This is a genomic window from Streptomyces sp. NPDC030296 (assembly GCF_055572815.1).
In genome coordinates, this window is record NZ_JBVICQ010000002.1 from 733,489 (window position 1) to 787,663 (window position 54,175).

Here is a 54,175-nt window from a genome sequence, read left to right on the forward strand (position 1 = left end):
CGTGACGAACACCCCGCGCTCGACCGACCCCCGCCCCAATCCCAACCCGCACCCACCGCGCCACCCCCGCCCCGTCCCCCTCTCCCCCCGCTCCCTCCTCGCCCTCGCGCTCGTCAGCCTCATCGGTCTGGCCGCCTTCGCCTGGCCTTTCTTCGCGTCCCCCGAATCGCAGGTCGGCGCGCACGCGCAGGACGCCCCCTGGCTGTTCGCCGGTCTGCTCGTGCTGCTCGTCGGTGTCGTGGCCGCGACGATCTCCGAGGCGGGGATGGGCGCGAAGGCGGTGGCGATGCTCGGGGTGCTCGCGGCGACCGGCGCCGCGCTGCGCCCGATCGGGGCGGGGACGGCGGGCCTGGAGCCCATGTTCTTCCTGATGGTGCTCAGCGGCCGCGTCCTCGGTCCGGGCTTCGGCTTCACGCTCGGCGCGGTGACGATGTTCTCGTCGGCGCTGCTGACCGGCGGTGTCGGGCCGTGGCTGCCGTTCCAGATGCTGTCGATGGGCTGGTTCGCGATGGGCGCCGGGCTGCTGCCGGGCGCCCGGCGGCTGCGGGGCCGCGCCGAACTCGCGCTGCTCGCGGCGTACGGCTTCGTCGCGGCCTTCGCCTATGGCACGGTCATGAACCTCTACGGCTGGCCCTTCATCGACGCGCTCGCCTCGAACATCGCCTTCCACGCGGACGCCTCCCCCGCCGCCAACCTCGCCCGGTTCCTCGCGTACTGCCTGGCCACCTCCCTCGGCTGGGACCTGGGCCGGGCCGTGGTCACCGTCGCCCTGACCCTGACGCTCGGTACCCCGGTGCTGCGGGCGCTGCGGCGGGCCACGCGCCGGGCCGCCTTCGAGAGCGCGGTCACATTCGACCCGCCCACTCCCTGAACGCGGAGTCGGGCCTCGTGCACGGAGCGTCGGGTGCGCGGTGAACCACCCCACAGGGCGCAGGTCACATACGAAGCGGGACCGTAGATCGAACAGCGTGGCATGCCCACGTCGCAACGGCCGCTGACCTGCGGATTGAGAGCCAGGTCACAGAGCACCCATTCCATCCGTATACGGCCACAACTAGCAAAAGGGGTGTTTGCGGACAGGTACTCCGGGCTGTTTCTGTGGACGAGTCGCACGGCGCCGACCACCCGCACGGGCTCGGCGCCGACGTACGCCCCCACCGCATCGCATGTGGTGAAGGCATGCCCGCGACGTCAACGTCCCCGAAGAAAAGGTTCCCCGTGACTCGCACCCTTCTCCGCCGCATCGCCTCCCCGAAGAAGGCCCTCGCCGGTACCGCCGTCGTCGCCGCCACCGCCGGTGCGCTGCTCACCGCCGTGCCCGCGCAGGCCGCGACCTCGGAGGCCGCGCAGGCCCAGGCGACCGCGAAGAAGATGATCGCGAACTCCGCTCAGTACACCTGTTTCTCCAACATCGTCGACCACGAGAGCGACTGGAACCCCAACGCGACGAACGCGTCCTCCGGTGCCTACGGCCTGGTCCAGGCTCTCCCCGGTTCGAAGATGGCCTCCGCCGGTTCCGACTGGAAGACCAACGCCGCCACGCAGATCAAGTGGGGCCTGGACTACATGAAGGACCGCTACGGCAGCCCGTGTGGCGCGTGGAACTTCTGGCAGGCCAACCACTGGTACTGATGCGGCACGCGCGACCCACGCGCGACCGGCTGGACCCCAGCTGAAGGCGGCGGCCCCCGATCCCCGGGCCGCCGCCTTCGCCCGTCCTCGGGAGCCGCCTCCGCCCGTCCTCGTCCGGGTCAGCGCGCATGCCCGCCGGCGACGGGTTTCCCTTTGGGGACAGCCGATCAGTCGGCGCTCTGCCCTCCTGGACGCTGCCCCAAGAGACAATTCCGCCCACCCCCCGCCCACTCGTAGGTTCGTCGCGATCCCGGGGGCGGCTCAGGGCGATGCCCGGCCGCCGACCGGACCCCTCTCCGTACGACCAGTGCGGCGACCCGTGTGACGAGGAGAAACCACCATGCGCAACCGCATCACCGCGACCGTCGTGGCGGCAGCGGCCTCCGTGGCCCTGCTCGGCGGCTCCGGCCAGGCGACCGCCGCCGACACCGCGCCCGCCGCGCCGTCGCAGCTGACCGTGGACGCCTACAAGACATGGCTGAAGAGGGCGCCCGGCGGCGGCCCCACGCTCAAGGCGTTCAGCAGGCTGCCCGCGCCCAAGCAGCGGGCGTTCGTCGGCTATCTGCAGAACGCCCGCGTGTTCAGGGCGTTCGGTGTCACGCAGTCCGGCGACATCCCGAGCAAGGCGAAGACGAAGACCGTCCGCTACAACAAGGACGTCACCTTCACGAGCACCACGGTCGCCGCGTCCCGTACGGCGGAGTCCGTGAAGACGATCAGCCTGTCCGTCACGGCGACCGAGCGGATCTTCGACATCCCGGTCACCAGTGCCACGACCACGTTGTCCTACGAGACGGGCAAGGACGGCCTGATCACCGGCAAGGGCCGGAAGGCGGGCCACAAGGGCACCAACTTCAACGCCGCCTTCACGGTGAAGGCCGGGGCGACGACGATCGGCCCCGAGGCGAACATGCTGGACGCCATCACCAACTGGACCGCCACGCCCCGCTTCAAGAGCGCGGGCACCAAGCCGATCAAGAAGCTCCAGGTCCTGACCGGCCTGGGCGACCACGGCACGGCGACGACGTTCAGGACCGTCGGGAGCTGACACCGCCGTGCGGGCCAGAGGGAGCGGGCCCCGGGCACGGGTCCGCCCCTGGTGCGGAAATCGGGTTGAGGCGAAGCCCATCCCGGCAGAACATGTGCGCGATGGCTTACAACCCTCTACTCAGCCCCGGAACCTTGACCTGGGACGAGGTCGATCCCCGTCGGCATCCGTTCGACGCCGCCGAGGCCGCCGAAGCAATCCGCGCCCTCGCCCCCGCGCGCCGCGCCCCCCTTCGTCCGGCCGGCCACGCCGCCTACAGCGACATCATTCAGTGGTCCCACGGGGCGGGTCGGGAGTGGGCCGACGAAATGAGCCTCGCCATGGTCGAGCGGTGGGGCCGCTGGACCGTCGGCTGGCGCTGGGCGCACGACGAGGGCGACTACGACGGCGGCCCGGTCGGCGCCTGGTGCTGTCCGCGCGACTCGATCAGCGCCACCGACCCGGAGGAGACCCTCGACCGGATCGCGGAGGCGCTGTGCGAGTGGCGGGAATGGCTGGAGGACACTGCCGACCGCTTCGACCACTACCCGCTGGACAGCATGCCCGCCGAGGACCGCCAGGACGCCTGGGAGCGCGCCACCGTCCGCCTGGTCACCCAGGTCGTGGACCGCACGGGCGGCGGCAGCGGCTGGCAGGGCCACTGCCGACAGGTCCTCATCTGGTTCCTGACCCGCTGGGGCGTGGCCGACGAGACCGCCCGGGCACGGGTCGACAAGGCGATCGGCGGCCGCTTCCTCAGCTGGACCACGCCCGAGCGCACCCTCATGGACGACGTGGCGGAACGCCTCGCGATCTCCCTCGAGGCCGGCCCCTGAGCACGCCCCGCCCGGCCGCCGCCCCGGACCACCTACGGATATGGCAGGCCCTCCGCGAGACGGTCCCCTGGCATCGCGCACGCGCAGTCACCCCGCACGGGTTCCTTCCCGCCGGCCCGCACGAACGCCTCCCAGTCGTACCGGTCGCCCCGATAGAAGACGGGGCGGTGCAGGACATCCACGCCCACGACCACCAGCGGTCCCCGGTACGTGCCGTCCGCCTGCGCGCCGCCCTCGACCGGGCCCGCGCCGACGCCGCCGCCGGACTGCCCCTCACCTTCGACCGCCTCGCCACCTGGCAGCGTCACGTGCTGGGCCTGCCGACGCGTCCGGCGTTCCGCACCGCCCCGGCGTACGCCAAGGAGGGCCGCGAACGCTACGGCACCGGCGCCGACCTTCCGGACCGCCTCACCGACTGCCTCGCACAGAGCGCGGAGCCGACCCTCGCGCTCCCGGCCCGCGCCGCCCGCGCCTACCTCGACGTGTGCTTCTTCCACCCGTTCGACGACGGCAACGCCCGCGCCGCGTTCCTGACGCTGACGTACGTGCTGGCCCGGGACGGGGTCGCGCTGGACGAAGTGGGGCCCGTACGCCGGGTGCCCCGCCGCGCCGACGACCCCGGCGGCGCGCTCTCCCTGGCCGACCTCGTCGCCGTGCTCATCTCGGGCACCGCCCGTCGCGCCGTTCACGCGGACCGCTCCTCTCCGCCGCACCGGCACTCGAACCAGACGGTCTTGCCGCCGCGCCACCTGCCCACACCCCATGTGTCCGCCACGGCGTCGACCAGCACGAGCCCCCGGCCGCCCTCCGCGTAGGGCGACATGTCGGTGCGCAGGACGGGGAGTTGATCCGACCCGTCCGTCACCTCCACCCGGACCCCGGCCGGCGACCGCAGCAACAGCAGGGTGCAGCGGCGGTCCGGGACGTGCCGTACGACGTTGGCGAGCAGTTCCGTGACCCCGAGTTCCACCGCGTCGGTCAGTTCCGGCATCTCCCACTGGTCGAGGTACGAGCGGACGATGCGGCGGATGTGATGCGCGGAGTGCTCACCGACGGTGAAGCACATCCGGTGCTGGGCGGGACGAGCACCCAGAACGATGGGGGGAATGTATCCGTTCACACCACAAGGGTGACCTGGCGCAACTACTGTCGGCGACAGAACGGACACAACCTGTTCAACAGTGAGTTCAAGCTTCAACGAGGGGACAGCACCATGACCCAGATCAACACCCTCGACCCCGGTGCCTCACCGCTCGACTACTACGGCTACGAGCTGCGGCGCTGCCGGGAGGCCGCGGGCCTGACACAGAAGCAGTTGGGGAGCATCCTGGGCTATACGGCATCGCTGATCGGCCAGATCGAGACGGCGAGGAAGGTTCCGACGCTGGAGTTCAGCGAACGGGCAGACGTGGCGCTGGGAACTGATGGGCTGCTGTCGCGCCTCCTGACGCTGGTGATGCGCAGCCAACTCCCGAGCTGGTTTCAACAGGTGGCGGAGCTGGAAGCACGAGCCACAGCGATCCACGTCTTCCAACCGCTACTGGTGCACGGCCTGCTTCAGACAGAAGCCTACGCGGGTGCCGTGTTCAGCGCCGTGAACGACCGTGACCTGGACAATCGCATCGCGGCGCGTATGGCACGGCAGCGCATCTTCGAGAAGGACAAGCCGCCGGTGTTCTGGGCGGTACTCGGCGAGGCCGTGCTCTACCAGAGGCTTGGCGGCACTGACGTGATGCGAGGCCAACTGCTGAAACTGTTGGCCTGTGAGAAGAACCCGTACGTCAACATCCAGGTACTACCGTTCGCTGCCGGAAGCCACGCCGGCTTCCCAGGAGCGTTCGACGTCTTCCGTTTCTCGAACGACCCCACCATCGTGTACAGCGAGGACTACGAAACGGGCCACGCGACCGCCAATCCAGACGCGGTCGAAAACCGCATGCTCCGTTACGATCATCTGCAAGCTGCCGCTTTGTCTGTCAAGGACTCGGTGGAGCTGATCCGGCATGTGATGGAGGAACGCTATGGGGAGCATCCCTCGCCTGACCAGCGCCCGATGGCGTAAGTCGAGCTACAGCACAGACACCGGCGGCTCCTGCGTCGAATGCGCCCCACTCGGCCCCCTCGCCTGGCGTAAGTCCAGCTACAGCGGCGACGAGGGCGGGCAGTGTCTAGAGATCGCCGGACTCCCCGCCCCCTCCCCCACCCCCACCCTCCTCATCCGTGACTCCAAGAACCCGGCGGGACCCCATCTCACCCTGGGCCCCGCCGCGTTCACCACCTTCCTCGGCTGGGCCTCTACAGCCGCTGGATGATCGTCCCGGTGGCGAGACCGCCCCCGGCGCACATCGTCACCAGGGCGAACTCCTTGTCCGTGCGCTCCAGTTCATGCAGTGCCGTCGTGATGAGCCGCGCCCCCGTCGCACCCACCGGGTGACCGAGCGCGATCGCACCGCCGTTCACGTTGACCTTCTCCAGGTCCTGCTCGAAGACGCGCGCCCAGCTCAAGACCACTGACGCGAACGCCTCGTTGATCTCGACGAGGTCGATGTCGCGGAGCGACATCCCCGCCTTGCCCAGCACCGCCTTCGTCGCGTCGATCGGGCCGTCGAGGTGGAAGTGGGGGTCGGAGCCCACGAGGGCCTGGGCGACGATCCGGGCCCTCGGCCGTAGCTTCAGCGCCCGCGCCATCCGCTTCGACGCCCACATGATCGCCGACGCGCCGTCGCTGATCTGGGAGGAGTTGCCGGCGGTGTGCACGGCGGTCGGCATGATCGGTTTCAGGCGCGCGAGCGCCTCCGCGGACGTGTCCCTGAGTCCCTCGTCCCGGTCCACGAGGCGCCACATGCCCTGCCCGGCGGCCTGCTCCTCCTCGGTCGTGGGGACCTGGACGGCGAACGTCTCCTTCTTGAAGCGTTCCTCGGCCCAGGCGACGGCGGCCCGTTCCTGCGAGAGCAGGCCGAGCGCGTCGACGTCCTCCCGTGTCAGGTCCCGGTGGCGGGCGATGCGTTCGGCCGCCTCGAACTGGTTGGGGAGGTCGACGTTCCACTCGTCGGGGAACGGTTTGCCGGGGCCGTGCTTGGAGCCAGACCCGAGCGGCACACGGGACATCGCCTCGACGCCGCAGCTGATGCCGACGTCGATGACCCCGGCCGCGACCATGTTGGCCACCATGTGCGACGCCTGCTGCGAGGAGCCGCACTGGCAGTCGACGGTCGTCGCGGCCGTCTCGTACGGCAGGCCCATGGTCAGCCAGGCCGTACGCGCGGGGTTCATGGACTGCTCGCCGGCGTGGGTGACCGTGCCGCCGACGATCTGCTCGACGCAGTCGGCGGGGATGCCGGTGCGGCCGAGGAGCTCACGGTAGGTCTCGCCCAGCAGATAGGCGGGGTGCAGATTGGCGAGCGCGCCACCGCGCCTGCCGATGGGGGTGCGTACTGCTTCGACGATCACGGGTTCCGCGGCCATGGGGATCCTCTCAACGGTTACCCGCGCGGCGCGGGGCGTCCCGGCCCGGCCCGCCACGCAGAACTAGTACGCGTTCTAGTTCTCCTGACAGCGTGCCGATGTGACACACATCGCCGCAAGGGTCGTGCACGGCGCACACGCGATCCGCAGGCGGATTCCCATGTGCGCGGGCGCACCACGCGCGCGGGAAACCGGAGGTCACCCCGGCTCTCACGGCGCGCCACTGGGCCGCGGGGGTGACACCGTGAAGGTAATCGCCTCTCGCTCCCGCTCCCTTCGTACGGATGAAGCGCCCGGTGTCGCGTGGCAGGCCCTCGGTGGCGCTGCTGCGATGTGAGGGTCCGTGCCACCCCGCAGAAGGAGACGACCACGTTGTCCGAGCAACAGCACGAGCAGGCGGAGCGGAGCGTCGGGGAGTTCACCCTCGCCACCCCCGTGAGCGCCGAACCGACGGCACCCCGGACGTACACGGCACCCGAACCGGACGCGCGGTGGGAGCTGCCGCACGGCTTCGCGCACGTCTTCCACGGCGAGGGCAACCAGGCCATCACGAGGCCGGTGCTCATGGCCGACGGCTTCGACCTCGGCAGGAGCGAACTGGAGCGGCTGTACGCCGGCCTCGACGGCGGCGCCTACCCGCTGTTGAGCGAGCTGCGCCGCCGGGGCCGTGACGTCATCCTGATCGGCTTCGACGAGCGCGGCGCCTCCCTCCTGGACAACGCCGACGCCGCGATCTCAGCGATCCTGCGGAGCCGCGCCGAGCAGTTGGGTGACACGCGGCTGACCGTGGGCGGCTTCGGCATGGGCGGCCTGGTCACCCGTTATGCCCTCGCCAAGCTGGAGACGCAGCGGATGGACCACCGCACCGCCGTGTACTTCTCCTACGACACCCCGCACCGCGGGGCCGTCGTCCCCGTCGGCCTCCAGGCGTTCTCGCACTTCATCCCGGTGCCGAACCCGTTCGCCCGGCAGATGAACAGCCCGGCCGCCCGGCAGATGCTGTGGCGGCACTTCAACCCGGTGACCGGCGACACCGCCATCGCCATCGAGCGCACGCAGTTCCTGACCGCGCTGTCCAAGGTCGGCGGCTGGCCCACCGTGCCGAGGAGACTGGCGCTCGCCAACGGCCGCGGGGACGGCACGGGCCTCGCGATCCCGCCCGGTGAGACCGCGCTGAAGGTGGAGCGGATCTTCCCGGGGACGACCTTCCACACCCAGGCGCAGGGCAAGGACATCATCGTCGCCGAGCTGAAACGGCGGTTCCCGCCGGCCGAGCGGACGGTGCTGACCAGCGACTTCGCCGAGTTCGACGGCGCGCCCGGCGGCACTCTCCGCTCGTACGGCATCCTCGCCGACATACTGAGGAAGTCCGGTGCGGGCATCGACCTGCGGCACGAGCACATCTGCTTCGTCCCCACGGTCAGCGCGGTCGCGATCCGCGACCTCGACCAGCAGAAGGACCTGTACGCCGCCGTGGACGGCCTGGACCCGGACGAGTCCGAGGCCGACGACTTCATCTGCTCCTCGGAGACCACGGCACACACCGCCATCACCCCGGAACTCGGCGAGTGGCTCCTGGACCGGCTGCCCGACTGACCGGGGCCCGACGGATTCGGGTCGCCGTAGCCCTTGCTACTTGTAGAACGCGTTACTACGGTCACGGCGACCCGGATAACTGATGGACCGTCAGAGGCGGTCCGTCGGAGACCGTCTGAGCGACGGGAGTCGACCATGCCCTGTCCAGCGCTGCCCGACGGGTTCGACCTCACCGACCCGGATCTGCTCCACCACCGTGTGCCCCTCCCCGAGTTCGCCGAGCTGCGCCGCACGGAACCGGTCCACTGGGTCCCGCAGGCACCGGGCCTCGCGGGCTTCGGCGACGAGGGCTACTGGGCCGTGACCCGGCACGCGGACGTCAAGTACGTCTCCACGCACCCCGAGCTGTACTCGTCGTTCCTCAACACGGCGATCATCCGGTTCAACGAGCACATCGAGCGGGACGCCATCGACGCGCAGCGGTTGATCCTGCTGAACATGGACCCGCCGGAGCACACCCGGGTACGGCAGATCGTCCAGCGGGTCTTCACCCCTCGGGCGATCCGCGCCCTGGAGGACAACCTGCGCGAGAGGGCCCACGCCATCGCGCGCGAGGCGCTCGCCCAGCCCGGTCCCTTCGACTTCGTCACCCAGGTCGCCTGCGAACTGCCCCTGCAGGCCATAGCGGAGCTGATCGGCATCCCGCAGGACGACCGGGCGAAGATCTTCGAGTGGTCGAACCGGATGATCTCGTACGACGACCCGGAGTACGCCATCACCGAGGAGGTCGGCCAGGAGTCGGCCACCGAACTCATCGCGTACGCCATGAACATGGCCGCGGACCGCAAGCAGTGCCCGGCGAAGGACATCGTGAGCACGCTGGTCGCCGCCGAGGACGAGGGGAGCCTCGCCTCGGACGAGTTCGGGTTCTTCGTGCTGATGCTGGCGGTCGCGGGCAACGAGACCACCCGCAACGCGATCACCCACGGGATGCACGCCTTCCTCACCCACCCCGACCAGTGGGACCTGTTCAAGCGGGAGCGCCCGGCGACGGCCGCCGAGGAGATCGTCCGCTGGGCCACCCCCGTCAACTCCTTCCAGCGGACCGCCACGCAGGACACCGAACTCGGCGGCATGCGGATCAGGAAGGGCGACCGCGTCGGCCTCTTCTACGCCTCCGCCAACCACGACCCCGAGGTGTTCGAGAACCCCGACACCTTCGACATCACCCGCGACCCGAACCCCCATCTGGGCTTCGGTGGCGGCGGCCCGCACTTCTGCCTCGGCAAGTCCCTGGCGGTGCTGGAGATCGACCTCATCTTCCACGCGGTCGCCGACGCCCTGCCGAACCTGCGGCTCGTCGGCGACCCGGACCGGCTGCGCTCGGCCTGGATCAACGGGGTCAAACACCTTCAGGTCAGCGCGGGCTGACGCCCCCGCTCCCGACTCGGGCCGACGGCCTCCCGGCGCCGTCGGCCCGTCCCCGTGCCCGCGCGTCCCAACGGCATCCCAGAGGCTCCCCGTTCACGCAGGTCAGCGGGGGTGGGACGGTCCCACCGTCCCGGCGCGGCGACCGCTGTTGCCGGGGGCTCCCGGCTGCCTGAACCTGTGGACGTCGCCGCCGACGTCGGAGCAACACGGACGACGGCGCGCCTCATTCACCGGGATCCCGGCCCGTCCAGCACGGCCCCGGCTCCCACCCGTTCATGTGTCACACACCGAAGGAACCCTCGTGAACAAGTCCCGCATGGGCCGCGCGATCGCGGCCTCGGCCGTGCTGATCGGCAGCGGCGCCATCGTCTTCGTCCCCGCGTCGGCGGCCTCGGCCACCGAGGACGACTGCGACGGCATCGCCGTCATCGGCCGCTTCCGGGCCGTCGAGTCCGGTGCCTCGTTCGACTTCCGGGGCCGCCGCGTCGAGCTGCAGAACGAGTCGGCGCTCGACCGCTACAGCCGCGCGGAGATCAAGTCCGGCCGCAGGGCCGGCGACCGGCTGTGGGTCGACCGCAGCTTCCGCTCGTTCCCCGACTTCAAGGGCATCGTCAGCGACCAGGACGCCAAGCGCGACGGCTGGAAGATGTGCGGCCCCTACACCGGCAGCCGCACCCAGTCCGTCTACAACTCCAACTACGCCGCCCGCGCCTGCGGGGAGTTCGACGGCATCACCAAGTGCGGCAAGTGGTGGGTGGACTGACCCACCCCCACGACGGGGCACCCCACCGGCACCCCACCCCGTGACCGCACCCCACAAGGCCGCCCCCCCGTCCCCCGAGGACGGGCGGCGGCCTTGTCGCGTACCGGGGCTCGCTGCCGACCACGATTCCTTCCCCGAACTGTGAACCGCCTCCGATACCTTTCTGACCGGACTCTGAGGGAAGACTGGAAGCATGCTGCGCAGTCGGCGGACATCCCCCAAAACTCCGCCCCCTCCTCATGGAGCAATCAATGGCATTCGCGCACCGCGGAAACGGTTCGACTCGGCGTTTCCGCACCGCCGGGACCCTCGCAGCTCTGACCATGGGTGCCTCCCTGCTCGCGGCCCCCCAGGCATTCGCCGCCGGCCCCACCCAGGCCGAACTCCTCAAGGCGTGCGACTGGGCCAGCCTCTGCAACTTCCACCCGCAGAGCTACTGGGGCTACACCGGCCCGAAGCACCAGGTGGGAAGCACCGCCTACAACTGCGGCACCAACACCAACCAGCACCGCATCGACTGGTCGGACACCACCACCGCCGCCAACACCGTCGGTGTCTCCGTCTCGGCGTCGTACAAGTTCTCGCTGGTCTTCGAGGCCTCCGTCGAGACCAGCTACAGCCACACCTGGGAGAACTCCCACACGGACACCGAGTCCAACACCATCAACATCTCGCCGCGCAGTGTCGGCTGGCTGGAACGCGGCACCTCGAAGCAGCAGGCAAAGGGCTGGTGGGAGATCCAGTTCAGGGACAAGTACTACGACCACCACGTGTGGTACATCTACGACTTCCAGCAGTCCGGATTCAACAAGGACAACCCGAGTTACGGTTACGTCAACTTCAAGGACCGGAAGATGACCTCCGCCGAAATCGGCGCGCACTGCTGAACGGGCCGCACGGCTCGTCGTAGGAATGGTCATGCGTGATGCGAGGAATTCTTCCGTGATATCAAAAATCCACAGAATTCATTCCCCGCTCGGAATTCTCGCCCTCGCGGTCTGCTCGCTCCTGCTGCTCTCCGGCTGCGCCGGCGGGCCGGCCGGCGGCAGCCGCGCCGGCCACGCGGAGCGCGAGCAGGCCGTGATCGGCACCGACGGCTCCGCCGAGAGCCGGGTCGTCGCGGCGATCTACCGCGAACTCCTCACCGCCGCCGGGCAGAAGGTGCGAACCTCGGACACCGCGTACGCGTCCCCCACCCACACCGCCCAGGCCGTGGTCGACGGCGAGATCAGCATCGCGCCCGCCTACGAGAGCACCATGTTGCGTGCCCTGCCGGGCGGCCAGACCATGCCCGGCAACATGGAGGCGACGCTGAGCATGGCGCTGCCTCCCGGGATCGTCGCCCTGCCGGCGGCCGCGGCGCAGCGCGGGCTCGTCGTCGCGGTCACCGAGGCCACCGCCGACCGGTACGGGCTGCGCGGCCTCGACGACCTCGGCGCGGTGAAGGACCGTCTGACCCTCGGCGGCCCCGCTTCCGGCCATCCCGGCGCCCCGTCCGCCGCCTCCGTGAAGAAGGCGTACGGCGTCACCCTCACCCCGGCGGGGACCTCACGGACGGCGGACGTACTGGTGCTGCGCAGCAGCGACCCCGCGCTCGCCCACGGCGGACTGGTCGTCCTCACCGACCCCCAGTCCGTCGTCCCTCCCGAGCATGTCTTCCCGCTCATCAGCGCACCCGCCGTGGACGCCACCGGCAGGGCGGCCCTCGCCCGCGTCAACGATTCCTTGACGACAGGGCACTTGGCGACACTCGCCGCCTCGGTCGAGGCGGGCGAGGCTCCCGGCAAGGCGGCCAGGACCTGGCTGCGTGCCCGGGGCCTGCTGCGCTGATCCCCCGTCACCCTCCTCATTCCCGCTCACTCAGAACTCCCGCTCACTCAGAAATGGTGGTCCCCCCATGCGCAGCCTCAAGCGCAAGGTCGCCGCGGCGGCACTCGTCGCGGGCACCGTCCTCGGCACGCTGGCGATCCCGGGCACGGCCTTCGCCGGCACCAAGAACGTCCAGCTCCGGATCTGCAGCGGCTCGAACGAGACCGTGAAGTTCTACTTCGTCGGCGAGAACCAGTACGGCGACTGGGTCGGCTCCCGATTCTGGGAGATCGCGCCGAAGGGCTGCACCACGGCCGAGGGCTACTGGTGGGTGGCCGGCCGCTCGGTGGAGTTCCACCACCGCAAGCCCAGCACGGGCTGGCGGTGGGAGCCCCGGCTCATCTCCGCCAACGACACCAGGAACGGTGCCACGTACGACCTGTGGATCGGCTGACGGTCAGCCACGGACGGGGTCGCGTGGGCCGCTCGTTGCGGTCCGCGGGGCCCCGTCGTCGGTCTTGCCGTCGTCCTCGTCCGTGACCGGGGCCGCCCGTGGTCCCGTCAGGAGGTGGGTGAGGGCGAAGCCCGCACCGACGACGGCCGCGCCTCCGGCGGCGTCGAGGATCCAGTGGTTGCCGGTGGCGACGATCGCGGCGACGGTGAACGTCGGGTGCAGCAGGCCGAGGGCCTTCATCCACCAGCGGGGCGCGACGATGGCGATGGTGAGCCCGCACCACAGGGACCAGCCGAAGTGCAGCGAGGGCATCGCCGCGTACTGGTTGGCGACCTCGGTGAGGGTGCCGTAGTCGGGCTTGGAGAAGTCCTGGACGCCGTGGATGGTGTCGATGATGCCCAGGCCCGGCATCAGCCGGGGCGGCGCAAGCGGGTACACGAAGAAGCCCACCAGCGCCAGGACCGTGGTGAAGCCGATCGCGGTGCGGGCCCAGCGGTAGTCGGCGGGGCGGCGCCAGTACAGGATGCCGAGGACGGTCAGCGGCACCACGAAGTGGAACGACGTGTAGTAGAAGTCGAAGAAGTCCCGCAGCCAGCCCACCCGCACCACCGCGTGGTTGACCCCGTGCTCGATGTCGAGGAACAGCGCCTTCTCGAGCCCGAGGATCTGCCGGGCGTGCTCCTCGGCGACGGCCCGGCTGCCGGCCGCCTGAAGCCGGGTGCGCTGGTAGGCGGCGTACGTGACACGGATCAGCAGCAGTTCCAGCAGCAGGTTGGGGCGGGTGGCGACCCGGCGCAGCAGCGGCGCCCAGCGGAAGCGGGTCTGCGCCTTCGGCACGTATTCGGTGGGGATCGGGTGTTGGTAGTACTGCGAGGTGCGGGACAAGAACGGCACGACCAGCGCCGAGGCGAGCGCCGCCAGCAGGACGACGTTGTCCCGCGCCGGGTGCAGGACGTCGACGTTCGGCACCATCATCTTCGCGGGCAGCGTCATCACCAGGACGACGGCGACCGGCCACACGTACCGAGCGGAGGCCTTCTTGCCGACCCGGCCGACCGCCGCCAGCAGCACCCACAACAGTTGGTGCTTCCACGACGTCGGCGACACGGCCACCACCACGCACCCGGTGATCGCGACGGCGAGCAACAGCTGCCCGTCGCGGGCGTAGCGGATGGCGCGGCGCATGCCGACCACGGCGACGGCGGCGGCCAGGACGAGGAAGACCGCGATCTCCAGTGGGCCTTCGAGGCCGAGCCGCAGCAGCGCCCCGTGCAGCGACTGGTTGGCGAGGTCGTCCGCCCGGCCGCCGAGGCCCACGCCCGCCAGATGGTGCACCCAGTAGGCGTACGAGTCGTGCGGCATCGCGGCCCAGGCGAGGGCGGTGGCGGCGGCGAAGGTGATGCCGGTGCTCGCGGCGGCCGGGCGGCGGCCGGTGAACCACAGCAGCGGTACGAACAGCAGCACCGCCGGCTGGAAGGCGGCGGCGACTCCTATGCAGACGCCGCTGGCGCGCTCGCCGCGTACCGCGAAGCAGCCGGCGAGGACGAGCAGGACGGGGATGATGCTGGTCTGGCCCAGGTGGAGGGTGTTGCGGACCGGCAGCGACAGCATCAGCAGGGTGACCGCGACGGGCGCCGCCAGCAGGGCCGTTCGACGGGTGACGGGCTGCGGCAGCGCACGGGCGGCGACCAGACCGAGGGCGACGACCAGTAACAGCGTGCCGAACGTCCACCCCCAGCCGAGGGCCTGTTCGGCCGCACGGGTGAGGGGCTTGAGGACGAGTCCGCCGAACGGGGTACCCGTGAACCGCGTCGAGTCGTACAGCGAGCCCGTGACGTGCAGGACGCCGTCGGGTCCGACCCAGGTCTCCAGGTCCGTCAGCCGCTCGCTCCTGGGCGTGTGCAGGACGACCGCGACCTGCCGCACCGCCAGGACCGTCGCGACCAGCCAGAGCACGGCGCGCGCCGTCCCCAGCCGGGCCGCCGCCGCACCCGTGCCGACAGCACCGCCCGGTCCGCGCTGTTCCGCGTTCGCCACGCGCTGTCGTCCCTCCCGTCCCGTTCGCCGTCCCATGGAAAGGCCTCGCACCGCCCTAGTGGTGAGACACCGGCAACTTCGGCTTCACCCGCCGGCCGCCCGTGTTTCGTCCGGAAGACGATAGTGCGCGCGGGGCCGTCGAATGACTCAAGGGCGCGACGGGGATCACGGATGCACATCGCGGCCGGGGTTGTGACCGGCCACGGACAATCACCTGGGAGCATGGGCCCCTGCACGGACGCACGGCGGGAAGGGCGACGAGGGATGGCACGGGGGACGAACGGCTTCGTACGGGGGCGCACGCGCCCGGCACGCGGGACGCGGGGACGATTGCTCGTCCTCGTCCTGGCGCTGCTCGGTTTCCAGTTGGCGTCGCTGGTGGCTCCGGCGTACGCCTGCGGGTGCGGGGCGATGGTGCCGGACGGGCAGCGCAGTGTGTATGTGAACCGTGAGACGTCCGTGGTGCGCTGGGACGGCCGCGAGGAGCAGATCGTTATGCGCCTGACGGTCGCCGGGGACGCCCGGACGGCCGCGTGGATCATGCCGGTGCCCAACCGGGCGACGGTGGAGCTGGGGGACGCGGCCCTCTTCGACCGACTCGCCGAGGAGACGGCGCCCGAGTACCGCGAACGGGAGTACTTCTGGCCGCGGTCGAGCGACTGGCCGTTCGACGCGTTCGAGGACGACGGCTCGGCGGGAGCGGCGCCCGGTGACGGTGCGGTGGACGTCGTCGGCCGGGAGCGGCTCGGCCCGTTCGACGTGGCCCGGCTGACCGCCACGGACTCCGGGGCGCTCGGCGACTGGCTCGACGACAACGGCTTCGCGCTGCCCGACCGCCTGGAGACCGCGCTGGAGCCGTACGTCCGCCAGAAGTGGGAGTACGTGGCGATCAGGCTGGCGCCGGAGGAGGGGACCGGGGACGTCCCGCTCGGGGGCACCCTCGACCCGCTGCACCTCACCTTCGCCAGCGACGCGCCGGTGTACCCGATGCGGCTGTCGAAGCTCGCCACCACCCCGCAGGCCCTCGACCTGTACGTCCTCGCCGGGCACCGGATGGAGCCGGGCTCGGCGATCGGCGGGGAGGAGCCGCAGGTCACCTTCGCGGGCCGGATCGGCGCGCCCGGCGGTCCGCTCGGCGACCTCGCCGCCGGCGCCACGGACTTCCTGACCGCCGTCGAGCAGAACTTCCCTCAGCCGTCGCGGATCTCCGGCGATCACACGCTCCGGCGGGCGGCGGCCGACGACCCCTATCGAAAGGTCATCTACGTGGACGAGATGTGGACCGTGGGCGGCATCCCCGGCTGGCTGTTCACCTTCGGGCTCGGCATCGCCGTGCTCGCGATCAAGGCGGTGGCCGTCGCGATCGTACTCCGCCGCAACGCCCGCAAGCAGCCGCCGCTGCCCCCGATGGCGCCGGGCCCGTGGGTCCCGCCGGGCGGCCCGCACGCCGGGTACCCGCCGCACGGCGCGCCCGTGCCCCCGGCCGCACCCGCCCCGCCCACGGACCACAGGCCCGGTCCGGGCGCCTGAACCGGTCCGGGCGTCTGAACCGGTCCGGACGTCTGAGTCCGAACGACCGAAACACGCACGCGAAACGCCTGACAGCGAAGGGACCTGCGCCTACCATTCGTTAGCGCAACTAGTTAGCCGATCTAACTAGCTATCGGAAAGGGCGCAGGTCCATGAGCAGCTCGCAGACGTGGGACGACGTCGACACCTACTTCACGACCCACCTCTCCCCCGACGACGCGGCCCTGGAGGCCGCTTTGCGCGACAGCGCGGCCAACGAGCTCCCGCACATCAACGTCGCCCCCAACCAGGGCAAGTTGCTCCAGCTCCTCGCCCTCGTCCAGGGCGCCCGCCGCATCCTGGAGATCGGCACGCTAGGCGGCTACAGCACGATCTGGCTGGCCCGCGCGCTCCCCGCCGACGGCAGGCTGATCTCCCTGGAGTACAGCCCCGAGTACGCGGAGGTCGCCTGCCGCAACATCGCGCGCGCCGGGCTGGACCCGCTCGTCGAGGTACGGGTCGGCGCGGCCCTGGACTCGCTGCCCAAGCTGGCCGACGAGAACCCCGAACCGTTCGACCTGGTCTTCATCGACGCCGACAAGGCCAACAACCCGCACTACGTCGAGTGGGCGCTGCGCCTGACCCGTACCGGCAGCCTGATCATCGTCGACAACGTCGTCCGGGGCGGCCGCGTCGCCGACGCCGAGAGCACCGAACCGGACGTCGTCGGCACCCGCGCCGCCATCGAACTCATCGCCACCCACCCGAAGCTGGACGGCACGGCCATCCAGACCGTCGGCACCAAGGGCTACGACGGGTTCGCGCTGGCCCGGGTCGTGGACTGAGCGAACCGAGTGGGCCGAGTGGGCCGAGCGGACCGAGCGGACTGACCCGAGGACGGCGGGGCCGGGGCCCGGACGCCGTCCTCGGGGACGGTCTCAGAGCTCGTGGTAGAAGCCCACGTTGACGCTGCGCGGGCCCGTGCGGTCGACGATGACGAGCTCGCCGGAGCCGTTGTGCGGGAGCTTCGCGGTGCCGCCGTACGGCAGCGGCTGCGGCGGGTGGCCCTGGAGGACCAGGCGCACCTCGGAGGAGGGCTCGGCGTGCGTACCGCGCAGCCAGGTCACCTGCCAGGCGCCGTCGGGGCCGCAGAGGAACTCCAGGTGCACACGGGAGACGAACAGCCAGTCGTCCGGGGTCGCGAGACGGCACACCGCCCGGTCCCGGCCCACCCGGAGCACGGCGCCCGGCTCGCTGGGCGCGTCGGCCATCTGCATGCCGGCCGTCGCCCCGGCGTCCGCCTCGGACACCGAGGCCATGGTGAGTTCGAGCACGTACCGCTCCTAACGGGTCAAACTCCGATTGTCGCTGGACACGGCGCGCTCGACGCACCGCCGCCGCATGATAAATCGCCGGATCGTCCGCTTGTGCGGGGTCCGGCACAATGGAGGCATGACCGAGCGAAAGCCACCGGGTGTCAGCTTCGAGTCCTTCGTCGACAAACAGATCCGCGACGCGGAGGCGCGCGGCGATTTCTCCCACCTCCCCGGAGCGGGGCGACCGCTCGACGGGGACGACACGACGTACGACGAACTGTGGTGGATCAGGCGGAAGATGGCCCGTGAGGGGCTGTCGGTGCTGCCGCCCGCGCTGGAGTTGCGCAAGGAGGCGGAGGACGCCCTGGCCGCCGCGGCACGGGCCCCGTCCGAGCGGGCCGTACGGAAGGTCATCACCGAGGTGAACGCGAAGATCCGCGCCATGATGTTCCGCCCGCCGCCGGGACCGCCGCTGGGCCTGAAGCCGTACGACGTCGAGGCGATCGTCGAGGAATGGCGGGCCGCCCGACGGAACCGCTGACGTCATCGGCCGCGCCCCCGGTCGTGCCCGCGCACGCGGGAGGCCGCGTCCCCGGGCACGACCGGGGGCGCGGCCTCGTTCAGGGGCGCCGCTACAGGCGGAGCAGTCGTTCGGTCAGTTCGCGGTAGTCGCGCAGGGCCAGCCTCAGTTGCTCCGTGTCGGAGGAGGAGGCGCGCTCCTCGCCGGCCGTCTGCCAGCTGGCGCGCAGTGTGCGGCGCCGCTGGTTGATCGCGTCGGTGAAGCGGGAGGCCGCCTCCTCCAGGACGTGGTCGGCCTCCTCCACGGCGGTCCGGGGCCCGTCGACGAAGCCGCCGACCGCGTGCTGCAACCGCAGACTGAGCTTGTCGGTCTCCTCGTGCGGCAGCAGATGCCCGCCGTCCCGGGAGCCGGTGGCACTCATGGTGTCGGTGGGGCCGGTGGTGTGGTTGGAACCAGTGGCACCCATGGTGTCATTGGGGCCCGTGGTGTGATCGGGGTCCACGGTGGGCTTGGTGGTGCCCTTGGTGATGCCGGAGCCGCTGGTTCCGGTGGCGGCCGTGGTGTAGGCGCTGCCGGTGGCGGCGGGGCGCTGCTCGCGCGGCCCTCGGGTGGTGCCGTCACCTGTCGTCGTGTTCTCGGTCATCCCCCTCAACTCCCCTTCGCATGACGCCTGGTCAGGCCCCACGGCAGATGGTGTCGGCCGTCGGAGCGAGCGGCGGCGGTGGTCGTGTGGCGGCGGTCGGCCGCCGTGCGGTCGGTTTCCGTCCCTGCGGCACGGTCGGCCCGCGTGTCGCGGCGACCGGGTGCCACCAGTTCCTCGAACAGGGCGCGGCCCTCGACCATGGCCTCGCGCAGTTCCTCGGTGCCGGCGCCCGAACGCCCGTCGGCGGTGGCGGTGTCCGGGGAACCGCCCTGCGCCGCGCGGTGCAGTCGGCGGTAGCCGTGGACATGGTGGGCGTGGTGGACGGAGAGCGCCTCCAGCTGGGTCTCGTAGCGGCCACCATCGGGGAAGCCGCGCGCACCGGCCAGGTCGGCGATCAGCCGGTCCGCCTCGACGACCGCCTCGCGCGGCGAGTCGACGAAGCGTTCCTGGGCGGCGGCCCAGCGGGCCTCGTACCGTTCGCGCTCCGCGCTCGTCAGCGGCCGGCGCTCCAGGGAGCCGTGCCGCTTCACGCGTTCGGCGAGTTCACGGGCCGCGGCCCGCTCGTCGCCGTCATGGCGGGCCACGGTCCGGTCGTACTCGGGTCCGAAACGCCGCTTCAGCGATCCGCCGCCGTTCGAGGCGCCGCGGGCGCGCAGGGTCAGGACGGCCGCGAGAACGACCACGACCGCCACGATCACGATCAAAGCGATGATCACGCCTGTGGACATGAGTGCCTTCCAGGTTCGTCGGCCCAGGGCTTCTCGGCTCGGCGGGCCGTCTCTCGCACCGGGTTGCCCGAAGCGTTTCGTTCAAACGGCGACGACGGGCTGACGGAAGGGGCGACGGCGCCCGACGCGGCGCCGAGGTGGCTGAAGTGGCGCCGGGCAGACCGCCGTTGACCACGGGCCGGCCTGACGTCCACCCCCGGCCCCGCGAAACCCCCTCGCGTGCGCCTCCCCCTGTCGCCGACAATCCCCGCCATGACCTCCACGACGACCGCCTGGTCCATAGCCCCCGAACCGTTCGACTCGCCCGTCGCGGCCGCGCTCTGGCGGGCGTACTACACCGAGGTCAGCGACCGCTGGTACCTGCTGCACGAGGGCCGCGCCACCGACCCCGACGAGTTGGAGCGGGAGATCGCGGCGAACACCGGGGACCGGCTCGCGCCGCCGGACGGGGTACTGCTGGTGGCGCGGTACGCCGGCGAACCGGTCGGCACGGCGGGCGTACGGATGACGGACGCGGCCACGGCGGAACTCAAGCGGGTCTTCCTCCGTACGGACGCCCGCGGCAAGGGCGGCGCCGCGCTGCTCGTGGCGGCGGCCGAGGAGCAGGCCCGGCGCCTCGGCGCGGAGCGGATCGTGCTCGACACCCGCGCCGACCTCGTCGAGGCCCGCGCGCTGTACGCACGGCTCGGCTACGAGGAGGGCGAGCCGCACAACGACGACCCGTACGCGGACCACTGGTTCACGAAGAGACTGGCGCGGCCGGCGGCTGCGACGAGCGGGTGACCGGCCGGTCGTCGTGCGGGCGCTCGGCGTCCGAGCCGCACATCTCGTCGGTGAGCTCCTCGACCAGACGGACCAGATCGGTCGGCCGGTCGGGCCCCCACCAGTCGCCCAGCAGCGCCGCCAGGGACTCCTCACGGGCCTTGGCGAGCCGGTCGGCGGCCGCGCGCCCGGTGCCGGTCAGCACGAGGTCGAGCCCCTCACGGCGGGCCAGCCGGCGCTCCTCGACCTGCCGCGACGCGGCCATGATCACATCCAGCGGTACGGTGCTGCGCTCGGCGAGCACGGCGGGGTCGACCCAGCCGTACCTGCGGATCCGCAGCAGCAGCCAGCTCGCGGCGGGCAGCAGGTCGTAACCGGCCCGCGCGGTGATCGTCCGGTAGATCTCCCGCCGACCCTCCCGCGACCCGAGCAGGGACAGCGCCCGGCACACCTCGTCGTACGACGACCGCTCGACGGGGTTGCTGGCGAAGGTCTCCGTGCCGTCGGGGGCCGTCACCGAGGCGCGCAGCCGGTCCTCGCGCAGGAACCAGGCGAGGACGAAGCCGAGGAGGGCGACGGGGGCCGCGTAGACGAAGACGTCGGTGATGGCCTCGGCGTAGGCGTCGAGGGCGGCGGGACGCAGCGAGGACGGCAGCTCGGCGATCTCGCGCGGGTCCGCCTTCAGCCCGTCCACACCGACGCCGGCCGGGAGCCGGGCACCGTCCAGGGCGCTCGCCAGCTTGTCCCCGAGGTGCCCCGCGAAGACCGTGCCGAAGACGGCCACCCCGAACGCGGCGCCGATGGACCGGAAGAAGGTCGCGCCGGAGGTGGCGACGCCCAGGTCCTCGTACGGGACGGCGTTCTGCACGATCAGCACGAGCACCTGCATGACGAGGCCGAGCCCGAGCCCGAAGACGAAGAGGTAGGCGCTCATCTCGCCGTCGCCGCTGCGCGCGTCCAACTGGTGCAGGAGCAGCAGGCCGAGCGTCGTCACCGCGGTTCCGGCGACGGGGAACACCTTCCAGCGGCCCGTACGGCTGACGATCTGCCCGGACACCGTCGACGACAGCAGCAGACCGAACACCATCGGCAGCATGTGCACACCGGACATGGTCGGCGACACACCGCGCACGACCTGGAGGAACGTCGGCAGGAAGGTCATCGCCCCGAACATCGCGAAGCCGATGATGAAACTGATCACGGCGGAGAGGGTGAAGGTGCGGACCCGGAAGAGTCTCAGGGGCAGCACGGGTTCGGCCGCCCGCCGCTCCACGGCCACGAAGACCACGGTGAGCGCCACGCCCAGCACGGCGAGCCCGATGATCTGCGGCGAGCCCCAGTCCCAGGTCGTACCGCCGAGGGAGGCGACGAGGACCAGGCAGGTGGCGACGGAGGCGATGAGGAAGGTGCCGAGGTAGTCGATGACGTGCCGCTCGGCCTTGCGGGGGACGTGCAGGACGGCGGCGATGACGATCAGCGCGACCGCGCCGACCGGCAGATTGACGTAGAACACCCAACGCCAGCTCAGATGCTCGGTGAACAGCCCGCCGAGCAGCGGCCCGAGCACACTGGTGGCGCCGAACACGGCCCCGAACAACCCCTGGTAGCGCCCCCGTTCACGCGGCGGGACGAGATCCCCGACGATCGCCATCGACAGGACCATCAACCCGCCGCCGCCCAGGCCCTGGAGCGCCCGGAACCCGATCAACTGGGGCATGTCCTGCGCCATTCCGCACAGCGCCGACCCCACGAGGAAGATCCCGATCGCCGTCTGGAACAGCCGCTTGCGGCCGTACTGGTCCCCGAGCTTCCCCCACAGCGGTGTCGCCGCCGTCGCGGCCAGCAAGTACGCGGTCACGACCCACGACAGATGGTCCAGCCCGCCGAGATCGCTCACGATCGTCGGCAGCGCCGTCGACACGATCGTCTGGTCCAGCGCGGCCAGCAGCATCCCGAGCAGCAGGGCCCCGATGGACACCATGACCCCACCGGGCACGTGCTCGCCGGCCCCCACGGCACGACGCCGAGCACCGGCCGGGGAACCGGGGTCGGGGGCGCCGGGAGAACCGGAGCCGGGGGTGCCCGGAGAGCCGGACCCGGAGGTGCCCGCAGAGCCCGTGCCCGCGGTGGCCGCGTCGGCCGGGAGGCCGCCACCCGCCGCGCTCCCCGCCGGCTCACCCGCCCCGCGCCCCGCCGTGCGGCCGCCGTCGTCGTGCGCGGTGTCGTCGGTCATGCGGGCCTCCCGAGGGCCTCCGAGGGCCTCGTACGGCGTCCCCGGTCTCCTCATTCCTGCGGTGTTCCTTCCATCGTGGGCGGTGTGACCGGTTATGGCCTGTCGAACCACTGCGGCGCATGTCACTCCTGTGACGATCAGGAGGTTGTGTGACGACGGTTTGCATAAACTCGGGAGTCTTCACGGGGAGGGACCACACGTGAGTGAACCGAACAGCCACATATGCCCGGAGTGCTTCGCTCCCCGGGCCATGGACGGGACCCCGTCCTGCGGCTGCGGCCGCCGCGCCGCCGAGGCACTCCTGGAAACCCGCACGGCCGAGGCCGCGGCCGCCGAGGACTTCGACCCGCTGCGCATCCGCCCGTACGTGGAACTGGGCGACGCCGGGGACCACGACGGGTACCCGGACGGCACCGGCCCCCTCACGGACCCGGGGCACGCACGCGGCCCCGGACACGGCGAGCCCGCCGAGGCGGCGACGATGCGGCTGGCGGCCTTCCGGGCCCCGCGCGCGACCACACCGGCCGACGACCGCACCCGGTCGCTCACGGTTCCGCCGCCCGCTTCCTCCGCCGGGCACCCGCACACCCGCTCCACGACGCCCGCACGCTCCCGCTCCGCGGGCCGTCGCCGCCGTACGGGGCTGGTCGTCGCGCTCGGGGGCACGGCGGCGGCCGGGGTGATGGCGGCGGCCGGCTTCATGAGCGGCCTCTTCTCCTACGAGGCACCCGAGCGGAACGGGGCACTCCCGGACGACGTGCGGGCGAGCGCGCCGGACACCACGGTGGACGGCGACAAGACGCCGGTGCAGACACCCGAGGAGGCCGCCGGCGGCGGGGCGCCCGCACCGGCACCGCCGGGTGGCGCCGGACGGGCGAAGCCGTCCGGGAGCCCGTCTCCCTCCGCCTCGAAGTCGTCCGCGTCACCGTCGGCGTCCCCGTCGCCCAGCCCCAGCGAGGCGTCGCCCAGCGCCCGGGCCTCCGACAAGTCGACGGCCGACGAGGCGAACAAGAAGGGGGACAGCCGGCTGGAGGCCCCGAAGACGCTCCGCCTCGGCGACGACGACCCCGAGGTCACCGAACTCCAGCTCCGGCTACGCCAGTTGGGCCTCTACAACGGCGACATCGACCAGATCTTCGACCGCCAGGTCGAACAGGCCGTCATCGACTACCAGACCACCCGGGCCGTCTCGAAGGACGACGAGCCCGGCGTCTACGGCCTGGCCACCCGAGCCCGCCTGGAATCGGAAACCGAGGAACCCTGACGCGGGGTCGGCGCCCACCCCCGTGCACCCCGTGATGCAGGATGACCCCATGAGCATCGTCAAGATCAACGTCCTCACCGTCCCCGCGGAGCAGCGCGAGGTGCTGGAGAAGCGGTTCGCCTCTCGTGCCGGGGTGGTGGAGAGTTCCGACGGGTTCGAGTGGTTCGAGCTGCTGCGGCCCGTCGACGGCACCGACAACTACCTCGTGTACACCCGGTGGCGCGACGAGGCGTCGTTCGAGGCGTGGATGGAGGGCCCGATGAAGCAGGCCCACCAGGGCGGCGGCGACCAGCCCCCGGCCGACCGCCCCAAGCCGGCCGCGTCCGCCTCCACCGTCTGGTCCTTCGAGGTGGTCCAGCAGACGGGCCCGAAGAACACCGGGGCCTGACAACCACCGCCCCGCGCCCCGTCCGGGGCGCGGCGGCCGCTTCCAGCCGGTGGCACGGCGGTCGCTCCATGCGGTGGCACGGCGGTCGGTCCATGCGGTGGCACGGCGGTCGGTCTAGCCGATGCGCAGCCTGACCAGCCCGGCGTCGCCCGTCTCGACCCGTACCGAGCGGAGATCGGGCACCACGACGTCCGGCCCGTGGGCGGCCGCGCGCGATCCGATGCCCACGACGCGCATGCCGGCGGCGTGGCCCGCCCGGATGCCCGCCTCGGAGTCCTCGAAGACGACGCAGTCCTCGGGGGCGATGCCCAGTTCGGCGGCGCCCTTCAGGAATCCCTCGGGGTCGGGCTTGCTCGCGCCGACGGACTCGGCGGTGACCCGGACGTCGGGCCGGGCCAGCCCGGCGGCGGTCATCCGCGCGGTGGAGAGGGGAACGTTCGCGGAGGTCACCAGCGCGTGCGGCACTCCGCCGGCGGTGAGGGACGCGAGGAACTCCGGCGCGCCCGGGATCGGGACGACCCCGTCCACGTCGGCCGTCTCCTCCTCCAGCATTCGCGCGTTGTCCGCGTAGTTCTGCTCCATGGGCCGGTCCGGCAGGAGGACGGCCATCGTGGCGTATCCCTGGCGTCCGTGGACCACCCGCATGACCTCGGTGCCGTCGAGCCCGTTTCGCTCGGCCCAGCGCCGCCAGACCCGCTCGACCGCGGCGTCCGAGTTGACGAGGGTGCCGTCCATGTCGAGCAGGAAGGCGCGGGCGGTCAGAACGGTCGTGGCCGGCATCGGCAAGCTCCAGGGCGCGGGAACGCGGGAAGGGGCCGGGCGCCGGAGGCGGCCGTACGGCCCCGTGGAAGGACAAGGCGGCCCCGCCCACCGGTCAGGGAATGCGGGCGGGAGCCACTTTGTTCCTCCACGGTACAAAACAACGGGGTCGACCGCCACCCCCTTCGTCATCCCGTCACGGCTTCCCACAAACTCCACACACCGAGCCCCGTCATCAGCACGGCCGCGATCTGCGTGATCAGCTTCAGCGGCACCCTCTTCATCAGCGCCCGGCCGCCGACGATCCCGAGCCCGGCCACGGCCCACAGCGCGAGGACGGCCCCGAGACCCACGGAGAGCGGGTCGTCGTACCGCGCCGCGAGGTTCGCCGTCATGATCTGGGTCAGGTCACCGAACTCGGCGACGAGGATGAGCATGAAGCCCGCGCCGGAGACCTTCCAGAAGCTCTGGTTCTCGGGCCTGCGGATCTCCTCCTCGTCCTCGTCCTTCTTCATGAGCAGCACCGCCGCGCCGCCCAGGAACAGCACACCGGTCAGCGCGTGCACGATCTGCTGGGGCAGCAGGGTGAGGACGCTGCCCGCGGCGACCGCCAGCGCGACGTGCACGGCGAAGGCCGCGGCGACGCCGGCGAAGACGTACGAGGCGCGGTAACGGGTGCCGAGGACGAGGCCGGCGAGCGCGGTCTTGTCGGGGAGCTCGGCGAGGAAGACGACGCCGAAGACGAGCGCCGTGACACTGAAGCTGATCAAGGGTCCTCAATCGGTCGGGCTGCCCCACCGAGAGAAACCGTCCACTGACGCGACACCTCGGCACGGCAGCACACGTTCACCCGTGCGGGGTCGCACGGGTGTGCACTGCTTGCCGAAGGTCTCGCTGGCGGGCCCCTTGTCGATGACCCGCTCCGGGCGCCGGCTCAGACGAGCTGAGCAGTATGTCGACGGTCCCGGCGAAGAGCTACTCCCCTTCTGCGGGACCCATGGTACGCGACGCGGCGTGGGGGACTCGGGGCCGCCCTTCGGGTGCGGGCGGCCCGCCCTTCGGCCGAAAAGCACGGGGCGCAGCCCCGGACGCCTTTCAGGGGCGCGGGGAACTGCGCGAGAAACCACGACGCACCCGCACCCGCCGACGCACACGGACCCCCGAGCCGGAAGGCGCCCCCGCACCAATCCCCACCGCACCCCTTGTCGTGTCATGCGCACGTCATTAACTTCTCACCCGACGCTCATCCGCCGGCAACACGGCACCGCGACCCTTCAATCGCTCGCGCCCCAAACCCCCCGGCCCCACAAGGAGTTCCCATGCGCAGGTTCTACGCGCGTCGACGGCTCAGCATACTCACCGCGCTCAGCGGACTCATAGCCTCCGCCGCGCTCTTCAACGCCCCGACCGCCTCCGCCGCCCTGCCCACCCCGGTCAGCGCCGCCACGGCCCGCAGCTACCTGGCGAGCCTCACCGTGGCCACCGAGGACCGCACCGGCTACAGCCGGGACCTGTTCAACCACTGGATCACCATCAGCGGCAGCTGCAACACCCGCGAGACGGTCCTCAAGCGGGACGGCACGAACGTCGTCACCGACTCCGCCTGCGCCTCCACCAGCGGCAGCTGGTACTCCCCTTACGACGGCGCCACCTGGACCGCCGCCTCCGACCTGGACATCGACCACCTCGTGCCGCTGGCCGAGGCGTGGGACTCCGGGGCCGACAACTGGAGCAGCTCGCTGCGGCAGCAGTTCGCCAACGACCTGACCCGCCCGCAGCTCATCGCCGTCACGGACAACGTGAACCAGGCCAAGGGCGACCAGGACCCCGCCACCTGGATGCCGTCGCGCACCGCGTACCGCTGCACGTACGTCCGCGCCTGGGTCCAGGTGAAGTACTACTACGACCTGTCGGTGGACTCCGCCGAGAAGAGCGCCCTCAACGGCTACCTCGCGAACTGCTGACATACCCGGCGCGCTCCAGGTGACCCGGAACCTCTCCGACCTCCTCCGTCGTTGCGTACCGTACGGGGCGACGGAGGAGGGTGGCCCGCAGGGACACAGTCCCCCAGGGGCCTCCGACCAGAGAGGGAGCGGGTGATCGCCGATGGCGGAACTGCGCCTTGGCCCACTGCTGAGATACGTGGACGGTTCGACCGCGACCGTCTGGGTCGAGACGAGCCGCCCCTGCACGGCCGAGGTGCGCTGCGCCGGCGGCGGGGGCGGCACGGCCCGCACCTTCCAGATCGCCGGCCACCACTACGCGCTGGTGCCGGTGACGGGCCTGACCCCGGGCACGGTGTCGTCGTACGAGGTCCTCCTCGACGACTCCCCGGTCTGGCCCCTGCCCGACTCCCGTTTCCCGCCCTCCGAGATCCACACCCCGGCCGGCGGCGACCCGGTCCGTGTCGCCTTCGGTTCCTGCCGCTGGGCCGCGCCGCCCCACGGCGACCCCGACCCGGTGGGCCCGGACGCCCTGGACGCGCTGGCCTCCCGTATCGCCGCCGGGGCGGGCGACGAGCGCCCCGACGTCCTGCTCCTCCTCGGCGACCAGGTCTACGCGGACGAGACCTCCAAGGCCACCCGCGCCTACCTCGCCTCCCGCCGCGACCTGCGGAAACCGCCGGGCGCGCAGGTCACCGACTACGAGGAGTACACCCACCTCTACTACGAGTCCTGGCTCGACCCGGGCATCCGCTGGCTGCTGTCCACCGTGCCCACCTGCATGATCTTCGACGACCACGACGTCATCGACGACTGGAACACCAGCGCGTCCTGGCTCGCCGACATGCGGGACACCCCCTGGTGGCAGGAGCGCATCCTGAGCGGACTGATGTCGTACTGGGTCCACCAGCACCTCGGCAACCTCACCCCCGCCGAACTGGCCGCCGACCCGGTCTACGCCGCCGTACGCGCCGTCCCGGACGGTACGGACGTCCTGCGCGCGCACGCCACCGAGGCGGACCGGGACCCGGCCTCGGTCCGCTGGAGCTACCGGCGGGACTTCGGACGCGTCCGCGTGCTGATGCTCGACAGCCGGGCCGCGCGGGTCCTCGACGAGGCCAACCGGTCGATGCTGGACGCGGGCGAGGCCGCCTGGCTGCGGGAGCAGGCGCTGGACGACCCCGGCTCGTGCGACCACCTCCTCATCGGCACCTCGCTGCCCTGGTTGCTGCCGCACCTGGTGCACGGGGCCGAGGCGTGGAACGCGGCGCTGTGCCAGGGCGTGCGCGGGCAGCGCTGGGCGCGGTTCGGGGAGAAGGTGCGGCGGGCGGCGGATCTGGAGCACTGGGCCGCGTTCCCGGAGTCCTTCGAGGCGCTGACCGCGCTGACGGCCGAGGCCGGCTCGGGGGACGGCGCCCCGGCGACCGTACTGGTGCTCTCCGGAGACGTGCACCACGCCTACATCGCCCAGCCGTCCTGGCCCGCCGACGCCCCCGCCGTGCCGGACGCCCGCGTTCTGCAGCTCACCTGCTCCCCGGTCCACAACTCCGTCCCCCTGTCCATGAAGCTGGGCTTCCACTTCGGCTGGAGCCGGGTCGGGCGGGCGATCGGCCGGTGGCTCGCACGGCACGGGCGGGGCGGGCGGCCGTCCATCGACTGGCACAGGGCGGGCGGCCCCTGGTTCGGCAACCAGCTCATGACCCTGACGCTGCGCGGCCGTTCTGCCCGGCTGCGGTTCGAGCAGGCACGGGCCCGACAGGGCGGGAAGGCCCGGCTGGAGACGGTCACGGAGTCGGTAATCACCCCCCAATAGCGCCATTGGGCACGGTTGCCACCCCTGTTGTCCGGGATGCGCGTGAGGCATCCCACACCGGGTGCCCTGAAGGGTTTCAGGGCTCCGTTCGCGTGCCGTCCGACGGCATGATGAGGCGGACCGTCCGCTTCCTCTCGGGCGGTCCGCCGCACCGCGCCCCACGGTGTGCCCCACACGCACGGGAGTTACCCCCTTGTCCGAGTTGCCAGGGAACAGTGACATCGGCGTCGCTCTCGTCGGCGCCGGCCCCCGCGGCACCAGCGTCCTGGAACGCCTCTGCGCCTCAGCACCCGAACTGCTGCACCCCGGGATCCGGTTGACCGTCCATGTCGTCGACCCGGCCCCGCCGGGTCCCGGCCAGGTGTGGCGCACCGCCCAGTCCCCGCGGCTGCTGATGAACACCGTGGCCTCGCAGGTCACCCTCTTCACCGACGAGAGCGTGGACTGCTCGGGTCCGATACGCCCGGGGCCGAGCCTTTACGAGTGGGCCGCCGACCGGGCCGACCCCGGCGGCCCTCCCGCGCCCGGCCCCGACGACTATCCGACCCGCGCCCAGTACGGCCGTTACCTGGAGTGGGTCTTCGCCGAGGTGGTGCGGGGCGCGCCGCCCGCGATCCGGGTACGGACGCACCGGACCCGCGCGGTCCGTCTCGACGACGCGCCCGACGGCAGCCAGCGCCTCACCCTCGCCACCGGCCACGTCCTCGCCGACCTCGCCGCCGTGGTCCTCGCCCAGGGCCACCTGCCCACGGTCCCGGACGAGGCGGAGCGCCGTACGACGGCGCACGCCGCCCGGCACGGTCTGCGCCACCTCCCGCCCGCCAACCCGGCCGACCTCGACCTCTCCTCCCTCGCCCCCGGGGAACCGGTCCTCCTGCGCGGACTCGGCCTCAACTTCTTCGACCACATGGCCCTCCTGACGACGGGCCGGGGCGGCCGCTTCGTGTACGACCGGGAGGAGGGCGAGCGGGACGAGGACGAGCCGGAGCCGGGCGCCCGGCGGCCCCGGTCGCCGCGCTACCTCCCCTCGGGCCGCGAGCCCCGCCTCTACGCCGGCTCCCGGCGCGGAGTGCCGTACCAGGCGCGCGGCGACAACGCCAAGGGTCCCTACGGCCGCCATGTGCCGCTGGTCCTGACCCCCGAGGTGATCGCCGGCTTCCGCAAGCGCGCCGACTCCGGGGAGGCACCGGATTTCCTCGCTGAGATATGGCCGTTGGTGGCGAAGGAGGTGGAGACGGTCTACTACGAGGCGCTGAGGCGGCGCCCGGGCGAGGCGGCGACGAGCGGGCAGGCGGCGGGCGAGCGGACTGCGGGCGACGACACCTTCCGTGAGCGGTTCCTGGCCGCCCCGCACCGCAGCCGCCAAGAGGCCGCGGTCCTCGACGAGTTCGGGGTGCCCGAGCGTGACCGCTGGTCCTGGGAGCGCGTCTCGCGCCCGTACGCGGGGCTCGTGTTCCCGGATCCGGGGGCCTGGCGGACCTGGCTGCTCGCCCACCTCCGCGAGGATGCCGCGCGGGCCGCGCTCGGCAATGTGGCGGGCCCGGAGAAGGCCGCGCTGGACGTGCTGCGGGACCTGCGCAACGAGCTGCGCCTGATCGTGGACCACGGCGGGCTGACCGGCGACTCCCGCCGGGAGCACCTGGACCGCTGGTACACCCCCCTGAACGCCTTCCTCTCCATCGGCCCGCCCCGCAGCCGTATCGAGGAGATGACCGCCCTGATCGAGGCGGGCGTCCTGACGGTCCTCGGCCCCGGCCTGGAGGTACGCCAGGACGACGGCGCCTGGCTCGCCCACTCCCCCGAGGTGCCGGGCTCCGACGTCCGGGTCACCACGCTCGTCGAGGCACGGCTGCCCGAACCGGACGTTCGCCGGACGGCCGACGAACTGCTCGCCCGGCTGCTGCGGGAGGGCGCGTGCCGCCCGCACCGGGTGGACGGGCACGAGACGGGCGGGCTGGACGTGACATCTCGCCCGTATCACCTGATAGATCGTCATGGGGTGCCGCACGAGAGGCGGTTCGCTCTCGGCGTGCCGACGGAGGGGGTGCACTGGGTGACCGCCGCGGGAGCCCGACCTGGCGTGGATTCGGTCACTCTTTCGGACGCGGACGCGGTGGCACGAGCCGTTCTACGCGCGGTAACGGGGGGAAAATCCGACCAAGCGGAGGTAAGGACCTGGCCAGATGTTGAACTTGTAACCATCGAGTAGCAGTGCATAACTGGAGTGACCCGCCGGTAATCCCGTCCCCACCGGTCCCTCCGGACCGGGTGATACCGAAGGAGTCACCCCACATGACCGGACGCCTCAACAGCGCCCAGCCATATGTCCTCGGGTTGTTCCGCATCGTCATCGGACTGCTGTTCACCTGCCACGGTGCCAAGAGCCTCTTCGGCCTCCTCGGCGGCGTCGACGGCCAGGGCGGAACCGCCGCCACCGGAGCCTGGCCGGGCTGGTACGCGGCCGTCATCGAACTCGTCGGCGGCAGCCTGGTCCTCCTCGGCCTCGGCACCCGCTTCGCCGCGTTCATCGCCTCGGGCGCCATGGCCTACGCGTACTTCAAGGTCCACCAGCCTGAGGCCCTGTGGCCCGTCCAGAACAACGGCGAGCTAGCGGCCCTCTACTGCTGGTCCATGTTCCTCCTGGTCTTCACCGGCTCCGGCGCGCTCGGACTGGACAGGTTCATCGCCAAGCGCTCGACGGCCCAGAACAGGGAGGCGGGGAAGAGGGAGCCGGTGGCGGCCTGACCGACACAGACACCGACACCGAGGCCGATACCGACATCGAGGCCGCGCCCGGCCGCCGGGGCGCCACACGCACCCGGCGGTCGCGCACACTCCCGAGTCCGCGCACCTCTCCTCCTCGGCTCCCCTCCCCGCCCGGCACTCCCTCTGCTCCCCGGCCCGCCCCCGGCTGCTTCCGGTCGTACGAACCGCCTCTGATGAACCGTCCGTGACGGACACATGAGCCCCTGTGGGCCTTCTGTCGTACCCGGGGCGTACGCTGTTCGGCTATCACGGGATCACCGTGATGTCGGGGGACAACAGGAGAGTGCTCGGTGCTTGAGAGTCTGGGCTGGCTGACCGCCGGCCCATGGATCTACGCCGTCGTGGCCGCGTCCATCGTGCTGGACGTGTTCCTCCCGGTCCTGCCGAGCGGTGTCCTGGTCGTCGCGGCGGCCACGGCTGCCGCGGCGGAGACGGCGGCGGGCGCGATGCCCCGCGACGTCCCCGACGTCCTCGTCCTGATCCTCGCGGCGGCCACGGCGTCCGTCCTCGGCGACCTCGTGGCGTACCGCCTGGCGTGGGCGGGCAGTGCGCGGCTGGACCGCGCGATCGCCCGGTCCCGGCGCCTGACCACCGCGCAGGAACGTCTCGGCGCGGCGCTCGCCCGGGGCGGCGGCCTGCTGGTCGTCATCGCCCGCTTCGCCCCCGCGGGCCGCTCGGTCGTCTCCCTCGGCGCGGGCGCCGCCCGTCACCGCGCCCGCGACTTCCTCCCCTGGTCCGCGCTGGCGGGCCTCGCTTGGGCCGGCTACAGCGTCGCCCTCGGCTACCTCGGCGCCCACTGGCTGGGCCCCACCTGGCTCGCAGCGGCGGTCTCCCTGGCCGCCCTCTTCGGCGCGGGCGCGGCGGCGGCGTACTTCATGCGGCACCCGCGGGCCGCCGGCTGAGGGCCGGCGGACCCGAACGGGTCATGGCGCCGTGGTGCGGGCGTCGCACCCACCCGGCCCGCCGCACCCACCCGGCCCGCCGCACCCACCCGGCCGGCCACACCCACCCGGCCCGCCGCACCTACCCGGCCCGCCGGGCCGCGGCGCCGCGTACCTCCAGCCCTGCCAGCAGCTCCGCGGTGGCGGCCGCGACGGCCTCCACCGCGTGATCGAACACCTCACGGTTGTGGGCGGCGGGCGCGCGGAAACCGGACACCTTGCGGACGTACTGCAGGGCGGCGGCCCGGATGTCGTCCTCGGTGGCTTCCTCGGGGATCGCGGGCGGTCGCAGAGTCTTGATGCTTCGGCACATGAGCCCAGTCTCCCGCGCGGGCTCCAGTCTCACCTCGACATGAAGCAAAAGCTTGGGTTTCGGCAAGTTTCCCCGAGGATTGACTCCACCCTGCCCCTTTGTGATCATCACGGAGGCCGCCGGCCGGCCGACGAGGACGACGCAGAGACGAGGGGACCATGTCGACGAACGAACGGCTCACCGTGGCGGTGCTCGGACCCGGCGGGGTGGGCGGCCTGCTCGCCGCGCTCCTCGCCCGCGCGGGCAACCGCGTCATCTGTCTGGCGGGGGACGAGACGGCCCGCGCCCTGGACAAGGACGGCATCAGCGTCACCAGCACCCGCTTCGGCGACTTCACCGCCCGCGTGGAGACCGCCGCCGAACTGCGCGAACCGGTCGACGCGGTCCTCCTCACCGTGAAGCACACCACCCTCGGCCCGGCCCTGGACCGCCTCCCCGCGTCGTCCCTGATCCCCGGCACCCTCGTCGTCCCGTTCCTGAACGGCGTCGAACACCCGGCGGCCCTGCGCGCCCACTACGGCGACACCGCCCACGTCGCCCCGGCGACCATCCGTGTCGAGTCCACCCGGGTCGCGCCGGGCGTCATCGCGCACGGCAGCCCCTTCGCGGAGGTCGACCTGACCGGCGACGAGGCCCCCGCCGACCGCCTCAACTCCCTCGCCGGGGCCCTGGAATGGTCCGGCATCGCCACCCGCGTACTGCCCGGCGAGACGGCGGTGCTGTGGGCGAAGATGTCGTTCCTGGCCCCGTTCGCCCTGCTGACGACCCGCTACGGCCTGCCCCTGGGCGAGATCCGCACCCGTCACCGCGAGGAGCTGACCGCCCTGGTGGAGGAGACGGCGGCGGTCGGCGCGGCGGTCGGCGCGCCCGTGGACCCGGCCGAGGCGGTACGCCGCTACGACGCCTTCCCGCCCGCCACCAAGTCGTCGATGCAGCGCGACGCCGAGTCCGGCCGCCCGCTCGAACTGGACGCGATCGGCGGCGCACTGCTCCGCGCCGCCGAACGCCACGGCGTACCGGCCCCGGTGGCGGCGAGGGTGGTGGCGGACCTGAGGGCGGCGGGCCACTGAGCCGCCCGCCACGGCCCCGCAGCACCGCACCCCCGGCCGCCCAACCTCTGGCCGCTCCGCTCCCGCCGCTCACCCCTGCCCCCTCAGTTCTCCCCCTCACCCCTCGGACGCCGGCCGCACCGCCCCTCCCACGCGTACCGCGTGCCGGGCGACCGTGTCGGCGAAGGCCCGGGCCGGGGGTGAGAGCGCGTCCCACCGCCGTACCGCCCAGCCGACGGTCAGCGGCGGCAGGTCGGGGACCGGGACGAAGCGCAGACCGGGGTGGCCGGGGCCGGTCCAGCCGGGCAGGGCGGGGACGACGGCGTGGCCGACCCCGAGTTCGGTGAGGAGGATCGCGGTGTCCCAGTCGGCCACCCCGGCACCGGACGGGCCGGTCTTTATGCCCAACTCCCGGTAGGCGGCGTCCAGATGGGCGTACGAGGTGGAGTTCTCCGGCAGCCCGATGAGCCGCATCCCGTCCAGCTCCCCGGCGTCGATCCGCTCCCGCCCGGCGAGTTCGTCGTCGGCGCGTACGGCGAGCACCCAGGGGAGTTCGACGACGGCCCGCTGTTCGATGCCGCGGACGGCGGGCCCGAGGGTCACCCAGGACAGGTCGAGGTCGCGCGCCGGATCACCCAGCGCGTCGACGCAGCCGGCGCTGGACCGTACGGTCTGGAACTCCAGTCCCACGTCCGGGTACGACCGCCGGAAGTCGACGATGCCCTGCGCCATGAAGTGCCGCACGGTCGTGCCGCCGGTGGCGATCCGTACGACGCCGCCGTCGCCCCGCACCATCTCGGCGAGCCGCCGCAGGGCGAGATCGAGCCCGGTGATCCCCTCGGCCGCGGCCTCCTGGAGCACCCGCCCGGCCCGCGTGGGCACCACACCGCGGGCCTGCCGTTCGACCAGCCCGACCCCCACCTCGCGCTCCAGCCGCCGCACATGCTGACTCACCGCCGACTGCGTACAGCCCAGCTCCCGTGCCACCGCACTGAGACTCCCGGCCCGGCACACGGCGACGAAGACACGCAGATCATCGAGGGTCATGGAGGAAGAAGATACCGAAGAACCCCAAGGGAGAGCTTGGAGGTCCGAGTGACACGACCCTCGAAGCGGAAGAAGGAACTCGCATCACAAATTCGAACAGGCGTAGCATTGCCGTGTGGCTAAGACCTATGACTTCCCCAGTGACCTCCTCGCCGGCCAGGAGGAGCTGCATCAGGTCCGGGCCGAGCTCCTGGCGCTGCTGAAGCGGCTGCCCTGGTCCGTCGAGCCCCTGGACGGTTTCAGCGACGACAAGGGCTGGCGCCGGATAGAGCGCCCCGCCTCCCCCGGCTGGACACCCGACGAACAGGCCGAGGTGGAGAAGCTCCGCGAACGCGAACGCGAACTGGCGGTGTTCGTCAGCTGCCACCGCTTCTGGGCCGAGCTGGCCACAGAGGAACGCGTCACGGCCCGGAGCCTGTTGAAACACGCCCGCGAGACGACGAAGGAGCCCCCTCAGGACGGTGCCTGACGAGAAAAGGCCCCCCGGAGGATGCTCCGAGGGGCCGTCACAGGGCCGTTCACCTGGCCCTGTCGTCGGTGGGCGCGGACGGTTTCGAACCGCCGACATCCTGCTTGTAAGGCAGGCGCTCTACCCCTGAGCTACGCACCCGAGTACGAGTCGACAGCCTACATTGCCGTGGGCTGTGCCCCGCAAACCGTTAACCGGGGGTTATCCCCACCCCTGATCCGGGAGCGGCCCGGATCCCCCCGAGGACCGCCGCTCCGTACGGTCGGAACACGCTCGGCGGATGCCGGCGGACATGGGAAAGACCGGCCCCAGGGGGAGATCGTCATGGCTCGTACGGCTCGCAGGTCACGCACGGGAACGGTGGCCGTCGCCGGGCTCGCCGTCGCGCTCATGGCGTCCGTCGCCGCGTGCGGTGCGGACGCCGGGGACGACCGGGAGCCGGAGCACCGGGCCTTCGCGCTGGAGGGCCGTACGCTCACCGTCGACTCGGACGACTCGGCGCTGGAGCTGGTCGCGGCGGACGTGGACGAGGTCGAGGTGACCCGGTGGTTCGAGGGCCGGGTCGTGGTCGGCGGGGACCCGCGGGTGACGTGGGAGATGGCGGACGACCGGCTGAAGCTGCGGCTGAAGTGCTCCGGTATCGTCGCGGACTGCTCCGCCAGGCACCGCATCGAGGTGCCGCGCGGCGTGGCCGTCGTCGTGGAGGACGGGGACGGGAGCGTGCGCGCGAAGGGGTTCACGCAGTCGCTGAAGATCCGGACCGCTGACGGCGCGGTACGGGTCAGCGACAGCAGCGGCCCCCTGGAGATGCACAGCGACGACGGCTCGGTGCACGCGCTCGGCGTAGAGTCGCGCAGCGTCCGGGCCAGCACGAACGACGGCTCGGTCAAGCTCGAACTCGGCGCGGTGCCCGACCTGGTGGAGTCCCGCAGCGACGACGGCTCCATCACCATCGGGCTGCCCCGCGAGGCCTCGTACCGGGTGACGACCGGGAGCGACGACGGTTCCGTGGCCGTGTCCGTGCCCCGTGACGCCGGCAGCTCCCATGTGGTGAAGGCCCACACCGAGGACGGCTCGGTCACCGTACGGAGCGCCGGCTGACCCCTCGGCCCCGCCCCGGCTATTTCGTCCCTGAACCGATCAGCCCGTGTTTTCGTCCTTGACCGGTGGGAGAATGGCACCGGTCAGGGCGGATGACAGCACGGGAGAGGGATGTGACGGCGACACCAGCAGAGCCGTACACGCCGATTGTGCCCAGCGCACGACAACCCCACAGCCGTGCACCACGACGAGCAGCCGGCCCCGCGCGTCAGCGGCCCGGCCGGCCCCGCTCCCCCCGGCGCTCCGCCGCCCGCGACTGCCTGCTGCTCCTCGGCCTGCCCCTGCTCGCCGCTCTGGCGCTGCCCGCCGCGTTCGCCGGGGGCGGGACCCGGCGGTGGTTCGGCGGGCGGGCGGAAGGGCAGCGGGCCGAGGCGCAGGCGGCGAAGGACGCGGCGGCGGCCGCGTTCTACGAGCTGGACACCGCCCAGCGCGACCTGCGGATCTCCATAGAGACCATCACGGCGGTGGACGACTCCCCCGCCGCCCGCCAGGCGGTCTCCGGCTTCGAGGCGCTCGGTCGGCGGATCGACGAGGTCAGCGGCCGGTACATCGCCGCCGTCGACGCCCATGATCTGGACCGGGACGACCTGGAGGCGTCCGCCGCCGCCCGCGCCCGGACCGAGCTGACCGCCGCCAAGGACGAGCTGGGGCGGGCCAAGCAGGAGCTGGACCGTTTCGCCGAGGGGCTGGGCCCGCTGCTCGGCAAGGCCGAGACGCAGCTGGCCCGGCTCGCCCCGGCCGTGGAGCGCGCCCGGCAGGGCCTGCTCGCCGCCTCCAACGCCCTGGACGGCGTACGGGAGTCGGGGCTGAAGGCGGACGACCTCGCCGCGCGGCTCGCGGCGCTCGCGCCGGAGCTGACCAAGCTCAACCAGGGGGCCGGCCGGCACGGCGTGGCGGAGACGCTGGAGCGCGCCGACCGGGTCGTGCGGGAGGCGGAGGCGGTACGGGCGGAGGCCGAGCGGCTGCCGGAGAAGGCCGCCGAGATCGACCACCGGCTGGTGTCGCTGCGGACCCGCGCGGAGGCGCTGGGCACCCGGGCGGGGCAGGTGCCGCAGATGCTGAGCGAGCTGCGGCGCAGATTCGTGGCGGCCTGCTGGCAGGACCTCCAGCAGGTGCCGGACCAGGCCGCGGCCGACGTCGAGCAGGCGCAGCTGAAGCTGCGTGAGGCGCGTGCCGCGCGTGACGCGCAGCGCTGGCCGGACGCGACGGCGCTGCTGTCGACCGTGCGGGCGCTGCTGAACCGGACCGATGAGGCGGTCTCCGCGGCGGGCGACCGGCTGCGGCGGCTGAACGCCGTGCAGAAGGACCCCCAGCAGGAGATCGATCGCACCCGGTTCGCCATCCGTGACGCGCAGCGTCTCGCCATGGCGGGCCGTTCCACGCCCGATCCCCGGCACGCCCGCCCGCTCGACGACTCGGTGGCCCGGCTGGACCGCGCGGTCGCCACGCTGGAGGGCCGGCACCCCGACTACTGGCACTTCCTGACCGAGACGGAGTCCGTACGGCAGACGGTGTCCCATGTGGTCGACCAGATCCGCAAGGAGCGCGGCGGGAGCGCCTGAGGGGCGGGGCCGGTTTGCCCGCCGGGGCACCCCGGCGGATGCTGAAGGGGTACGGAGGCCTCCGCTCACGCCTAGGAGGCGGATATGGCCACGCATGCCACGCACCCCGTGCGGTCCCAGGGCAAGCACGCGGGTCCCCGGCGGCGGATCAAGATCGACGAGCATCTTCCCGTCGACCACCGGCTGAACCGCGTCTACCGGTTCGGGGCGGGCCTGATGGGCCTGTTCCTGGTCGCCTTCGGCATCCTCGGCCTGATCGACAAGGTCGGCTGGTTCGACACGCGCGGCGACCAGGTCGCGGGGCTGAACACGAACGGCACGCTGAGCGTCCTGTCGATCGCGGTGGGGCTGCTGCTGCTCGTCGGCATGGTGATCGGCGGCAACTTCGCCTCCACCCTGAACATGACGCTGGGCGTCCTGTTCATCCTGAGCGGCTTCGGCAACATGGCGCTGCTGGACACCGACTCCAACTTCCTCGCGTTCCGCATCCAGAACGTCCTGTTCAGCTTTGTCGTCGGCGTCCTGCTGATGACGTTCGGGATGTACGGCAGGGTCGGCTCGGCGCTGCCGCACGACAGCCCGTACTGGCGGGCCCGGCATCCGGCCCAGGCGGAGCGGGAAGACCGGGTGCGGGCCGAGGCCGAGGAGGGCAGACGGAAAAGGGCCGACGCCCTCACCGAAGGCGGAGAGGGCGCCGGCACGGGCTCCTGAGAGGCCCGACGGGAGTCGGCCCGCTCAGGTGCGGTACGCGTAGTAGTACGCGTTCGGGTACGAGGCGATGATGCTCGCGACCGAACGGCGGTAGGTGTCCGCGTCGTGGTACGTCAGGTACGGCACACCGCTGGAGCTGCGGAAGGTCACCATCATCGAGTGGTCCTTGTCGCCGTCCCGGTTGAAGTCGACCTGGAGCACGTCGCCGATGTCCATCTGGTAGACGTTGGCGAGCGGGGTGGTGCGCTTGGCGGTCTGGGTGAACCAGGACCACTCGTTGACACCGATCCACGCGTCGGCCGTGCCGTTCGAGGCGTAGTACCAGGTGTCGTACTCCTCGGGCGTCACCTTGGAGATCTGCTGCCAGCCGCCCGCCAGGAGGCCCTGGCTGAGGTAGTTGGTGCAGTCGCCGCCCATCGAGTTGTACTTGCGGTACGCCGGGTTGTAGTTCTTCCAGTACTTCTCGGTGTACGCCACCATCGCCCGGTAGTTGTACTTCCCGCCGTTGATCGTCTTCGGCGCGGAAGGAGCGGGCCAGCTGGTGGCGGCCTTCGGGGCCTGGTGGACGGCCATGGGCGTACGGCTCAGCTTGGCGTCCGCGGCCGGGGCGACGGGGTCGTTGATGCGCTGGGCGCCGCCGTCCGTGCCCTTCATGGCGGTCAGTTGCCACGTGCCACCGGACGCCGTGAAGGTGAGCTGGTGGTGCGCCTCGAAGCCCGTGGAGGCGGGCTCGTCGCCGCGTATCTTCTTGTACTTCAGGCTCGTACGCTCGGTGATCTTCACCGTGGCCTTCGTGCCCTTGACCTTGGTGCTGTCGACGGTGACCGCGGTGTCGGCCGAGGTGTAGGCCTCGCCCAGGGCCGCGAGACGCGCCTTGGTGGCGCGCAGGGCGCTCAGCTTGCCGTCCTCGACCTTCTTCTGGGCGCTGGACAGCTTGACGCCGCCGGTGGGCTTCAGCGACTTGCGGGCCGCCCCACCACCGACGAGCACGGCCGTGCGGTCGGTGATCACGTTGTCCGCGACCCGCCCGAACGCGTCCTTGGTCGCCTTCGTGACCTTGGGCGTCGACCCGGCGGCCTGCGCGGCGGTCATCGGCAGCAGCGCGGTGGCCAGTACGGCCGCCGCGACGGTCGAGCCTGCGAGGCTCAACGTCCTTGATCTCACTGCATTCTCCTTGCCCCCGAGTTGGTCGTACCCGGGGTCCGAATCTTTACATGACCTCCTCAAGCGAAGTAGGTCGGGGGGAATAACAAGTCGGAGAACGGGAAGACTATTTGACCACTGTCGCCCAGTCCGGCGACTGGCCCGGGTCCAGATTGCGCAGGTTCGCCAGCGTCGACGGCTTCTGTACGTCCATCCAGTCGGCCAACTCCTGGAAGGACACGCACTTCACGTCCTTCTTGGTGCAGACGGTCTTGATGATCTCGTCGACGGCGTTCATGTAGATGCCGCCGTTCCACTGCTCGAAGTGGTTGCCGATGAACAGCGGTGCGCGGCTGCCGTAGTAGACGCGGTTGAAGCCGGACATGTAGGTGTCGATGGTCTCCCGCTGCCAGGTCGGGTACATCGCCGGGTCACCGTCGGTCTTGCCGTCCGACTGGTTGTAGAGGAAGTTGAAGTCCATCGACAGCGCCTGGTACTCGTCGTTGAACGGGAGCATCTGCAGCGGGAAGTCCCAGACGCCCTCCTTCTTGGCGGGCCACACCTGGTAGGCGCCCGGGGAGCTGGCGTCGTAGCGGTAGCCGAAGCCCTTGACCGCCTTCAGCAGGTTCTTCTGCCCCTCCAGGCAGGGCGCGCGGCCGCCGGTGACGGCCTTGACGTCGAAGGGCAGCGGGTCCATGTCGGTGAAGCCGGTGTTGGTCTTCCAGTTCGCCAGGAAGGAGTTGAACTCCTCGATCTCCTGCTTCCACTCGGCGACGCTCCAGTCGCCGCCGCCCTTGGCGCCGCAGAAGTGGCCGTTGAAGTGGGTGCCTATCTCGTTGCCCTCGCGCCAGGCCTCGCCGAGTTCCTCGATGGTGGTGCGGATGTGGTCGTCGGTGGGGTAGCTGATCGCGGCGGAGCCCTTGTCGTGCTGCGGCGGGTCGTAGAGGTTCCTCTTGTCCTTCGGCAGCAGGTAGATGCCGGTGAGGAAGAACGTCATGTGCGCGTTGTAGCGCTTCGCCATCTGCCGGTAGTGATCGAAGAGGTTGTCGTCTCCGGCCAGGGCGCCGTCCCAGGAGAACACGACGAACTGCGGGGGCTTCTCGCCCGGCTTGAGCGGTACGGCCTTCAGCTGCCCCTTCTGCGGGCCGGTGTACGAGGTGGAGCCGTCCCCGATGACCTTGGTCCTGCCGTCCCACTTGGGTTCGGCCTTCTTGGCGGAGTCGCCCTTGCTGTCCCCGCCACCGGAGGACGACGCGGTCGGCGCGGTACTGGTCGTACGGTTCAGCACCATGTAGCCGCCGACGAGGGAGGCGACGACGAGCAGCGCGGCCAGGGTCAGGAACTGCGGCCGGGTGGTGCGGCGGGGCTGACGTGCTTTGCGGCGGCGCCCCTTGTGTGACTTGCTGCCAGGCTTCATGTGCGGCTCATTCTGCGAGGGTTGCGGGTCGGGTGCTCATCCGGCGTCAGCCGACGCTCGTCGCACGGGACCAGATGTCGTAGGGCACGCCGGATCCGGGGGTTCCGGCGATGCCGTCGAGCCGCAGCGGCTCCAGGCTCTTGGACAGGTCGATCCGGTACAGGACGACCGCGGTCGACACCTTCTCCGCCGTGCCGACGTACCAGGCGGCCTTGTCGTCCTGGGTCGTCCCGCCCTTGCCCGCGACCTCGTAGGAGGCCGCGCCCGGCGAGGCGGGGTGGTCGCTGCGGAAGGCGTCCGTGAGTGCTTCGGTGACCTGCCGGGCCACCTCGGCGCCCACCGCCCGCTTCGGCTTGGGTGTGGACATCCCGACCTTGGATCCGTTGTGGGTGATCTTGCGCACCGAGTACGGCTCGGTGTGCCGGCCGTCCGCGGCGAACGTGCTGTAGCCGCTGGCCATGCGGATCGCGCTGGGGGTGGCGCTGCCGACGGACAGGGCGGGCACCTGCGCCCCGAAGCTGGACGACAGCAGTCCGGCCGCCTCGGCGGTGGAGCGCACCTTGTCCAGGCCGGTGTCCATGCCGAGCTGCATGAACGGGGAGTTCACGGACTTGGCGAGCGCGTCGTGCAGGGTGATCTGGCCGTAGGACCGCTTGCCGTCGTTGCGGGCGCGGACCCGTTTGCCGTTGCGGTCCCAGTAGGGGCCCTCGGGCGTGGTGACGACGACCCCGTCGTCACCGTTGTAGAGCGTCTGCGGGGTGACAGGTGTCGACCGGCCGTCGCGTTCCTTGACGACGCCGTGTTCCAGGGCGGCGGCGTAGACGAACGGCAGGAACGCCGAGCCGGACGGGACGGTGGTCGCGTTGGACTCGTTGTAGCCCTGTCTGCGGTGGTCGGGGCCGCCGTAGACGGCGAGGATCCGTCCGTCGGCGGCGACGGAGGACGCTCCGAAGTGGGCGGACTTCGCCTTCTTGGGGTTGTCCTTCGCGACGTCCTCGCGGGCCTTGGTGACGGCGGCGGTCAGCTCGGTCTGCCGCTTGCGGTCGAAGGTCGTGTAGATCTGGTAGCCGCCCATGTCGAACTCCTGGTCCGGTATGTTCGCGGCCTTCTTCGCGTACTGGGCGGCCAGCTCCACGAGGTAGTCGCTCTGCTTGCCGGTGTCGTACTGGTTCGACTGCTTCAGCGGCTCGGGGAACTTCTGGTACGTGGCGCGCTCGGCCTTGGAGAGCTTGCCGAGGTCGACCATCCGGTCCAGGATCCACTCCCAGCGCACGACGGCCCGGGCGTGGTTGGACCGGCTGAGGGAGGGGTCGTACAGGCCGGCGCCCTTGAGGAGGGAGGCGAGGAAGGCGGCCTCGCTCGCGTTCAGCTCGCTGACGTCCTTGCCGTAGTACGCCTGGGCGGCCCGCTGGATGCCATAGGTGCCGCGGCCGAACCAGCTGGTGTTGAGGTAGCCCTCCAGGATCTCGTCCTTGCTCATCTGGTTGTCGAGCTTGATGGCGATCATCGCCTCGTCGAACTTGCGGCTGAGCGAGCGGTCCTGGGTCAGATAGACGTTCTTGACGTACTGCTGGGTGATCGTCGAACCACCCTGGGTGTCACCCTCACCCACGGTGCGCACCAGGGCCCGCGTGATACCGCTGAAGGATATGCCGGGGTCGGAGTAGAAGCTCGCGTTCTCCGCCGCGAGGACCGCCCAGCGCACGTCCTCGGGGACGTCCTTCAGCGGCATCGCCTGGCGCCGCACCCAGCCGGTACGGGCCATCGGTGTGCCGTCGGACCAGAAGTACACATTGTCCTGCTGGGTGGCGAAGGTGTTGAGGTCCTCGGGTATGTCCGTGGCGGCGTAGGCGATGGTCAGCAGCATGGTGCTGAATCCCACCGCGAGCCCTCCGGCGCCCAGCGACTGCCGCCAGGACGGCACCCAGCGCCGCCAGTCGGTACGGCCGGGGCGCGGGTACTGCGGGCGTATTCGGCGGGCATACGGGGCCAAGGGGGCGAGGCGCGGGCCCACGGCGGCCAGGAATCTGGCGCGAAACGACGGCCGGGCCGCCTTGCGCCTGTCCCGCCTGCCGCCCGTCGCCGACTTCTCGGGCCGGCTGTCGAGCATGCCCGGTTCGAGCACGCGCAGCTGCATGGTCTCGTCGGCCGGCGGGGGCGGGGCCTTGAGCTCCATGGTCTCGTCCGCCGGCGGGGGCGGCGCCTTCAGCTCCATGGTGAACTCGGACTCCGGGAGCCCCTGCTCCCGGCGCTCCTGTGCCGCCCCCCGGCGGCGGCGCATACGGCCCTCTCCTTCAGCACTGCCCATGGCGCGCTCCGCTGCGGGGACGGCTCATGTGCTGCGCGGCGACGATCCGGCGGAACGCGGCAACCTTTCGCCCGCCCACGGCGACATAGCGACCGGGGGACGTGACTCCCGATCGACACAGGACAGCGGTCATGACTGTCCCCCCTCCCACTTGGCATCGCCCGCGTGGACCGTCACAGCCGCCACACCCGCGGCTGTGAGTCCCCCGGCCCCCCGGTCCCCCGGCCGTCCGGTCTCCACACAGCGACCACAAATTATCAGTCACTTTCACAACCGCCCCGGTCGGCAGCGTGAAAATTTGGCCAGTGTGACCGACCCGTCGAAAACAAGTCCTGCTGACGGCGGCCCGCGGCCGGATAGCCTGAGCACATGCCTCGCTACGAATACCGCTGCCGGACCTGCGGCGACACCTTCGAACTGAGCCGCCCGATGGCAGAGTCGTCCGCCCCCGCGGACTGCCCCTCGGGTCACCAGGACACGGTCAAGCTCCTGTCGACGGTCGCGGTGGGCGGCTCGGCCTCCGCTGCCGCCCCCGCGCCCCGGGCGGGCGGCGGCGGGGGCGGGGGATGCTGCGGCGGCGGATGCTGCGGTTGATCACACTGGGTTCAACGGCCTCCGGCCCGGGAGCGTTCATCCGAACCTCAGGCTCCCTTCAGCTTCGTTCCCCTAGCCTGCGCCCATGACAGCCATGCAAGCGGAGTCGATGAGCGGCGCACCCCTGTGGATCATAGGCCTGATGGATCTGCTGGGGGCACCGGGGGCCGGTCTGGCCGTCGCCCTGGAGAACCTCTTCCCGCCGATCCCCAGCGAGGTCGTGCTCCCTCTCGCCGGCTTCGCCGCGAGCACCGGCCGGATGGACCTCTACGCCGCGCTGCTGTGGACCACGGCGGGCTCCGTCATCGGCGCCCTCGCCCTGTACGGCGTGGGCGCCCTCCTGGGCCGCGACCGCACCCTGGCGATCGCCGCGAAGCTGCCCCTCGTCAAGGTCTCCGACGTGGAGCGGACGGAGGCGTGGTTCCTCCGGCACGGCACCAAGGCGGTCTTCTTCGGCCGGATGATCCCGGTCTTCCGCAGCCTGATCTCGGTCCCCGCGGGCGTCGAACGCATGCCCCTGCCCGTCTTCACGCTCCTCACCACCCTGGGCAGCGCGATCTGGAACACGCTCTTCGTGCTGGCCGGCTACTTCCTGGGCGCCAACTGGACCGAGGTGACGGCGGTCGTCTCGACGTACTCGAAGATCGTCCTGGCGGCCGCCGCGCTGGCCGTGCTGGTCTTCGTGTCGCTCCGCCTCCTGAAGAAGGGCAACACCAAGGGGGCGCGGGGAACCGCGCGCTCGACCACCGACGACCGGCAGCCCGCGGACCGCGGCACCCCCACCCCCTGACCGGACGACGCCCGGCGACGCCCCTCGCGTCACCCTTCCCGCGCGGCCCGGAGGAACTCCCGCAGGATCCGCTCCCCGGCCATGACCCCCCGCTCCGGCAGCGCCGTGATCGTCGGCCCAGACCAGGCCGCGTCCGCCAGCTCACCGTGCCCCGGCCGCCACGCCCGGTCCGCCGCCAGCAGCAGATCCGCGTCGAGCAGCGAGTCGCCCGCGGCCACCGTCAGCTGGGCCCCGGTCCGCCGCGCGACCTCCCGCATCGCCGCGCTCTTCGTCAGCGGCTTCGGCACGGCGTACAGCTTCCGGCCCTGGAGCGACACCGTCCAGCCCCGGTTCTCCGCCCACACCGCGAGCCCCTTCACCCACTCCTCGGGCAGCAGCTCGCGCTCGACGACGAGATAGACGAAGAGGTCCTCGGCGATGCGGTGCTTGCGCACCCAGGTCGGGTCTGCGGTGGCGGCGAGATGGTCCCGGACCTCCTCCAGCGGCGCGCACTCGTCCGCGAGCCGCGCGGTCACGCCCGCGTACCAGTCGGGGTCCGAGACCCCGTCGACCAGCAGATGCCCGCCGTTCGCGCAGATCGCGTAGGTCGGGGTGGGCCCGGGCAGATTGATCCGCTGGTACTGCTTGCGGGTCCGGGTCGTCGTCGGTACGAACACCGCCGCGTCCCCCAGCTCCGTGAGCAGCCCGGCCGCCGTCTCGGTCAGGTACGACAGGGGCTTGTTCTCGTGCACCTCGACGGTGAGCAGCCGGGGCGCCCGCGCGTCCGGCATGGTCAGCGCGAGCGCGGCGGTCGAGTAGATGAGCGTACGGTCGAGATCGCTGGCGACGAGCACACGGGGGCCGGGCATCAGACCGTCACCGCCTTGCCGTCGGCGCCGGTCGCGCCCCGTGTGTACTTGGGGTGGATCAGTCCCACACAGGTGTACGGCAGCTCCGCCACCTCTTCCACCGGTACCCCTCTCTGTTCGGCGAGCAGGCGTACGTGGTCGAGGTCCGCTCCCGCCCCGGCCCGCGCGAGGATCTTCCACGGTACCCGGCGCAGCAGCACCCGGGTGGTCTCCCCGACACCGGGCTTGACCAGGTTGACGTCGTGGATCCCGTACTCCTCGCTGATCCGTTCGACGGCCGCCCAGCCCTCCCAGGTGGGCGTGCGGTCGGCGGACAGCAGCTCCTTGGTGTGGGCGTCGACCGTGTCGGCGACATCGGCGAAGCGGGCCGAGACGACGTCCAGGAACTCCACGGACACATCGGCGCCGGCCAGCTCGCGGTAGAACTTGGCGCCGTGGAAGTCGTCGGGTCCGACGAGGTCCGCGCGCAGGACGGTCCGCGATATCAGCCCGGAGACGGTGGAGTTGAGGCACGCCGAGGGGATGAGGAAGTCCTCGCGGGTGCCGTAGGTGCGCACGCAGGAGCCGGGGTCGGCGAGCACCGCGATCTCCGGGTCGAACCCGGTGACGCCCTCGGTCCGCTCGAACTCCTCGATGGCGGCGGTGAGTTCGCGGGTGATCGCGCCCTTGCCGGTCCAGCCGTCGACGAACACGACGTCCGCCGGGTCGTGGTGGGCGGCCAGCCACCGCAGCGCGTTGGCGTCGATGCCGCGGCCCCGCACGATCGAGACGGCGTAGTGCGGCAGTTCGACGCCGTGCCGCTGCTGGGCCCACCGGCGCATCAGCACGCCCACGGGCGTCCCGGCGCGGGCGAGCGACACCAGGACGGGGCGCGGGGACCGCTCCGCGAGCACGGTCTCGGTCACGACCCCGACCGCCACGGCGATCCGCTCGGCCGAGGCGTCCAGGGCGCTGTGGAAGAGGGCCTGGTACTGCTCGCTCGGCTGGTACTCGACCGGCAGCGACTCGGCGTAGTGCGCCCCGCCGCTCTGGATGGCCTCCTCCCGCTCCTCGGTCGGCGCCTCCAGGGTCACCTCGGAGAGGTCCTGCAGCAGCCACCCGACCTCCTCGGCCGCATAGGAGGAGAACGCGGGGCCGCGCAGGGGCTCGGGCAGCATGAAGGGCCTTTCGGTGCGGTGCGGGGGCGGCGCCCCGTCCTTGGACGGGGCGGGGGACGGGACGTAGGACGGGACGACCGCGAGGAGGACGGTCGGGGTGTGGGCGGCGAGGGCGGCCAGGAGGCCGTCGTGCGCGTGGAGGGCGGGCGTGTCGGCGGTCGAGTCGACTACGGCGATCACCGCGTCGAAGCCGCCGCCGGCCACGTTGTACGCGTACCGCTCCCCCGGCCCGTCCGCGGGCCCGTCGTGGGCGGGGAAGACGATACGGCTGCGTATCGCGTAGCCGGGGTCGTCGACGGCCAGCACGGGTGACCTCGTGGTGGTGGAGAACCGTGTCTCCACCCCGTCCACCAGCCGCTCCAGCTCCGTCGCCAGCCGCAGCGGCGCGTACATCAGCTCCTCGAAGCCGAGGACCAGCACCCGTCGTGCGCCCTCGGGCAGGGCCCGGGCGAGGCGTGTGGCCATCCCCGGCAGCGCGGCCTCCAGGCGCTCCCGGTGCGCGGGGGCGAAGCCGTGCCGCCCGCCGTCGGGCACGCCCTGGGGCCAGCCCAGCTCGACCCGGCCGACCCACCCCGCGCACACCGGGGCGGCGGGCGCCCCCTCGTGCTCGGCGACCAGCGCCTGCCCCTTCTCCAGCACGCCCTCCGGGAGCCGCACGGTCCCCTTGGCGGTGGTCACCAGGTCGACGCGGGCCCCGATCTCCCGGGCGAAACCGGCGAGCCGCCCCTGGTCCTCGGCCGACCGCATGTCGACCAGGGCCACGACGACGTACCGCTCGCGCGGGTACCGCTCGTGCAGCGCGCGGATGGTGTTGAGGACCGTGTTCCCGGTGGAGAACTCGTCGTCGACGAGGACCAGCGGCCCGGTCCCGGCCAGCAGCTCCGGGTCCTCCGGCAGCAGCAGGTGCGACGTCGCGTGGGAGTGGGACTCCTCGAAGCCGCCGGCCTGGGCGACACCGTCGACGGGCCGCCGGGTGGAGTGGAGGTAGGGCGCGTCGCCGAGCCCGTCCGCGACGGAGTGCCCGAGCCCGGTCGCGGTCTCGGCGTACCCGAGGACGACCGAGGCCCGCGCCCCGTCGGCGCCGAGCAGTTCCCGCACCCGGCGGCCGAGGGCGAACCCGTGCCCGTACACCACGGCCGGCGACTGCGGCACGTGTTTGCCGAGCACGTTCGACACGAGCAGATGCGCCCGCTTGGGGTTGCGCCGCAGCGCGAGCCCCAGCAGACCGCTCAGCTCCTCGTCACCCACCAGCTCGACCCCGAGCCGCTCGGCGACCCAGGTCCCGGACCAGATCGGGTCGTTCACTGCGTTGTTCATCGATTCCTTCGTCGGTTACGACAGGTGCGGGCGGCCACCGCGGGGTGCGGGCGGCGCGGCTCAGTCGGCGAGCCCCGCGGCCAGCAGGTCCACGAAGCCGATGTCCTCGTTGGCCACACCGAAGACCTCGGCCCGCTGCAGAACCCTTTCAGCCCAGGCCCGGTGCGGCTTGACCTCATTCATCTTGTTCCGGGAGGCGGAGCGCAGGACCCCGCCGCCGCCCCGCTCGGGGCGCAGGATGTCCTCGGCGTCGCTGAACTCCTCGTGGCTGACCACGGACAGCGCGTGCACGGGCAGCACATGCGAGGGGTGGATGCAGGTCTTGCCGAGCAGACCGTTGGCCTGGTCGAGGGAGATCTCGCGCAGCAGTCCGTCCAGGGCGTGCTCTATCAGTGTCTCGCGCAGTCGCCCGGCGCGGTTCTCCAGGAACGGGCTGGTGCGCAGCTGCGGCTTGAACATGCGCTCCTGCACCCGGAAGTACTCCCACACGGGCCCCGTCACCGTGAACCCGGTGCCGTCCGCCCGGCCCAGCACGTTCACCACGTCCGCGATCACGGAGGCGACGATCTGGACGTCGTACGCGGTCATGTCGGGTGCCCGGCGCAGCGCGTACGAGGAGCAGAAGTCGGTGACGCCGAGGCGCAGGGCGAGGACGCGGTCGCGGTACTTGTCGACGGTGTGGGCGATGCCCTGGAGGGCCTCTACGCGCGTCTCCCGGTACATCAGCTCGGGCGATTCCAGCACGGGCATCGCGAACAGGCGCCGCCCGCTCGCGGCCTCGGCGGCGGTGAGCGCCTCCAGGAAGGCGATGCCGCGCTCCTCCGTGAACTTCGGGAGTACGAATCCGGACAGCAGCCGTACGTCCGCACCGAGGCGCCGGACGAGGTCGGGAATCTGTTCGGGGAAGCGGACCCGGATGAACAGCAGCGGCAGATCGGCGCCCGGGCGCGCGGCGAGGTCGGCGAACTGCCGGACGAGGTTCTCCTCGGCGCCCACGACCTCCGCGTCGTCGATGGAGTCCTCCAGACACAGCACCATGGAGACCACACCGCGCCCGGCCTGCTTGACGATGTCGTCGGCCAGCCGCTCGCGGGTCGCCGGGCTGTAGAGGGTGGCGCCGAGGGCGGCGGCGAGGACACGGGCCGGTGAGTCGGCGGTGAAGAAACCCGGCTCGCGGAAGAAGAGGCGCTGACGCTCCTCAGGGGCGATATGCCCGAAGTGACGCATGGAGATCCCCCGTGGCTGCTGGGCGGCCGGTCGTGAAGGTGGCCGGTAATAGTACGTACAAATGTGTGTCTTCAGTTCCCTCCGGGCGTGAAGTTCTGGTAACCCGGCCATGTCGGCCGCTCGACGGCTCGACCGGCCCGTCCTCGCCCCCGCGTTGTCGTGATCAGGACCGAGAGGGCAGGATGAACGTCATGACGCACGCGATGCTGAAGGGGTCGAACGTCCCGATCGAAGCCACGGCGGTCCGCGCCGTGCTGCGCTGGGCGCCCGGACAGGGTGCCCCGGAAGTCGACGCCTCGGCGCTGCTCCTCGGCCCCGACGGACGGGTACGGTCCGACGAGGACTTCGTGTTCTACAACCAGCCGCGCCACCCCTCGGGCAAGGTGTGGCGGCTCGGCAAGAAACGCGTCGCCGACGGCCTCACGGACACCATCCAGACTGACCTGGCCGGTGTCGAGTCCGCCGTCGGCCAGATTCTGCTCGTGGCCTCCGCCGACGACGTCACCTTCGACCGCGTACGTTCCCTGCGCATCCTGCTGTACGACGCCACGGTCTCCGACGCGGAACCGCTGGCGTACTTCGACATCAAGCCGGAGACGGGCGAGGAGACGGCGCTGATCTGCGGCGAGCTCTACCGCCGGGGCGGTGGCTGGAAGTTCCGCGCCCTCGGCGAGGGCTACACCAACGGCCTCCAGGGGCTCGCCACCGACTTCGGCATCTCGGTCGACGAGTCGGAGGCGGCGGCCGCCGCGGCGAACCAGACGTCCACGACGGCCCCGGCACCCGAGGTCTCGGCCCCGCTCCCCCCGGAGCAGCCGACCACCGGGGTGCCGTCCCAGCCGGCGTACGGCTACCCGCCGGCGGCGCCGACCCAGCCCGCCTATGGCTACCCGCACACCCAGCAGGCCCCCGCGACCGCCGGCGCCGCCTATGGCTACCCGCAGCCCACGGGCGCCGGCCCGGCCTCCGACGTCCGGCTCCCTCCGCAGGGCCCGCAGTTCATCGGCAGGTGAGCGTCCGGGAGCCGGGGAAGGCCCCGCGCGGGGCGCGGGAGGACGCGGGGGCGGGCGGGGCCGCGGTCAGCGCTCCGCCTTGGTCTTGAAGCCGCGCCCCCACTGCAGGCCCCACCCGTAGAGCCGGTCGAGCTCCGCCTGGAAGCCGTAGACGAACTTCACCTCCCGGCGCACGATGATCTCCCCCTTGACGTTCTCGATCATCACCACCGCGCACGACCGGGCCTGCGGGTGGCGCTCGTCGAGCCCGATCTCGATCCGGGGACCGTTGCTCGGGTACAGCGTCACGACCGCGTGCGTACGGTCGAAGGCCGGCGTCTGGTCGTAGATGTAGACGAAGACGAGCATCCGCTTGAAGTCGTCGCGGTGGTCCAGGTTGATGTACATGGTCTCGCCGGACCCCGACCCGAACCGGTCGTCGCCGCTGAGCCGCATGTACGGCGGGTCGTTGATGTCGCCGAGGAAGCCGCCCAGCGGCTGCACGACCCCCTTCGTCCCGTCGGCCAGCTCGTACAGGCAGCCGAGGTCGAGGTCCACGTTGACCATGCTCTGGCTGTGCGCCACCACCTGCTCGGGCTTGAGCGCCCTGAAGGGGTGCCGGAGCACGCTCTGCCGCTTGGGTCCGCCTATGTCGGAGGTCCGCATCCGCCAGGACAGGTTGACGCGCAGATGGCCGGTGGCGGCGCCCTGCTTGCTGAGGGAGACCTTCTGGTGCCGTTTGGTCAGCTCGATGGCGTTGGTCGCCGCGTTGCCCGCGTCGAACTCCGTGGCCCGTCCGCGCCAGAGGTTGTCCAGGAAACTCATGCCCGCCCCACAACTTCCGTGTCGTCGCGTCAACCACCGGCGGGGCGGCCGACGAGGACGAGTCCTCGTCGGCCGCCCCGCTCAGAGCGTTCCCTCACCTGGAGGGCAGTCACACTCCGGAACCGGTCACACCGGCCCCGGCTTCCGGGTCGTACCCGCCTCGGGGTCAGACGCCGGACGCCACCTCCTCCTTGGAGGACTCAGCTTTTCCCTCCGCGGCCGCCAGCGCCTTGTTGCGGCGGACCGAGGACCAGAAGGACCAGCCGATCAGGACGACACCGATGAGGCCGGTGATGATCTCGTTGATCTCGTACTGGATGGTGACGAGCAGGATCACGGCGAGCGCGCCGATCGCGTAGTGCGCGCCGTGCTCCAGGTAGACGTAGTCGTCGAGGGTGCCCTGGCGGACCAGGTAGACGGTGAGCGACCGGACGTACATCGCGCCGATACCGAGGCCGAGCGCCATCAGGACGATGTCGTTGGTGATGGCGAACGCGCCGATCACGCCGTCGAAGGAGAACGACGCGTCCAGGACCTCCAGGTAGAGGAACATGAAGAACGCGGCCTTGCCGGCGAGGGCGACGGCCGAACGCGGCTTGCCGGCGCGCTCCGCCTCCTCCTCCGCCTCGTGCTCGCGTTCCTCCTCTTCCTCCAGGCGGTTCTCGAAGAAGCTGGAGAGACCGCCGACGACGAGATAGGTGATGAGGCCCGCGAGGCCCGAGATCAGGACGGTCTGCGCCTTGTCGACATGAGTGCCGCCGTGCTGGTGGGCGTGGGTCGCGAAGGTCATCGAGGTGATCAGCAGGACGATCATCGCGATGCAGGCGGACAGCATGTCGATCTTGCCGAGCTTGGCCAGCGGGCGCTCCAGCCAGCCCAGCCACTTGATGTCCCGGTCCTCGAAGATGAAGTCGAGGAAGATCATCAACAGGAACATACCGCCGAACGCCGCGATCGACGGGTGGGCGTCGGTCACGTACTGCTGGTACTGGTCCTTGTCGGTGAGCGCCAGGTCGACGGCCTCGATCGGGCCCAGCTTGGCGCTGACCGCGACGATCACCACGGGGAACACCAGGCGCATGCCGAAGACGGCGATGAGGATGCCGATGGTGAGGAAGATCTTCTGCCAGAAGGCATTCATCTTCTTCAGGATCCCGGCGTTGACCACTGCGTTGTCGAACGACAACGAGATCTCCAGGATGGACAGGATGGCGACGAGCCCGAGCGCCGTCCATCCGTCGTAGAGAACCGCTGCAACCAAGCCGAGCGCGGTGACCGCGAACGACCAGCCGAAGGTTTTCAGAACCACTGGCTACCCAATCGTGTGTGTACGGGGTTCCCCCGCGCCGCGCGCGGCTTTACCAAACATTGACTCCGACGCCGAAGTCTAGTCGGGCGCCCCTCGTCCCCCACCAGGCCCCAGGTTTTGCGCATATAGCGCCTGCCCCGTCAGAACGGCCTACGACACATTGACCCCGAAATCGAGGGCGATACCGCGCAAGCCTGACGCGTACCCCTGACCGACCGCTCGGAACTTCCATTCCCCGCCGTAGCGATAGACCTCGCCGAAGATCATCGCAGTCTCGGTGGAGGCGTCCTCCGAGAGGTCGTAGCGGGCCAGTTCCTGGCCGTCGAGCTGGTTGACGACGCGGATGAAGGCGTTGCTGATCTGTCCGAAGGACTGGCCGCGGTTGTCCGCGTCGTGGATGGAGACCGGAAACACGATCTTGTCGACGGTCACGGGCACCCGGGAGAGGTCGATGATGATCGACTCGTCGTCGCCCTCCCCCTCGCCGGTGAGGTTGTCACCGGTGTGCTTCACCGAGCCGTCGGGGCTCGTCAGGTTGTTGTAGAAGACGAACCACTCGTCCCCCAGCACCCGGCCCCCCTGGCACAGCAGCGCGCTGGCGTCGAGGTCGAAAGGGGCTCCGGTGGTGGTCCGGACGTCCCAGCCGAGCCCGATCATCACCTGAGTGAGGTTCGGCGCGGCCTTGGAGAGGGAGACATTGCCTCCCTTGGCGAGCGTGACGCCCATGGTGCTGGTCCTCCCCGATGTCTGGCTTCGCAAGTGTTCAGTTGTGGTGTACGAGCGCGTCCGGCGCCGCGGTCGAGGACGACTGCGGCGCCGGAGCGGTTGAGCCGGATGGTTCTTCCCCGGTGGCTCAGACGTTCACACCGAAGTCCTGGGCGATACCGCGCAGACCCGAGGCGTACCCCTGGCCGATGGCGCGGAACTTCCACTCGGCGCCGTGCCGGTAGAGCTCACCGAAGACCATGGCGGTCTCGGTGGAGGCGTCCTCGGACAGGTCGTAACGGGCGATCTCCGCCTCGCCGGCCTGGTTCACGACGCGGATGAAGGCGTTGCGGACCTGGCCGAAGGACTGCTGGCGGTTCTCGGCGTCGTAGATCGACACCGGGAAGACGATCTTCTCGATCTCGGCCGGCACGGCGGCGAGGTTGACCTTGATCTGCTCGTCGTCGCCCTCGCCCTCACCCGTGAGGTTGTCACCGGTGTGCTCCACGGAGCCGTCGGGGCTCTTGAGGTTGTTGAAGAAGACGAAGTTGGCGTCGCTGCTGACCTTGCCCGACGCGTCCAGCAGCAGCGCGCTGGCGTCGAGGTCGAAGTCCGTGCCGGTGGTGGTGCGGATGTCCCACCCCAGACCGACGATGACCGCGGTCAGGCCCGGGGCCTCCTTGGTCAGCGATACGTTGCCGCCCTTGCTGAGGCTG

General features: G+C 71.3%; 53 protein-coding genes, 1 tRNA gene and 1 pseudogene (2 of these 55 running past the window's edge). 33 read left to right on the top strand and 22 right to left on the bottom strand.

Features of this window, described 5'->3' with window-relative positions:
• The 6 genes and pseudogenes from ACZ4Z3_RS07165 to ACZ4Z3_RS07190 all read left to right on the top strand — a co-directional run.
• Positions 1-5, top strand: the final stretch of a protein-coding gene (locus tag ACZ4Z3_RS07165) for an ABC transporter ATP-binding protein (RefSeq protein WP_468500058.1). Its footprint begins 1,822 nt before the window's first position; 5 of the gene's 1,827 nt are visible here — the last part of the coding sequence; the start codon falls outside the window, past its left edge; the stop codon is at positions 3-5.
• A complete protein-coding gene (locus ACZ4Z3_RS07170) occupies positions 2-871 on the top strand; it encodes an ECF transporter S component (RefSeq protein WP_468500059.1) in 870 nt (289 codons plus the stop codon). The genes ACZ4Z3_RS07165 and ACZ4Z3_RS07170 overlap by 4 nt, the downstream gene beginning before the upstream one ends.
• 308 nt (positions 872-1,179) lie before the next feature.
• Complete coding sequence (locus tag ACZ4Z3_RS07175) at positions 1,180-1,632, top strand: aggregation-promoting factor C-terminal-like domain-containing protein (protein ID WP_468500060.1); 453 nt, start codon at positions 1,180-1,182, stop codon at positions 1,630-1,632.
• Between the two features lie 340 nt (positions 1,633-1,972).
• The gene (locus ACZ4Z3_RS07180; protein WP_468500061.1) at positions 1,973-2,680 is read left to right on the top strand and encodes a hypothetical protein; all 708 of its coding nucleotides are present in this window, start codon (positions 1,973-1,975) and stop codon (positions 2,678-2,680) included.
• Between the two features lie 101 nt (positions 2,681-2,781).
• The gene (locus ACZ4Z3_RS07185) at positions 2,782-3,495 is read left to right on the top strand and encodes a hypothetical protein (RefSeq protein WP_468500062.1); all 714 of its coding nucleotides are present in this window, start codon (positions 2,782-2,784) and stop codon (positions 3,493-3,495) included.
• A gap of 308 nt (positions 3,496-3,803) precedes the next feature.
• Positions 3,804-3,986: pseudogene (locus tag ACZ4Z3_RS07190) on the top strand (Fic family protein); the annotation flags it as partial.
• Between the two features lie 194 nt (positions 3,987-4,180).
• On the opposite strand, the gene ACZ4Z3_RS07195 reads toward ACZ4Z3_RS07190, so the two are convergent.
• Positions 4,181-4,615: an ATP-binding protein gene (locus tag ACZ4Z3_RS07195; protein ID WP_468500063.1), complete on the bottom strand. Its 435-nt coding sequence runs from the start codon at positions 4,613-4,615 to the stop codon at positions 4,181-4,183.
• A gap of 93 nt (positions 4,616-4,708) precedes the next feature.
• Between ACZ4Z3_RS07195 and ACZ4Z3_RS07200 the strand changes: the two genes are divergently transcribed.
• Together ACZ4Z3_RS07200 and ACZ4Z3_RS07205 are read left to right on the top strand one after the other, a co-directional pair.
• Positions 4,709-5,557 (top strand): helix-turn-helix domain-containing protein, encoded by an 849-nt coding sequence (locus ACZ4Z3_RS07200; RefSeq protein ID WP_468500064.1) that lies wholly within the window; start codon positions 4,709-4,711, stop codon positions 5,555-5,557.
• The gene (locus ACZ4Z3_RS07205; protein ID WP_468500065.1) at positions 5,517-5,807 is read left to right on the top strand and encodes a DUF397 domain-containing protein; all 291 of its coding nucleotides are present in this window, start codon (positions 5,517-5,519) and stop codon (positions 5,805-5,807) included. The genes ACZ4Z3_RS07200 and ACZ4Z3_RS07205 overlap by 41 nt, the downstream gene beginning before the upstream one ends.
• On the opposite strand, the gene ACZ4Z3_RS07210 is transcribed toward ACZ4Z3_RS07205, so the two are convergent.
• Positions 5,791-6,960, bottom strand: a complete 1,170-nt coding sequence (locus ACZ4Z3_RS07210) for a steroid 3-ketoacyl-CoA thiolase (protein ID WP_468500066.1) — start codon at positions 6,958-6,960, stop codon at positions 5,791-5,793. The two genes, ACZ4Z3_RS07205 and ACZ4Z3_RS07210, sit on opposite strands and share 17 nt — an antisense overlap.
• Positions 6,961-7,332: 372 nt before the next feature.
• On the opposite strand from ACZ4Z3_RS07210, the gene ACZ4Z3_RS07215 reads away from it, so the two are divergent.
• The 6 genes from ACZ4Z3_RS07215 (at position 7,333) to ACZ4Z3_RS07240 (ending at position 12,953) form a co-directional block, all read left to right on the top strand.
• On the top strand, positions 7,333-8,556 hold the full coding sequence (locus ACZ4Z3_RS07215; protein WP_468500067.1) for an esterase/lipase family protein: 1,224 nt from the start codon (positions 7,333-7,335) through the stop codon (positions 8,554-8,556).
• A gap of 135 nt (positions 8,557-8,691) precedes the next feature.
• Complete coding sequence (locus tag ACZ4Z3_RS07220; protein ID WP_468500068.1) at positions 8,692-9,927, top strand: cytochrome P450; 1,236 nt, start codon at positions 8,692-8,694, stop codon at positions 9,925-9,927.
• 301 nt (positions 9,928-10,228) lie between these two features.
• The gene (locus ACZ4Z3_RS07225; RefSeq protein WP_468500069.1) at positions 10,229-10,690 is read left to right on the top strand and encodes a hypothetical protein; all 462 of its coding nucleotides are present in this window, start codon (positions 10,229-10,231) and stop codon (positions 10,688-10,690) included.
• Between the two features lie 251 nt (positions 10,691-10,941).
• Positions 10,942-11,577 carry a hypothetical protein gene (locus ACZ4Z3_RS07230; protein ID WP_468500070.1) on the top strand — a complete coding sequence of 212 codons (636 nt, stop codon included), beginning with the start codon at positions 10,942-10,944 and terminating at the stop codon, positions 11,575-11,577.
• Between the two features lie 31 nt (positions 11,578-11,608).
• The gene (locus tag ACZ4Z3_RS07235; RefSeq protein WP_468500071.1) at positions 11,609-12,520 is read left to right on the top strand and encodes a glycine betaine ABC transporter substrate-binding protein; all 912 of its coding nucleotides are present in this window, start codon (positions 11,609-11,611) and stop codon (positions 12,518-12,520) included.
• Positions 12,521-12,587: 67 nt separating this feature from the next.
• On the top strand, positions 12,588-12,953 hold the full coding sequence (locus ACZ4Z3_RS07240; protein WP_468500072.1) for a hypothetical protein: 366 nt from the start codon (positions 12,588-12,590) through the stop codon (positions 12,951-12,953).
• 3 nt (positions 12,954-12,956) lie between these two features.
• On the opposite strand, the gene ACZ4Z3_RS07245 is transcribed toward ACZ4Z3_RS07240, so the two are convergent.
• Positions 12,957-14,990 (bottom strand): bifunctional glycosyltransferase 87/phosphatase PAP2 family protein, encoded by a 2,034-nt coding sequence (locus tag ACZ4Z3_RS07245; RefSeq protein ID WP_468500073.1) that lies wholly within the window; start codon positions 14,988-14,990, stop codon positions 12,957-12,959.
• Positions 14,991-15,254: 264 nt separating this feature from the next.
• Between ACZ4Z3_RS07245 and ACZ4Z3_RS07250 the strand changes: the two genes are divergently transcribed.
• Positions 15,255-16,520, top strand: coding sequence for a DUF2330 domain-containing protein (locus ACZ4Z3_RS07250; RefSeq protein WP_468500074.1), 1,266 nt, complete (start codon positions 15,255-15,257; stop codon positions 16,518-16,520).
• Positions 16,521-16,672: 152 nt separating this feature from the next.
• On the top strand, positions 16,673-17,344 hold the full coding sequence (locus tag ACZ4Z3_RS07255; RefSeq protein ID WP_468500075.1) for an O-methyltransferase: 672 nt from the start codon (positions 16,673-16,675) through the stop codon (positions 17,342-17,344).
• A gap of 93 nt (positions 17,345-17,437) precedes the next feature.
• Here the strand turns inward: ACZ4Z3_RS07255 and ACZ4Z3_RS07260 are convergent, their stop codons facing one another.
• Complete coding sequence (locus ACZ4Z3_RS07260; protein ID WP_468500076.1) at positions 17,438-17,833, bottom strand: hypothetical protein; 396 nt, start codon at positions 17,831-17,833, stop codon at positions 17,438-17,440.
• 118 nt (positions 17,834-17,951) lie between these two features.
• Here ACZ4Z3_RS07260 and ACZ4Z3_RS07265 point away from each other — a divergent pair, with 118 nt between their 5' ends.
• On the top strand, positions 17,952-18,356 hold the full coding sequence (locus tag ACZ4Z3_RS07265; RefSeq protein WP_468500077.1) for a DnaJ family domain-containing protein: 405 nt from the start codon (positions 17,952-17,954) through the stop codon (positions 18,354-18,356).
• Between the two features lie 91 nt (positions 18,357-18,447).
• Here the strand turns inward: ACZ4Z3_RS07265 and ACZ4Z3_RS07270 are convergent, their stop codons facing one another.
• Together ACZ4Z3_RS07270 and ACZ4Z3_RS07275 are read right to left on the bottom strand one after the other, a co-directional pair.
• Entirely contained in the window at positions 18,448-18,978 is a 531-nt protein-coding gene (locus tag ACZ4Z3_RS07270) for a hypothetical protein (RefSeq protein ID WP_468500078.1), read from the bottom strand.
• A 5-nt stretch (positions 18,979-18,983) separates the two neighbouring features.
• On the bottom strand, positions 18,984-19,706 hold the full coding sequence (locus tag ACZ4Z3_RS07275; protein WP_468500079.1) for a hypothetical protein: 723 nt from the start codon (positions 19,704-19,706) through the stop codon (positions 18,984-18,986).
• A 252-nt stretch (positions 19,707-19,958) separates the two neighbouring features.
• On the opposite strand from ACZ4Z3_RS07275, the gene ACZ4Z3_RS07280 reads away from it, so the two are divergent.
• On the top strand, positions 19,959-20,489 hold the full coding sequence (locus tag ACZ4Z3_RS07280) for a GNAT family N-acetyltransferase (RefSeq protein WP_468500080.1): 531 nt from the start codon (positions 19,959-19,961) through the stop codon (positions 20,487-20,489).
• On the opposite strand, the gene ACZ4Z3_RS07285 is transcribed toward ACZ4Z3_RS07280, so the two are convergent.
• Entirely contained in the window at positions 20,446-22,701 is a 2,256-nt protein-coding gene (locus ACZ4Z3_RS07285) for an MDR family MFS transporter (protein WP_468500081.1), read from the bottom strand. The two genes, ACZ4Z3_RS07280 and ACZ4Z3_RS07285, sit on opposite strands and share 44 nt — an antisense overlap.
• Before the next feature lie 199 nt (positions 22,702-22,900).
• Here ACZ4Z3_RS07285 and ACZ4Z3_RS07290 point away from each other — a divergent pair, with 199 nt between their 5' ends.
• Together ACZ4Z3_RS07290 and ACZ4Z3_RS07295 are read left to right on the top strand one after the other, a co-directional pair.
• Entirely contained in the window at positions 22,901-23,965 is a 1,065-nt protein-coding gene (locus tag ACZ4Z3_RS07290; protein WP_468500082.1) for a peptidoglycan-binding domain-containing protein, read from the top strand.
• Positions 23,966-24,014: 49 nt separating this feature from the next.
• Positions 24,015-24,353, top strand: coding sequence for an antibiotic biosynthesis monooxygenase family protein (locus ACZ4Z3_RS07295; protein ID WP_055712713.1), 339 nt, complete (start codon positions 24,015-24,017; stop codon positions 24,351-24,353).
• 114 nt (positions 24,354-24,467) lie between these two features.
• On the opposite strand, the gene ACZ4Z3_RS07300 is transcribed toward ACZ4Z3_RS07295, so the two are convergent.
• Complete coding sequence (locus ACZ4Z3_RS07300; protein WP_468500083.1) at positions 24,468-25,133, bottom strand: HAD family hydrolase; 666 nt, start codon at positions 25,131-25,133, stop codon at positions 24,468-24,470.
• Positions 25,134-25,300: 167 nt separating this feature from the next.
• Positions 25,301-25,882 (bottom strand): TMEM165/GDT1 family protein, encoded by a 582-nt coding sequence (locus tag ACZ4Z3_RS07305; protein WP_390952478.1) that lies wholly within the window; start codon positions 25,880-25,882, stop codon positions 25,301-25,303.
• A 549-nt stretch (positions 25,883-26,431) separates the two neighbouring features.
• Between ACZ4Z3_RS07305 and ACZ4Z3_RS07310 the strand changes: the two genes are divergently transcribed.
• From ACZ4Z3_RS07310 to ACZ4Z3_RS07330, 5 genes are all read left to right on the top strand, one after another.
• Positions 26,432-27,076 carry an HNH endonuclease family protein gene (locus tag ACZ4Z3_RS07310; RefSeq protein ID WP_468500084.1) on the top strand — a complete coding sequence of 215 codons (645 nt, stop codon included), beginning with the start codon at positions 26,432-26,434 and terminating at the stop codon, positions 27,074-27,076.
• A 142-nt stretch (positions 27,077-27,218) separates the two neighbouring features.
• Complete coding sequence (locus ACZ4Z3_RS07315; RefSeq protein ID WP_468500085.1) at positions 27,219-28,868, top strand: alkaline phosphatase D family protein; 1,650 nt, start codon at positions 27,219-27,221, stop codon at positions 28,866-28,868.
• Between the two features lie 202 nt (positions 28,869-29,070).
• Positions 29,071-31,077, top strand: coding sequence for an FAD/NAD(P)-binding protein (locus ACZ4Z3_RS07320; protein ID WP_468500222.1), 2,007 nt, complete (start codon positions 29,071-29,073; stop codon positions 31,075-31,077).
• Positions 31,078-31,160: 83 nt separating this feature from the next.
• Positions 31,161-31,613 carry a DoxX family protein gene (locus tag ACZ4Z3_RS07325; protein ID WP_468500086.1) on the top strand — a complete coding sequence of 151 codons (453 nt, stop codon included), beginning with the start codon at positions 31,161-31,163 and terminating at the stop codon, positions 31,611-31,613.
• Positions 31,614-31,924: 311 nt separating this feature from the next.
• Positions 31,925-32,536: a DedA family protein gene (locus tag ACZ4Z3_RS07330; protein WP_055713971.1), complete on the top strand. Its 612-nt coding sequence runs from the start codon at positions 31,925-31,927 to the stop codon at positions 32,534-32,536.
• A 121-nt stretch (positions 32,537-32,657) separates the two neighbouring features.
• Here ACZ4Z3_RS07330 and ACZ4Z3_RS07335 read toward each other — a convergent pair whose 3' ends face one another.
• Positions 32,658-32,888, bottom strand: a complete 231-nt coding sequence (locus tag ACZ4Z3_RS07335; RefSeq protein ID WP_107465942.1) for a DUF2277 family protein — start codon at positions 32,886-32,888, stop codon at positions 32,658-32,660.
• A gap of 158 nt (positions 32,889-33,046) precedes the next feature.
• Here ACZ4Z3_RS07335 and ACZ4Z3_RS07340 point away from each other — a divergent pair, with 158 nt between their 5' ends.
• Positions 33,047-33,958, top strand: coding sequence for a ketopantoate reductase family protein (locus ACZ4Z3_RS07340; protein WP_468500087.1), 912 nt, complete (start codon positions 33,047-33,049; stop codon positions 33,956-33,958).
• 96 nt (positions 33,959-34,054) lie between these two features.
• On the opposite strand, the gene ACZ4Z3_RS07345 is transcribed toward ACZ4Z3_RS07340, so the two are convergent.
• Entirely contained in the window at positions 34,055-34,984 is a 930-nt protein-coding gene (locus tag ACZ4Z3_RS07345) for a LysR family transcriptional regulator (RefSeq protein ID WP_468500088.1), read from the bottom strand.
• A 115-nt stretch (positions 34,985-35,099) separates the two neighbouring features.
• Here ACZ4Z3_RS07345 and ACZ4Z3_RS07350 point away from each other — a divergent pair, with 115 nt between their 5' ends.
• Positions 35,100-35,453, top strand: coding sequence for a hypothetical protein (locus tag ACZ4Z3_RS07350; RefSeq protein ID WP_468500089.1), 354 nt, complete (start codon positions 35,100-35,102; stop codon positions 35,451-35,453).
• A 69-nt stretch (positions 35,454-35,522) separates the two neighbouring features.
• Here the strand turns inward: ACZ4Z3_RS07350 and ACZ4Z3_RS07355 are convergent.
• Positions 35,523-35,594, bottom strand: a tRNA-Val gene (locus ACZ4Z3_RS07355).
• A 183-nt stretch (positions 35,595-35,777) separates the two neighbouring features.
• On the opposite strand from ACZ4Z3_RS07355, the gene ACZ4Z3_RS07360 reads away from it, so the two are divergent.
• The 3 genes from ACZ4Z3_RS07360 to ACZ4Z3_RS07370 all read left to right on the top strand — a co-directional run bounded on the left by ACZ4Z3_RS07360 (position 35,778) and on the right by ACZ4Z3_RS07370 (position 38,827).
• Entirely contained in the window at positions 35,778-36,554 is a 777-nt protein-coding gene (locus ACZ4Z3_RS07360) for a DUF4097 family beta strand repeat-containing protein (RefSeq protein ID WP_468500090.1), read from the top strand.
• Positions 36,555-36,667: 113 nt separating this feature from the next.
• Complete coding sequence (locus tag ACZ4Z3_RS07365; protein ID WP_468500091.1) at positions 36,668-38,116, top strand: hypothetical protein; 1,449 nt, start codon at positions 36,668-36,670, stop codon at positions 38,114-38,116.
• 84 nt (positions 38,117-38,200) lie between these two features.
• A complete protein-coding gene (locus ACZ4Z3_RS07370) occupies positions 38,201-38,827 on the top strand; it encodes a DUF4383 domain-containing protein (RefSeq protein ID WP_468500092.1) in 627 nt (208 codons plus the stop codon).
• 24 nt (positions 38,828-38,851) lie between these two features.
• On the opposite strand, the gene ACZ4Z3_RS07375 is transcribed toward ACZ4Z3_RS07370, so the two are convergent.
• The 3 genes from ACZ4Z3_RS07375 to ACZ4Z3_RS07385 form a co-directional block, all read right to left on the bottom strand.
• A complete protein-coding gene (locus tag ACZ4Z3_RS07375) occupies positions 38,852-39,991 on the bottom strand; it encodes an amidase domain-containing protein (RefSeq protein ID WP_468500093.1) in 1,140 nt (379 codons plus the stop codon).
• 106 nt (positions 39,992-40,097) lie between these two features.
• A complete protein-coding gene (locus ACZ4Z3_RS07380) occupies positions 40,098-41,387 on the bottom strand; it encodes a polysaccharide deacetylase family protein (RefSeq protein ID WP_468500094.1) in 1,290 nt (429 codons plus the stop codon).
• 46 nt (positions 41,388-41,433) lie between these two features.
• Positions 41,434-43,563: a transglycosylase domain-containing protein gene (locus tag ACZ4Z3_RS07385; protein WP_468500223.1), complete on the bottom strand. Its 2,130-nt coding sequence runs from the start codon at positions 43,561-43,563 to the stop codon at positions 41,434-41,436.
• Positions 43,564-44,064: 501 nt separating this feature from the next.
• On the opposite strand from ACZ4Z3_RS07385, the gene ACZ4Z3_RS07390 reads away from it, so the two are divergent.
• Together ACZ4Z3_RS07390 and ACZ4Z3_RS07395 are read left to right on the top strand one after the other, a co-directional pair.
• The gene (locus ACZ4Z3_RS07390) at positions 44,065-44,289 is read left to right on the top strand and encodes an FmdB family zinc ribbon protein (RefSeq protein WP_079054728.1); all 225 of its coding nucleotides are present in this window, start codon (positions 44,065-44,067) and stop codon (positions 44,287-44,289) included.
• 85 nt (positions 44,290-44,374) lie between these two features.
• The gene (locus tag ACZ4Z3_RS07395) at positions 44,375-45,079 is read left to right on the top strand and encodes a DedA family protein (protein ID WP_468500095.1); all 705 of its coding nucleotides are present in this window, start codon (positions 44,375-44,377) and stop codon (positions 45,077-45,079) included.
• A 29-nt stretch (positions 45,080-45,108) separates the two neighbouring features.
• Here ACZ4Z3_RS07395 and ACZ4Z3_RS07400 read toward each other — a convergent pair whose 3' ends face one another.
• From ACZ4Z3_RS07400 to ACZ4Z3_RS07410, 3 genes are read right to left on the bottom strand one after another with little or no spacing between them, the layout of a single operon-like run.
• The gene (locus ACZ4Z3_RS07400) at positions 45,109-45,927 is read right to left on the bottom strand and encodes an HAD family hydrolase (protein ID WP_468500096.1); all 819 of its coding nucleotides are present in this window, start codon (positions 45,925-45,927) and stop codon (positions 45,109-45,111) included.
• Complete coding sequence (locus ACZ4Z3_RS07405) at positions 45,927-48,401, bottom strand: phosphoribosyltransferase (RefSeq protein WP_468500097.1); 2,475 nt, start codon at positions 48,399-48,401, stop codon at positions 45,927-45,929. Before ACZ4Z3_RS07405 ends, ACZ4Z3_RS07400 begins: the two co-directional genes overlap by 1 nt.
• A 60-nt stretch (positions 48,402-48,461) precedes the next feature.
• Positions 48,462-49,628 carry an HpcH/HpaI aldolase/citrate lyase family protein gene (locus ACZ4Z3_RS07410; protein ID WP_468500098.1) on the bottom strand — a complete coding sequence of 389 codons (1,167 nt, stop codon included), beginning with the start codon at positions 49,626-49,628 and terminating at the stop codon, positions 48,462-48,464.
• 191 nt (positions 49,629-49,819) lie between these two features.
• Between ACZ4Z3_RS07410 and ACZ4Z3_RS07415 the strand changes: the two genes are divergently transcribed.
• Entirely contained in the window at positions 49,820-50,641 is an 822-nt protein-coding gene (locus tag ACZ4Z3_RS07415) for a TerD family protein (RefSeq protein ID WP_468500099.1), read from the top strand.
• A 66-nt stretch (positions 50,642-50,707) separates the two neighbouring features.
• Here the strand turns inward: ACZ4Z3_RS07415 and ACZ4Z3_RS07420 are convergent, their stop codons facing one another.
• The 4 genes from ACZ4Z3_RS07420 to ACZ4Z3_RS07435 form a co-directional block, all read right to left on the bottom strand.
• Positions 50,708-51,445, bottom strand: coding sequence for a TerD family protein (locus ACZ4Z3_RS07420; protein WP_249828455.1), 738 nt, complete (start codon positions 51,443-51,445; stop codon positions 50,708-50,710).
• Between the two features lie 166 nt (positions 51,446-51,611).
• Positions 51,612-52,754 carry a DUF475 domain-containing protein gene (locus tag ACZ4Z3_RS07425; RefSeq protein ID WP_468500100.1) on the bottom strand — a complete coding sequence of 381 codons (1,143 nt, stop codon included), beginning with the start codon at positions 52,752-52,754 and terminating at the stop codon, positions 51,612-51,614.
• 150 nt (positions 52,755-52,904) lie between these two features.
• On the bottom strand, positions 52,905-53,480 hold the full coding sequence (locus ACZ4Z3_RS07430; RefSeq protein ID WP_355401587.1) for a TerD family protein: 576 nt from the start codon (positions 53,478-53,480) through the stop codon (positions 52,905-52,907).
• Between the two features lie 127 nt (positions 53,481-53,607).
• Positions 53,608-54,175: the 3' portion of a calcium homeostasis/redox stress adaptation protein gene (locus ACZ4Z3_RS07435; protein WP_159767118.1), read on the bottom strand. 8 nt of this gene lie beyond the right edge of the window; only the last 568 of its 576 coding nucleotides appear in the window; the start codon falls outside the window, past its right edge; the stop codon is at positions 53,608-53,610.

What these genes read in the sequence shown, in the direction of transcription:
- ACZ4Z3_RS07415 (WP_468500099.1), top strand. Translation starts at nt 49,820, where the DNA reads ATGACGCACGCGATGCTGAAGGGGTCGAACGTCCCGATCGAAGCCACG.
- ACZ4Z3_RS07285 (WP_468500081.1), bottom strand. Translation starts at nt 22,701, where the DNA reads ATGACCGACGACACCGCGCACGACGACGGCGGCCGCACGGCGGGGCGC.
- ACZ4Z3_RS07360 (WP_468500090.1), top strand. Translation starts at nt 35,778, where the DNA reads ATGGCTCGTACGGCTCGCAGGTCACGCACGGGAACGGTGGCCGTCGCC.
- ACZ4Z3_RS07185 (WP_468500062.1), top strand. Translation starts at nt 2,782, where the DNA reads ATGGCTTACAACCCTCTACTCAGCCCCGGAACCTTGACCTGGGACGAG.
- ACZ4Z3_RS07340 (WP_468500087.1), top strand. Translation starts at nt 33,047, where the DNA reads ATGTCGACGAACGAACGGCTCACCGTGGCGGTGCTCGGACCCGGCGGG.
- ACZ4Z3_RS07175 (WP_468500060.1), top strand. Translation starts at nt 1,180, where the DNA reads ATGCCCGCGACGTCAACGTCCCCGAAGAAAAGGTTCCCCGTGACTCGC.
- ACZ4Z3_RS07230 (WP_468500070.1), top strand. Translation starts at nt 10,942, where the DNA reads ATGGCATTCGCGCACCGCGGAAACGGTTCGACTCGGCGTTTCCGCACC.
- ACZ4Z3_RS07200 (WP_468500064.1), top strand. Translation starts at nt 4,709, where the DNA reads ATGACCCAGATCAACACCCTCGACCCCGGTGCCTCACCGCTCGACTAC.
- ACZ4Z3_RS07385 (WP_468500223.1), bottom strand. Translation starts at nt 43,563, where the DNA reads ATGGAGCTCAAGGCCCCGCCCCCGCCGGCCGACGAGACCATGCAGCTG.
- ACZ4Z3_RS07310 (WP_468500084.1), top strand. Translation starts at nt 26,432, where the DNA reads ATGCGCAGGTTCTACGCGCGTCGACGGCTCAGCATACTCACCGCGCTC.
- ACZ4Z3_RS07410 (WP_468500098.1), bottom strand. Translation starts at nt 49,628, where the DNA reads ATGCGTCACTTCGGGCATATCGCCCCTGAGGAGCGTCAGCGCCTCTTC.
- ACZ4Z3_RS07390 (WP_079054728.1), top strand. Translation starts at nt 44,065, where the DNA reads ATGCCTCGCTACGAATACCGCTGCCGGACCTGCGGCGACACCTTCGAA.
- ACZ4Z3_RS07380 (WP_468500094.1), bottom strand. Translation starts at nt 41,387, where the DNA reads ATGAAGCCTGGCAGCAAGTCACACAAGGGGCGCCGCCGCAAAGCACGT.
- ACZ4Z3_RS07345 (WP_468500088.1), bottom strand. Translation starts at nt 34,984, where the DNA reads ATGACCCTCGATGATCTGCGTGTCTTCGTCGCCGTGTGCCGGGCCGGG.
- ACZ4Z3_RS07275 (WP_468500079.1), bottom strand. Translation starts at nt 19,706, where the DNA reads ATGTCCACAGGCGTGATCATCGCTTTGATCGTGATCGTGGCGGTCGTG.
- ACZ4Z3_RS07395 (WP_468500095.1), top strand. Translation starts at nt 44,375, where the DNA reads ATGACAGCCATGCAAGCGGAGTCGATGAGCGGCGCACCCCTGTGGATC.
- ACZ4Z3_RS07210 (WP_468500066.1), bottom strand. Translation starts at nt 6,960, where the DNA reads ATGGCCGCGGAACCCGTGATCGTCGAAGCAGTACGCACCCCCATCGGC.
- ACZ4Z3_RS07325 (WP_468500086.1), top strand. Translation starts at nt 31,161, where the DNA reads ATGACCGGACGCCTCAACAGCGCCCAGCCATATGTCCTCGGGTTGTTC.
- ACZ4Z3_RS07235 (WP_468500071.1), top strand. Translation starts at nt 11,609, where the DNA reads ATGCGTGATGCGAGGAATTCTTCCGTGATATCAAAAATCCACAGAATT.
- ACZ4Z3_RS07430 (WP_355401587.1), bottom strand. Translation starts at nt 53,480, where the DNA reads ATGGGCGTCACGCTCGCCAAGGGAGGCAATGTCTCCCTCTCCAAGGCC.
- ACZ4Z3_RS07335 (WP_107465942.1), bottom strand. Translation starts at nt 32,888, where the DNA reads ATGTGCCGAAGCATCAAGACTCTGCGACCGCCCGCGATCCCCGAGGAA.
- ACZ4Z3_RS07205 (WP_468500065.1), top strand. Translation starts at nt 5,517, where the DNA reads ATGGGGAGCATCCCTCGCCTGACCAGCGCCCGATGGCGTAAGTCGAGC.
- ACZ4Z3_RS07300 (WP_468500083.1), bottom strand. Translation starts at nt 25,133, where the DNA reads ATGCCGGCCACGACCGTTCTGACCGCCCGCGCCTTCCTGCTCGACATG.
- ACZ4Z3_RS07405 (WP_468500097.1), bottom strand. Translation starts at nt 48,401, where the DNA reads ATGAACAACGCAGTGAACGACCCGATCTGGTCCGGGACCTGGGTCGCC.
- ACZ4Z3_RS07420 (WP_249828455.1), bottom strand. Translation starts at nt 51,445, where the DNA reads ATGAGTTTCCTGGACAACCTCTGGCGCGGACGGGCCACGGAGTTCGAC.
- ACZ4Z3_RS07295 (WP_055712713.1), top strand. Translation starts at nt 24,015, where the DNA reads ATGAGCATCGTCAAGATCAACGTCCTCACCGTCCCCGCGGAGCAGCGC.
- ACZ4Z3_RS07400 (WP_468500096.1), bottom strand. Translation starts at nt 45,927, where the DNA reads ATGCCCGGCCCCCGTGTGCTCGTCGCCAGCGATCTCGACCGTACGCTC.
- ACZ4Z3_RS07270 (WP_468500078.1), bottom strand. Translation starts at nt 18,978, where the DNA reads ATGACCGAGAACACGACGACAGGTGACGGCACCACCCGAGGGCCGCGC.
- ACZ4Z3_RS07240 (WP_468500072.1), top strand. Translation starts at nt 12,588, where the DNA reads ATGCGCAGCCTCAAGCGCAAGGTCGCCGCGGCGGCACTCGTCGCGGGC.
- ACZ4Z3_RS07315 (WP_468500085.1), top strand. Translation starts at nt 27,219, where the DNA reads ATGGCGGAACTGCGCCTTGGCCCACTGCTGAGATACGTGGACGGTTCG.
- ACZ4Z3_RS07250 (WP_468500074.1), top strand. Translation starts at nt 15,255, where the DNA reads ATGGCACGGGGGACGAACGGCTTCGTACGGGGGCGCACGCGCCCGGCA.
- ACZ4Z3_RS07280 (WP_468500080.1), top strand. Translation starts at nt 19,959, where the DNA reads ATGACCTCCACGACGACCGCCTGGTCCATAGCCCCCGAACCGTTCGAC.
- ACZ4Z3_RS07180 (WP_468500061.1), top strand. Translation starts at nt 1,973, where the DNA reads ATGCGCAACCGCATCACCGCGACCGTCGTGGCGGCAGCGGCCTCCGTG.
- ACZ4Z3_RS07255 (WP_468500075.1), top strand. Translation starts at nt 16,673, where the DNA reads ATGAGCAGCTCGCAGACGTGGGACGACGTCGACACCTACTTCACGACC.
- ACZ4Z3_RS07370 (WP_468500092.1), top strand. Translation starts at nt 38,201, where the DNA reads ATGGCCACGCATGCCACGCACCCCGTGCGGTCCCAGGGCAAGCACGCG.
- ACZ4Z3_RS07265 (WP_468500077.1), top strand. Translation starts at nt 17,952, where the DNA reads ATGACCGAGCGAAAGCCACCGGGTGTCAGCTTCGAGTCCTTCGTCGAC.
- ACZ4Z3_RS07220 (WP_468500068.1), top strand. Translation starts at nt 8,692, where the DNA reads ATGCCCTGTCCAGCGCTGCCCGACGGGTTCGACCTCACCGACCCGGAT.